Below are 57,671 nucleotides of genomic sequence, written 5' to 3' on the forward strand. Positions count from 1 at the left end.
GTATAAATTTTGGTGCTAAAAAACTGTTTAACTATCTCGTTCGAGGTCGCCTTAGTCCATACGTCCTGAGCAAAGGCTTGCGCTTTTTTTATATTGTAACGTACTTTCGTGAAAATAAAAATTTTGTGAAGTTCCAGAATACATCATTTACATTCAAAGGCTGGGTGAAAAAACATATGAATTTCCCCTTAAGCATATAAACTAATGTAAAATAAGAATGATAAGATTGTAAACCAAAAAGGATGAAGAATAGTCTGTTTCGTTCGAATTGAACTAGCATTCTTACAGCGACGAAAACACAGATTATACCAAGTGATTGGGGTTAGTATGGATGGTAAATGACCAAACGAGGTATTCTCGTCTTGCAAATATAACAAAATTGATTAATACGAGGCTAGAATTACGTGATGTGCTGGAGTATGTAACGACCGCGATATCGGAAGAAATCGTTCAATGTAATGCAGTAGGTATTTTTTTACCACACGGGGATGGTACATTTAGAGGGTATGTTGGAAAACCGGAAATTATTAATGGCTCGACGCTTCATACACAGGTGATTGATCCGAAAATAGATGGATTGGCAAGAGAAGTAATTGAAACAAAAAGAACAATTTACATCCCTGACACTTCAAAGGATAATCGACCTGATCTTGTACCGATTCAAGCATTTCAAATTAAATCTATATTAGCTTTACCTATTTCATTTGAGCAAGAGTTATATGGCTTGGTTTTTTTGTTTGATTATGGAATTGCTATGAATTTAACAGAATCAGAAATTCAAAGTGTTGAGGCTTATGTAAATATGGCTGCAGTTGCGATTCGAAATGCAAATTATGTAACACAACAGGAAAAACTTATTTCAGAAAAGCAGCTGCTACTTGATGTTACTCGTGATCTTTCTATGTGTTCCTCGATGCAAGAATGTCTCCAAACCTGTTTTTTCTATTTAGGAAAGGTTTTGGACAACTATAATGTAGCAGTCCACTTACTAAATCCTATAGCAGATCAAAGTATTAAACACGCGAACTTAAATCAGGATAGGACAAATGAAGGCTGGATAGAGACATGTAATAAGATAAAAAATGCCCAATGTTATGATACGTTAATGCAAAATGTCATTCAAACAAAAGAAGCTATTTTCATCCCAAATGTATTCACAGATAAAAGACTGAACCATGATGTTTGCCTTACATATGCGATCAAGGGTTTATTTATGATACCGTTAGTTTCAATGGACGAGGTGTTAGGAGTCATTTTAGTCGTTAATATGGAAGGAAAAGATCTCATTTACACTAGATCGCAAATCCAGCTGGCACAATCTATCGTTGAAGCCACAACTTCTACGTTATCGGGCTTATTGTATATGAACCAACTGGAAACCATGATAGAAGAGCGGACAAAGGAACTAACCATTGCTAATGAGAAAAATTTGAGTGTAATTGAAAGTATTACAGATGGATTCATTGCATTAAGTAAAGAATGGAGACTTACTTATTTAAATAAGAATCTATTTTTGTCTCATAAAAAAACATCAAAAGACGTATTAGGCAAGAATATATGGGAAGCATTTCCGAGATTCGTTGATACGATCCTATATAAAGAATTTCATAAGGTTATGCTAGAACGGATACCTGTACATTTCGAATTTCACTTTGCCTACACCGATCGTTGGTATGAAATTGTTTCGTATCCCTATGACGAAGGCATTTGTGGTCTGATTAAGGACATAACAGAAAAAAAGAAATATGAGAAGGAAATAAAAAGGTTATCGGGGTTAGAGCTAATTGGACAAATGGCTGCAGGAATTAGTCATGAAATAAGAAATCCGATGACAACAGTACGGGGATTTCTGCAGTTATTAAACGAAGAGGTTGAATTTGTAGAGTACAAACATTACCTGAATGTAATGATTGAAGAACTTGATCGTGCTAATTCTATCATTACAGAATTCCTTTCCATGAGTAACACAAGGACATCAGATTTACAGAAATTAGATTTAAATGCAATCATACATGATATAGTCCCATTAATTAAGGTGGATGCGTTTAACCAAAATAAAAAGATAAAAATAGATACGAATGATATCCCGGAGTTACTTTTAAATCGGAATGAGATTCGCCAATTATTAATCAACCTCTACCGTAACGGCTTAGAAGCGATGAGCGAAGGAAAAGAATTAACTATAAGAACCTACAAAGAAGATGATTGTGTGATTCTTGCAGTACAAGATGAAGGCGAAGGGATTAAGCCTGAAGTATTAGAAAAATTAGGCACGCCATTCTTCACTACTAAGGAAACCGGTACGGGCTTGGGATTAGGTGTAAGTTATGCCATTGCTGCCCGTCATCATGCCAAAATTGAAATTCAAACAGGTCAAGAAGGAACTACTTTTTTTGTTAAATTTAATCTATAAATAATAAGGAAGAGGCCTGGTAAATACCAAGCCTTTTTCCAGCTTAGCTTCCTGTACTAGTAAATTTACTTAATCCGAATTTCCAGAAACGATAAGCAATAAAGCATAGTATTATCGCAACGAATGGTGTACACAAAGAAATCGATTTATATCCCTTATCAAAGAAGAAAGCAGCTGGGTAAAATGATGTAAAACTGTAAGGAATAATAAACGTTAAGATAAATGCTATTACTTTATTGTAGATTGTAATCGGATAACGCGAAAAATCACTTAAAGTGAATACTGCTGATACAACAGGAAGGCTATCGGTCATCCAAAAGGAAAACGTAATAAAAAACAGATTTAATGCTATAAAGATAAGGCCGCTTGATATAATCATTATGATAAGTATAAGTAATTTTCCCGCTGTAAGGGAAATATCTAGATTGCTAATGGAATAAGAAAGAATAATTCCCCCTATTATAAGTTGCCCAATTCCATCCTCTTGCACACGCTCTGCTACGATTTGGAACAATGGGTTAATGGGACGGATAAGCAGACGGTCTAAATTTCCTGTTTGAATATACTGCCATCCAACCGTCCATAAATTATCAAAGAAAATGTGATGGATAGACCTTCCTGCAAAAGCAATTCCATAGATTAAGAGGATCTGATAAAAATTCCACCCCTTTAACGTTTCAATATGATCAAACACTACCTTTATAAAAAAGATAGAGGCAAACTGTTGAATGAATACAGAAGCAATTCCTATTAAAAAATCTACTTTATACTCCATCATAACTTTTAAGTGCTGCTTAAAATAGATACTGTATAAAAATGAGTACCGTTTAAGAGTGTGCCACAATTCATTCACCCCCCAAATATTGTGATCTTCCGAATTGCGAAAGCCCATATGAATCGGACAAGAATTGCAATGAAAATGAACCATACGAATTGAGTCGCAATTGCCATATAAGCCTGTGTTCCGGATATAGAGCCTGTATAAATAGAAACAGGAATATAGACCATAGATTGAAAGGGTAAAAACATACTAATTTCTTGAAACCATTGCGGATAAAGCGATAATGGGACAAGTGCACCGGAACAGAACTGAATAATGGAATCTCGCAGAAGACGAAGTCCCCATACATTTACAGTCCAAAAGGCTAATATACCAATAATAAGATCTAGTTGCGTTCCAATTAAAATACCCAACACTACACTTATCATAAATAATGCAAACGACTCTAATGATTGTGGCAGCGTATTCCCTACAAACCAAGTGGCAAACAGTAACATAGGAATCGTTGTCCGAATAGAATTAGAAATTTTTTGCCCTATATCCATAGCTACAAGTTTATCTAACAAATGGTATGGCTTCATAAGCTCCATTGCTATGTCACCTTGTTTAATCATTCTCGCTAAATTGTTCCCTACTCCTGATACATATTGTTCCAATAACATAGCAACGACCATATAAGTTAACATATTAGATAGTGAAAGTGTTCCAACCGTCTCTTTATTTTCGTAAACGGCAGTCCAAAAGTAATACACTGTGCATAATTTAACAATAATTGCAAATGTACCTGCCCAATACCACGCAGCATAGGAAGTCTCTAGTTTTATTTGTACTTTAAGCATTTCCCAATATTTTCTCAAGAGACTCATCACCTCCATGCTGATAAAGGTCTTTAATAATCGTCTCCAATTTAGGATTTGAAATAGTTAGGTCTGATATCTTATTGTATTTTGCGAGTTCGGAAAGCACAAATTCAGATGAGACTGTCTTTGTATGAAAACTTAGCTCTACGCGAGAGGAATTTTCTTCTTGGCTCTTGTGTACTACGATATCGTTCTCTAATGATGGAGGAAGCTCAAATGTTGTTCGCTCTTCTAACTCTAAAGATAGGATGCGGTTATATGAAAAACGGTCTTTCAGCTCCTGTAAGTCCCCATCATAGATGATGGAACCTTTATCAATAATGATAATACGCTGGCAAATCTCCTCTATATCCTGCATATCATGTGTAGTTAATACAACGGTTACATCCAATTGCTTATTCATTTCTTTAATAAAATCACGAATTTTTGCCTTTACATCAATATCTAGACCGATTGTAGGCTCATCTAGGAACACGACAGAAGGTTGATGAAGAAAAGCAGCAGCTAACTCACAGCGCATTTTTTGGCCAAGTGAAAGCTGACGAACAGGTAATGGCATTAAATCTCCAAGATCCAATACATTTTCAAACAAATGCAGCATTTCTTGATATTTTGTCTCTGGTATCTCGTAGACATGTTTTAATAGTGCAAACGACTCTCGCACTGGTATATCCCAAGCAAGTTGTGTACGTTGTCCAAAAACAGCTCCAATATTTTTGGCATTTTCCTGTCGATTTTTGTATGGAATAATTCCATTTACTTTGATTTCGCCACTATCTGGAGTTAGGATTCCACACAGCATCTTAATAGTGGTTGATTTTCCAGCACCATTGAATCCGATATATCCCACCATTTCTCCTTTTTCAACAGAGAAAGAGATCGGTTTTACCGCCTGTTTATCATAATATCTCCGTTTTATTAAAGCTTTTATTGCACCTATTAAACCTGGCTCTCTTTCTAAAATCTTATAACTCTTGGTAACATTCTTAACCTCAATCATTTACAATTCTCCTCCTTTCTCTTTACAAATATTATCCACTTTGTTGCGAAAGCGTTTGCATAACCCTAACTAGTATGATTTTACAGGAGCAATTCCTTATTATCAATAGGATTCCTATTTCTGTCATAATAATGGCAATATCAAAAAGGAGGTGGGCTGTCTAAAAACTAAAAGTAATACGCTCCATCTCCTTTTTGTATTTTTTATTGAGGTAACTGCAAAAAATAAAGCTAGAATCCAGAAATATAAGATCAGTATGCTATTTAGTTTTATCAATATTGTCAAAAATGTGAATAAACAAATAATATAATATCAATAAATTGTGACAATTTCATTTAGGATATTACTAAATTGTTAAATAAGTGTAAAGTAAATGTATAGAATGTGAGTATTTAGTGTAAACGAAGCTAATTTTTTTAAGGGGGTGTAGCAAATACACTTAACTTTAAAAAAAACGATACAAATTTTAATTATGGTAGTGCTTGTAATTATCCTTGTTTTCACGCCTTTTATGGTATCAATTACTCATGATGGGAATGGAAACCTTGTTCCAACTGTTAAATATCAACGAGCTTTGGCACTCGCTAATGTTGGAATTTTAGGAAATCAAACGTTGAATGGTTCCTATGATCCCAGTACCGGAAATCTTTCTTTGAAGATTTCTGGAGGAACACTACTAAGTTTAGGTGCACTTGACTCACAAAGTTTCATATATCAATTGCCAGAAGAATTGAAATTTATTTTGGACGATCCTCGTTTTAAACAAAATGCACGGATTGATTTTGAAGAGAGTTGGCTTTTAGGTTCAACTAGCGACACCATTGATGGCAGTTCATTGACACTAAATTCTGCTGATGGAACGGTAACCGGTGTACGAAATTCAGTGCTAGATCTTTCCCTTCTCGCAACAGTTACTGTTACGCTGATGATTAAGTTAAGCGCATTAGACGTTGCTAAATTACCACCAAGCCCTGACGGCATACTAGAATTTTATGGACTAGCCTCAAAGGAGGCACTTATTGATTTAAGTGTATTAGTAAGTGAAGGTTCTAAATATGACATGAGAACGGATGTATTACCACCACCTCCAACAGTAAATTCTGTAAGTGATGTTGATACAGTAGTAACAGGAACAGGGGAGGCAGGAGCAACCGTACATATCGTAACTCCGAGTGGCAACTATGAAGGGCTAGTAAATGAAAAAGGGTCATACAGTATTGCAATTCCAGTACAAGATGCTGGCACAGTAATTACAGCTACACAGACTGTAGCAGGCATCGAAAGTAAAGGAGTTTCCACAACTGTAATTGGCGTAATTCTTGACTTTACCGTTCCAAGTGAAATTCAATTTCAAAATACACCTATAAAGCTTCAGGAAGTTACAATCCCGAGGGTAGACCCCAATTGGTCCATTGCAGTACGAGATACACGTGGACAAGGATCCAAATGGGCAATAAAAGCGAAGGCGACAGGACCATTAACGTCAACTGATGGGTACACATTAGACCCAAATGCTCTTGTATATGTAAAAGGTAACAGTGTTGAATCTTTAAACGATGAGGTCCTTATTTATGAAGGGACTACTGGAGTAGAGCAAAAGACAACGGTCCAATGGGGCGAAAATGAAGGAATATTAATGAAACTGACTCCTACGGGTCTTTTCGATGCTCGGACAGGTGTTACATATTCTACTACTATTCATTGGACTTTAGAAAATGCACCATAATATTAAAAATGGTGATTTCGTTTTTATAAAAAGAGGAGGGGGTTTTTTATGAAATTACCAAGATCGATAAGTATGGCAGCAATTCCAGTTCTATTTTTATTCATCTCCTCACAAGGAATTTTAGCAGCATCATCACAAGATTCTGCTGCAACAGTAGGATTTTATGAGAATAATCCAGACGGCGATTTAACACTTGATTCTGTTCCGGGGCTAGATTTTGGTTCACAGAAAATATCTTTATCTGATGAAGCCTACAATTCTCTTAATCTTACCCCCTTTATTCAAGTAACTGATAATCGTAGCATTAACAATGCCACTGGATGGAATGTTACAGTAAAAGCAAGTCCATTTACTAGTACTACTTCTACCAGCACATTGAATGGAGCTACAATAAATTTTAGTAATGGAGATTCTACTTCGGACCTTACTTATACAAAGCCAACAACAATTCCATTTGTAGTAACAACGGATGGGGATGTTGGAACTGTTAAGGTTGTTTCGGCAAAACAAGGCGAGGGCCGTGGTACATGGAAAACAAGCTGGCTCCCAACTACAAGTAATCCTGCTACGAATGATAGCGTTACACTACATGTTCCAGGAGGTATTATGGCAAACGAGCAATATACTTCAACATTAACATGGACACTATCAAACACCCCGTGAGAAGAATTTAAGTTAGTCTCGAATAATAAGGAATCTCTATTATTTGGGACTTTTTTATATTATGAATCTTCTATCTGCTATAGCACTGTCCTCTTTGATAGATTGGTACAATTGTGAGGAGAAATAAGATGAAAATAATTAAAAATAGAATGACGTATATTTTTTTAATAATCATATTCGTTACTTTAGATTTGCCAATGGTAGTTGCGAATGCGGAAGATGTGGGTTACTCAGTCCGAGCAATAATACCTGAAAATCAAATTGATAAGAATCAGACCTATTTTGATCTGTTAATGAAGCCTAAGGAAAAACAAGTGATTCAAGTTGAAATTATGAATAATTCAAATGAGGATATGGATATTAATATCCATATAACAAATCCAATTTCAAATAGAAATGGGCTAATTGATTATACGAATATTAATGCAGAGGTGGACGAAAGTCTAAAGGTTCCTATTACAAAAGTTGCCTCTATTGAAGAAAAGACGGTTAGAGTACCTGCAAAGAAATCTAAAATTGTACCGATTCAACTTGAAATGCCAGAAGCAGAATTTGACGGTATTATGCTTGGAGGGATTTATTTTGAGAAGTCTTTAGGTAAAGAGGAATCGACACAAGGGCAAATTTCTAATAAGCTTGCATACGTAATCGGCATGAAATTGAGCGAAACGAATACAGAAGTAAAACCAAATCTTCAATTGAAATCAGTCAAACCAGGTTTGGTCAATTATCATACTGCCGTTATTGCAAATATCCAAAATAGCGCGCCGGTTATTGTCGACAATCTCACTTTAAAGGCAAAGGTTTATAACTCGAGTGGTAAAGAGATAAATCAAGTTGATGTTAAAGATTATAGAATGGCACCAAATTCTAATATGGATTTTGCTATCGACTGGAAAAATAAAGAGATCAGTCCAGGGAAATATACTTTAAAATTATACGCTGATACAGGTAAACAGAATTGGAATTGGGAGGAAGAATTTGTCATTCCTTCTAAAGATGCAAATGTTCTTAATAAAGAAGCAGTTGGAATCGTAAAAGACTATAAATTATATTTTATTATTGGTCTTTTATTTATTATTTTGATTTTGGTCTATATTATTTTTAGGTTAGTAAGAAAGAACAAGCAACAGAATTTGTAGGGGAAATGAATAAATATGTAAAGGGGAAGCTTCTGGGCGCTTCCCCCTTTTTTCGATGTTGCCAACGAAAAAGGTGACTCCTATACTAAAGAAATAATAGAAAAAATTTAACAGGTGATAACATGGCTAAAACTATAGTAGAAAAACTAAACTTACAAAAATATAAAAAAGCAGCAGTATTGGATTTACCGGATGGTGCAGATTATTTAGCAGAGTTAGCGGATTATGATACAGAGTTAGAGGGTGCTTATGATCTTATTTTTGCTTTTGTGCTAGATATGGAATCTTTAAAAGAACTTGTAAATAAAGTTATCAAAAAGAATTACCTAAATAAAAATGGTTATATCTTTTTGGCGTATCCTAAGAAAGGGAATAAAGTATATCCAACGTTTATTCATCGTGATGAATTATTAGATGGGTTAGGTGCAGATGAAACGGGTTATATTGGGACGAGTAACATCAAATTTGCGCGTATGGTAGGGTTAGATGATGTATTTACAGTGGTCGGTTTAAAAGAAGATTCTTCAAACAAAAATCGTACATCTACAAAAGCCAGTCAATGCGTAGATGATTATATAGTGATGATTCCAGATGTGGAAAAAGATTTGCATGATGTTCCTGATTTACTTGCTTTCTATCAATCACTCACCGAAGGGTACCGTAAAGATTGGGCTCGTTATGTGTATAGTGCGAAACAAGAGGCGACAAAAGCAAAGCGACGGGAAGAAATGAAAATGATTTTAGGTAAGGGTTACAAGAGCCGGGATCTGTATCGCAGAGATAATCAATGAAAAAATGAAACATAAGTATCTTCTGTTTCCATCATAACTGATGGGAACTTAAAATATATTCCTTACTATACAACATTCCCTAGGTAGTATGTACGTTTGTTTGCTTGAAAGGAGGATGAGTATGGGTACGAAAAAGGAGCCAGACACGGATACAAAAAGAAATCGAACGAATGTGATTTACATTGTTCTTGATGATGTTGGTTTTTCTGCATTAGGATGCTATGGCTCGGAAATTGAAACACCTCATATCGATTCATTAGCTGATAACGGATTGAGATACAATAATTTTAATGTTACCCCTTTGTGTTCACCTACTCGTGCTTGCCTCCTGACAGGCCGTAATTGCCATTCTGTTGGAGTAGGCTTTGTTACGGAACTAGACTTCGGACCTCGATTTCCTAACAAAAGGGGAAGAATGACGGAACGAGCTGCGTCAGTGGCTGAAATCTTAAAAAGGAACGGGATGGCTACTTATATGGTAGGAAAGTGGCATCTGGTTCCTGGACATGAAGCAGCGTCTAGCGGTCCGTTTGATAATTGGCCGCTTGCCAAAGGATTCGATCGGTTTTATGGCTTTTTATTAGGTATGACAGACCAATATGAACCAGACTTAATCTATGATAATCATCGTATACAGAAGATGAAAAAACAAAACTATCATCTATCAGAAGATTTAATTGATAAATCACTAGAATTTCTGACTGATCATCTATCTATTACCCCGGAACGTCCATTCTTTCTATACGTAGCATTTGGAGCACAGCACGAACCACATCAGGTACCAAAACAATTTATAGAAAAATATGAAGGTATGTATGATAATGGTTGGGATTATATCCGAGAAAGAAGGTTCAAGCGTCAAAAGGAATTAGGAGTCATTCCACAGGATGCTGAACTGGTTGAACGCAATCCCGGTATCAAGCCATGGTCAGAACTATCGAATAAAGAAAGAATCTTGTTTATTCAATTTCAGAAGACGTTTGCTGGATTTTTAACTCATACAGATTTGCAAATTGGAAGGCTTCTGAACTTTTTAAACTCGAAAAATAAACGGGAAGATACAATTATTGTTTTACTATCGGATAATGGTGGCAGTCAGGAAGGTGGCTGGAACGGTTCCATCTACGATTCCGCATACTTCAATGGAATTGAAGAAAGTGTGGATGAGATGTTTAAAAAGGTAGATGAAATTGGCGGCCCGAATGTAAGTCCTAATTATCCGAAAGGGTGGGCGCAGGTTAGTAATACACCTTTTAAATATTATAAGCAAGATACGTTTTTTGGAGGTATTCGTGTTCCGCTCATTATTCAATGGCCCCAAGTCGTTCAAGACCCAGGCTCGATACGTCCACAATTCTATCATGCTATTGATATTACTCCTACAATATTAGACCTCCTAACTATTAATCCTCCACAAGAGTATGAAGGTATTCCACAAATGCCAATGCATGGTGTAAGTATGCTTGATACATTTACAGTACCTGATGCACCCTCGAAGCGAAAAACACAGTATTTCGAAATGCTCGGTAATCGAGCTATTTGGCATGATGGGTGGATGGCTGTTACCAATCATGAACGAGGGACTCCTTTTAGTGAAGATAAATGGGAGCTATATGATATAACCCATGATTTTTCACAAAAGTATAATCTTGCTGAAGAATATCCTGAAAAAGTAAAAGAGCTTCAAGAAATATGGATGCAGGAGGCTAGAAAGTACAATGTTCTCCCTTTACATGACATGCCAGTTCGTAAAGGATACCAAGGTTTGCAGGAGGGAAGAACCCTGTTTACTTACTATCCTGGAATGGCGCATTTGCCAAGCAGTGCATCTCCTAGTATAACCTTGTCCTCCTATTCGATTACGATTCCTATTTTTCGCTTAAACCATGGTGAAGAAGGTGTTTTACTTGCTCATGGGGATCATTCGAGTGGATACACTCTTTATATAAAAGATAATTACTTGATTTATGAATATAATTACGTAGGTACCGTCTATAGCGTTCAATCCTCTATAGAAGTACCCGTTGGATTTTCAACTATCCACTTTGCATTTAAAAGGAAAATGTTCACGCGAGGAATAGGAATGATCTATATTAATAACCAATTAGTCGGTACCGTCGATATGGAACGGACGTTACCATTTGTTATTTCAGTTGAGGGGTTGGATATAGGTTGCGATCGTTTAACGCCAGTAAGTCCTAACTACCCAGTACCGGAGTTTCCGTTTACCGGGCAAATAAAACAGGTAGATATTGAGCTTTTGGAGGAACATGCTAAAATCATGTCATTTTGTTGTGAACATGAAGAACCGATTTATATGAATTTGAATGGAAACATTTTTTTACTTTAGAAAGTAGAAAAAGGATTCTTCAGCTATCTAGATGGTAATCAGAAGGAAATGATTGACAAATATTTATATTTCAAAGTACTGTTTACTTAGATAGAAATTTTTTACATGATGACCACACTAAATGCTGAGGAGTTGTTTTTCGTGATCGCTAAAGAAAATAGTCGGATGACTTTGGTCATCGTGGCAATGGCTTTAGGTTTGTTTATGGCCTCTCTTGATAATACGATCGTATCTGCTAGCATTAACCAAGTTATTAAAGATATCGGCGGATTTGACAAGATGAGCTGGGTGTTTACAGCATACATGCTTGCAACAACTAGCACTATGCTGATTTTCGGTAAAATGAGCGATCTGTTTGGACGTAAGTTATTTTATCTAATAGGGATAGGCCTGTTTTTGGTCGGTTCGTCTTTATGTGGAACAGCACAAACAATTGATCAGCTAATCGTGTACCGTATGATCCAAGGGATAGGTTCTGGAGCACTATTCCCAATTTCGTTTACAATCATTTTTTCTGTTTCCACAGATCCTAAACAGGCTGCAAAAATGTCTGGGGTGTTCGCGGGGATTTTCGGAATATCCTCGGTTTTAGGACCTCAAATTGGAACTTGGATCTCGGAAACTGCTTGGCTCGGCTGGAGATGGTGTTTTTATATTAATCTTCCGTTTGGAATTATATCATTCTTAGTCCTATTATTATCCTTAAAAGAGTCTCGTTCCGAAACGAAACCTAAGGTTGATTATCTTGGCACCCTTCTTTTGATTCTTTCTACCGTTTCCTTGCTGCTTGCTCTTGAATGGGGCGGAAAAGATTACCCATGGAGTTCGGCAGAAATTATCGGCTTATTTTCATTTTCAGCGGTGTGTATAGCGGCCTTCTTATTTGTTGAATCAAAAGCAAAGGAACCCGTTCTTCCACTGGTGATTTTTAAAAACAAAATTGTATCAGGAACAAGTTTCGTCGTGTTTTGCCAAGGGGCAATCATGTTCTCAGCGATTACGTATCTTCCTATTCTATCTGTTGCAGTAATGGGAAATGCCAATTCTAATAGCGTGCTAACACCGCTTATGTTCCCCATTATGATTGGGGCTATTTTAGGAGGATTTATCTCCTCTAAACTTTCATTCAGAACAATAATGGCCTTTTCGATGGGAATGGGAGTATTTGCAGCTTACATGCTAAGTACAATTACCCATAGTACAAATAATATACTTGTTATTGTCATAATGGTTGTTCTCGGCTTGTTTGTGCTTGGACCAATTATGAGTGTATCCCAAAATGCAATAGCTCAATCCGTAGATCCGAAATATATGGGAATTGCCTCTTCAGTTGTTGGTTTCTGGCGTAGTATCGGAGGGGTAATGGGGGCAGCCATTACAGCAACGATTGTTAACGGCAACCTGAAAGACAAAATGACAGAATTTATAAAGGCATCCCATCTACCAGAGGATCAGGTAGCCCAAATGGCGAAGCCGGAGGTATTAATGCAGGCAAAAGATAAACTGCCTCAGGCGGCCTTGGAATATATACGGGGTGCGATGGAATCAGCGTTGCACAATGGGTTTATGGTAGGCTTAATTGCCTGTTTATTAGGTTTTCTTGTTTCACTGTTCATTGGAGCGGAGCGCTATCAAGCTCGTAAGCCGGAAGGAAATATGGAACCGGTAAAGAGGATGCCAGAGCAATCTGTATAGTAAGTAGTTTGTGAATCATATCGTACATTCTGCAACGCTATTTCTAGAGGAACTTATATATTAATAAATGAGAGTGGAGAATTGACTTTAGAAGTAACTTTCAATAATCCACTCTTTTTTATATATTTAAATAGGTATGGGAAATATCATGATTGCTTGTCACAGACTGCTTTTTTATTTATGGCATCATCTATCTCAACCTGAACACTTTTTGCAATATTGTGCCATGAATAGTTGTCATGAATATATGTTTGCCCGCGTGTAGAGATCTCTTTTAAATATTCTTTATCAAGATAAAATTCATTAAGTTTTTCCGCAAAATTCTCTCGTTCTGCATGAATATAATGTTTTCCATCAATGAGGTTTAGTCCCCTAACTCCAAAATTAGTAGAGAATAAGGGAATGCCTGAAGACAAAAATTCAAGCGTTTTTAGATTAACACCTGCGCCTTTAAACATTGGATTGATGGCAATATCAACACTTGCAAATAGTTTTAATTTTTCTTCCTCATTCACTCTTCCTACTAACTGAACGTTGGGCTTAAATGGCTTTGGTTTTTCTTTATTTTTGACTCTCCTTCCATGTTTAATAGTAGGTTTTTTTAACCGCTGAAAAGGGTTACAGCATCCACCTGCTATAATAAAATCTATTTGCGGACAGTGATCCGCGAGATGATGAAGGATGTAATGAACGGATTCGATGTTAGGAGGATACTCTGCTCCAATGAAAAATGCCTTCAGTCTTGTGTTCGATGTTGTTTCGGTGCGAACCCAGTCTTCAGGATGAATGCCATTCGGTGCTAGCTTTATTTTTATCGGATCTATCTTGTACATAGTAGAAAAGCTGTCCCTTTCTTGCCAAGAGGTGGCAAATACCAAATCAGCATTTTCCACTAATTTCTTCTCTAATTCGTAAATACAAGGAAGGAACTCCCTAGCTTTTTTATTTTCCCAAAGCTGATCTGCTAATACATATTCATGATTTTGACTACTATAAATTCTTAGTTTATGATCTAGGCCAAAATATTGGTCATACCCTAATAAATAAGGCGATTCGTGGATAATAATATCACTGCTTTTATATAAGATATCAAAATACTTTTTGTATACCGTTGGATATTGGGAAAGCTTAACATTCATAATTAATGCAGATTCGTAACTGTTTTGATTTTCCATATCCATGTTCATTTGTTCATGGAGAACATCTCTTTCAACTTGATATTCCCTAAATGTGGGGGTAAATTCAATTACATGTAATTCGCGGCGATAGGTCTGAGACAACAGGGTAATATCATAATATTGACTAAGTCGATGATAAAAATGGAAGTATCTCAATGTACCGCCGCTTGTCGGGGGATATACTGTAGGGAAATGGTTTAAGACCAATATTCTTTTCATCTCATGCTCTCCTTAACAAAGGATTATTAAGATTTCATCCTTCTGATGCCCTTTTAATCCCGTAAAAGCCCGATTGGTCGGGCTGACCCCTCAGTGGGGGATGAGAAAAAACCCCCACCGAGGGAAGTTTCACTTTATCGAATACCCTATTGTATGGTTCATATCGCTGTTAAGGGACTTTTTAGAGAAATATTACGAGAGAGTTAAAAGGAAATACCCCACTTTTAAATAAAAGTGGGGTATTTTGGTGTTAGCGATATTTTTATGATTAATCTTCCATTGTAGACAAATCACCTGTTGGAAGTCCAAGCTCCCATGCTTTTAGAACACGGCGCATAATTTTTCCAGAGCGTGTTTTTGGAATGGATTTACGTACTTCAAATAAACGAGGTGCTGCATGAGCTGCAAGTTTTGTTTTTACAAAATTGCGGATATCGTCTAATAATTCCTGGCTTTCGACATATCCATCATGCAATGTAATAAAGGCTTTAATTACTTCCCCGCGAACAGGATCTGGTACTCCGATAACGCCAGCTTCTACAATAGCAGGATGTTCTACAAGCTTGCTTTCTACTTCAAACGGTCCAACGCGTTCTCCAGACGTATTGATTACATCATCTACGCGGCCTTCGAACCAAAAGTACCCGTCCTTATCCATATAAGCGGAGTCACCTGTTACAAACCATCCTTTTAAGAAATATAGTTCATAACGCTCAGGATTATTCCAGATTGTTCGAACCATCGCTGGCCATTTTGGTTTAATAGCAAGATTCCCCATGTGGTCAGGTGGAAGTTCATTTCCGCTATCATCAATAATCGTAACTTCAATTCCAGGTAATGGTTTTCCCATTGATCCTGGTCGGATTGGATTACAACGGAAATTCGCACAAATGGATGCTCCGGTTTCCGTCATCCACCAATTATCATGAATTCGTAAGTTGAATGTTTCAAGGCCCCAACGGATTACTTCAGGATTTAACGGCTCTCCTGCTGATAAGATATGACGAAGCTTGGATAAGTCATATTTCTTAGGAAGATCCATCCCGCTGCTCATTAGTAATCGTAAAGCAGTTGGCGCACTAAACCATACGGTTACTTCATACTTTTCTAACGTAGCGAACCATTCATTTGCATCAAATCGTCCTCCGCGAAGTACATTTGTTACTCCATTCAACCACGGAGACCACATTCCTGCTGACGTACCGGTAACCCAGCCTGGGTCTGCTGTACACCAATAGATATCGTCTTCTTTCAAATCATACACCCATTTACCAGCTACATACTGATGAATCATGGCATCGTGAACTTGTAATACTCCTTTAGGTTTTCCTGTAGAACCTGAAGTATAGATTAATAACATTCCATCTTCGCGGTCTACCCATTCGATTACATATTCATCGGAGCTTTTCAATAAGTCTTGATATAAAAGTTGATTATCAGCTGTTGCTTTATCAGCTCCAACTAAAATGACATATTGTAAATTAGGTAAATCCTGTACAGGGATTCTTTTTAATAGTTCAGGTGTAGTGACAACTGCCTTTGCACCGCTATCTAATAATCTATCCTTTACCGCTTCTTCCATAAATGCCTCAAACATAGGTCCTGCAATTGCCCCAATTCTCAAAATCCCTAACATGGAAATATAAAGCTCTGGACTACGAGGCATGAAAATAAAGACCCGATCGCCTTTTTCAACTCCATGTGAGCGAAGTCCATTTGCAAATTGACAGGATAAATTTCTTAAATCAGAAAATGTATATTCTTCATTGCGATTACTGTCACAATAAATAAAAGCCTTTTTATCCCCTTTTCCTTCATCCACATGACGATCAATCGCTTCATACACCATGTTGACTTTCCCTGTTTTTGACCAAGTGAAATCCTGTTCAACACGGTTCCAATCCATTTCTTTTACCGCTTTATCATAGTCTTTAAGATTTGCAGTCATATCAATCGTATCGAGATTGACTCCCTTTGCCGTATCGTTCATTCCCAATACCCCCTCATTTTTTATATAACGATTGTTATATAACAGATTATAGAACAATTATATACTATATAACAATAGATAATATGATAAAAATATATAAAATTCGAAGTTTTTTGTCAATTTTAGGGGAGCCGTTTAAGAAATAGCTAACGTAAAAAGCTTGTTTGTCAAAAGAAACAGGTATTTTCCCCTTTCTTTTAAAGATAAAAATCTGATATAATGATGTCGTTTTTTTATTGAATATCAAGGAGAGAATGATAGGAAACATAGAACGATATTGATAGAATAATAGGAAAGAAAATAAGAAGGAGAATACGTACTTGAATACTAGTAAGATAAATTTAAAATTGTGTAGCAAAGCAGTTGTCTCGTTGATAGGTGTTACAGGCGCAATGGTAGTATTATCCTCGCCTGCGATGGCAGATAGTCAACCTATTTCAAGTTCTGCTACTCAGAATGTTCAGAATACAAGTTCAAGTGTACAGGGGATGGTTCCACTTGCTTTGGATGGAATGGTAACGAATGAGACTACTGTGTTGGTGGGACATAGTACAGCCGGTTTACAAATTCAAGTAAATAATGGTGGAGGTAAGATTGGGGAAGGTGTGGTTGGATCGGATGGTACTTTTAAAATTGCTATTCCGAAACAAGTTGCCGGTGAATCTCTGCAAATTCTTTCGCTCCATTCAGATTCAGCTGCAAATGAACAACTAACGGTTTCTGTGAAAGATATACTCCCGAAAGTAGATCCTATAACGAGTGATACGATTACAGGAACAGGATTAGCGAATGTAAATGTAACGCTACTTGGCGATAATAATCAGATTATAGATCAGAGTGTAATTGGGCCAGATGGTCATTTTTCATTAAAGCTAGCGACAAAGCCTTTTAGTGGGATGATTACAATTTCCTCTAGTATTACGAATAATGGTTTGTTGGAGGAAGCGAAGAGCATTGTACAGCTTCCTGTAAACAATGCTACAGTGCCACAAGCACCACAAGCATCTCAGCCACCACAAGCTGTACAAACTGCGCAAGAGCAACCTGTAAGTATTGATGCTTTAATTGGTACGAGAACAGGTCATGGTATATGGACTCGTCCCTATGGTGAACCTACTGCTTCTTATTTAGGTGATATAAGCTTGTATAGAGGGACGATTGTTCATATTACCTCTCTTATTCAAAGTGGGGATGTAACTTGGTATTATATGCAAGTGAATGGTAAGCCTATAGGATGGATTGATAGCAGAGCAGTTGATTCGATTCCTACTATAGATTCTGTAAATGAAAATCAATTGGTGAAACGAACAAAAGATAATGGAGTATGGTCTATACCTTATGGTTTAGATGGTGCGTCGTACATTGGTTCTACGAATGATTATGTAGGGAAAGATATAAAACTCATTCAGAAAATGTCATTAAATGGTGTACAGTGGTATCAGTTTTCTATCGATGGTACGGTTATAGGATGGATCGATAGTAGCGTATTAAGTGAGTTAACCAATATACAAGAAATCAATCAAAATGCCGTTATGGGTGTTACGGGTACAAATGGTATATGGACGATGCCATATGGTTTAGATGGTGCAGGATATATTGATTCAACAGATGCTTATGCGTATGAGGATATTGTCCTTGTAAAAAGTGCCATGAAGGATTCTGTACAATGGTACGAGTTTTCGCTAGGCGGTCAAGTAATGGGATGGATCGATAGCCGTGCGTTGGATAGTACGGGTGATGCTAACGATGTAAATTTTTCTGTAACTATTGGAAGTACGTATAATAATGGGATATGGTCAACACCTTATGGGATTAACGGTGCGGAGTATGTAGGTAGCACAAATGATTATGCTTTTGAAAATGTACAGGTTGTTAAAACGGTGCAGCGAGGCAATGTCTTGTGGTATCAAATTCAAAAGGATGGCCGTCTGTTAGGATGGATCGATAGTGGTACATCATTGTCTGATTTAGGAAATGTAAAGGATGAGAATCATCCAGCAGTTATTGGAGCTTCTACGAGAGGCGACGGTATTTGGAGTGTACCGTATGGGGAGTATGGAGCTACTTTTCTTGGCTATACAGACGAGTATAGCTATCAACCAATCACGGTTATCCAAAGCATTACGAAAGGCACGACTTTATGGAACAAAATTAAACTCGGCGATCAAGTAATGGGATGGGTTGATGCGAGCGTATTTTCAAATGGTGTAACCAATATCAGTAATGAAAATAAATGGGTATTACTTGGTGATACAGATGGTAATGGGATATGGACAGTGCCGTATGGAGAAAATGGTGCAAATTATGTAGGCTCAGCAAGTAACTATGCAGGTCGTCCTATTCAACTAGTCCGTAGCTTAGATAAAGATGGTGTGCATTGGTATTATTTCGCTGTAGATAATCAAACGATTGGTTGGATTGATTCACGTGTGATTTCAAATGCAACGAATGTGCAAATCATCGATAATATAGGGCATGTCAGCAATCCAAATAATCATGCGGTTTGGAGCGTGCCATATGGATTGCAACACGCAAGCTATGTGGGCTCTGCATCTGATTTTGCTTACAAAAATCTTCATTTAACATCGCAGATCGACTTAAATGGCGTAACTTGGTATCGTTTCGAATATAATGGCAGCACAGGATGGATCGATAGTAGAGCCATTAGCATAGGAGCAATCTATCCATTGATGAATGTACCTCTTGTTGAACAGCGCGATTTTACGAATCCGCTGCGTGACTTGGTGGATGGTTGCGAGATAACTTCTGTAACGATGATGCTGCAATATGCAGGTGCAAATGTGGACAAGGTCCAGCTTGCAAATGAAATGCCGTACTCAGCATATGATCCAAACCAAGGATACGTAGGAAGTCCGTATGGGGGGGGATGGACAATTTATCCACCTGCACTCATGAATCTTGTCAGAAAATATGCAGGAAGCGCTGTTGACTTAACGGGTCAAGATGTAGAGAGCCAGCTTATGAAGAATCACCCTGTTGTAGTATGGATGACCATGCATGGATTTTCCGTTCATGCGATTACCTTGACGGGATTCGACGCAAATAATATATATTATAATGATCCTTGGACTGGTGAGAAAAATGCTTCCATGAGTAAGGATGATTTTTATAGTAATTGGTCAACCCAAGGCAGAAGGGCCATTTCGTATTAAGTTAGTAATGCTATAGATTATAGAAAGAAAAATCGTACCTTAGAGGTTTATTGGTACGATTTTTCTTTTTTTACATCAATTGAAGAGATTAAAAGCTTATGGTTGTATATAATTGAAGCAATAGATCATAAAATTTTCGACAATATACTTATGAAATCGGGTTACAATAGAAGAGGGTCAGATATTGCAGTTTTTCTCATAATGTACAATAATATGGATTGCAATGAATCGCACTACTACTCATTAAAAATAAGATAAGTTAGTTAAGATCGACACTGCTTCAAGCAGGTTGGAAAGTTTCACTTTATACTCTACTATAGAATACATACGGACGGACTCTTAGTAGCTACGATTATAGGATTGGAGCATATTCGCATGAAAAAAATAAGTTGCATTGTTTTGACACTAGTATTAATGCTAGTAACAGCAGGCTGTGGTCAAGATAAGCTAAGTAACGGAAAGACACCGCTTGCGCAAATAAATGAATCGAAGGAATTGAAAATTGGATTAGATCCCTCTGTTCCTATATATGCGTTCCTAGATAAAGACGGGACTTTATCTGGATTTGATATTGATGTTATGGAAGAGGTAGCCAAACGAATGGGCGTTAAAACCAAGTATTATTATTCTAATTGGGATTCTTTGTTTGCTGGTTTAAGCTCACAACGATTTGATGTAGCTACTGGTCATATTGAAATTACGAAAGATCGCCAAAAGACATATGATTTCTCTAAGGCCTATAAGGATACAGAAACGGTGATTGTTGAAAAAGATGGACAAAAGAAAGCACTTAATTTAGGGAATCTAAAAAATACGGCTATTACATTGCCAATTACGTCTTACTATGCTTCATTAGCACGAAATTATAAAATGTATATTATTCAAGGAGAAACATTTGCAGATGGGATGCAGAATCTTGAAAATGGGAAATCCAAATATATGATATTTGATCGCGATGTAATTCAGCGTTATCTAGTAGATAAACAGATTAATGATATAAATGTTGGGTATACATTTCCTGAAAAGCAACAGGTTGGCTTGATGTTTCGAAAAGGTAACTCGGATCTTGTAAACACAATAAACGAGAAGCTAAATGAGATGGAAAGCGATGGTACAATGAATAAGATCAAGGCTAAGTGGTTTAGATAAGCAGGCCTCGATGAATAAGGAATACATGAAGAAAAAGGAGTTACTTTAAATGAAGCCAGGTCTAAAGAGTTTTTGGATATGGAATATAGCATTGTTATTTGTATTTGTGGTCCTTTCTATATTTAGTAATAGCTTACTGTTTGAAAGAGGAATTCCACTTGGGGCGGACCAAGGATTTCATATGCTGCGAATACAAGGTTTAACAGATAATATAAAAAGCGGGAATTGGTATCCTTATATTAACACGCGTTATTTAGAAGGATTTGGCTATGCAGTAGATACTTTTTATTCGAATACATTCTTATATATTGCCTCTTTATTTCAAATATTTGTAACGGATAATGTTGTAAAAGCATATAAATTCTTGCTTCTTGTTATGACATTTTTAACGTTTGTTCTATCGTATCTTTCAGCGAAAGGGATTTCGCAGTCTCGTATCATTAGTCTTTTCGCTAGCATTATGTATACACTTTCGTCTTATCATTTCATCGATACATATAATAGAGCTGCCTTAGGAGAAACGATTGCCTTTGCATTTGTTCCAGTCGTTCTTGCCTCCTTTTATATGATGATATATAGACAGAAAAATGTTTGGTATTGGTTAGTATTAGGAATGTGCGCCCTTATTCTTTCTCATGTTGTTTCGACATTGATGATTAGCACGGTTCTCTTTGCGTTATTTATAGTGAGCTTTCAAAAATGGAAGAACAATTTGAATATTGTATTATGGATCGCGATATCTGCTTGTTTTGTGGTGGGTCTTACTCTATTCATGACCTTACCTATGTTTGAGCAAATGAAAGCTCAGCCGCTTTTTTCACAATGGGCTCCTGTCTTCAATGTACCAGATACAGGAGTGAATCTAGGAGATATGATTATTCATTCTTTAAACAATGAAGATGCCAGAAGTGGTGTTGTGAACATAGGACTTCTTGTATTAATCACTCCCATTGTACGCTTGCTTGTATTTGAAAAGAAAATCATTCCGGGAGACTATTTCACAATCGGCGGATTTATTACGTTGGTCGTATGCAGTAAAGTATTCCCATGGATGCTATTTGGAAGCACACCTCTAAACGCAATCCAGTTTCCATGGCGATATATGGTATTTGCTACATTTTTCTTAGCAATTGGATCTTCTATGTATCTAAATGAAATATTGAAGCGGACTGAGAAAAAGTGGCTTGTATATGTTTTGTTCTTTACTACCGTTTTCATAACTAACATGAGTTTGATGTATCAAACGAGCTATGAAGTTCGTGAACCAAACGCAGATGCCATTTTATCCAATACAGCTAATATAGGAATTGGGAAAGAGTATTTACCAACGGGAGTTAGAATGAGTGATATTGCTCCGGATAGTAGGGCGCTTTATGTAAATGAAAATATTCATTATGATAACTTCAATAAAGATGGTAATCATATCACATTTCATTTTAATAACACGAGTAATGGCGAGATTGCGATGCCAATCATTTATTATAAAGGCTATGAAGCACAAATAACGGAAAACGGGAAAACGACGAAGGTTCCCGTATATGCAGGCATGACGAATTTAGCTACGATGGAATTGCCGCAAGGGACAGGATCAGTGAACTTTTATTATGCAGGTACATCGATTCAGAAGATAAGTAAATATATTTCTGGAGTTTCTTTCATCGTATTTATTATCGTAGTGGTATTCGACAGAATAGCGAGAAAGAAGCGTGCTCTCGCAAGCAAATAAAAAGCTTCAGTCTAATGAATGATGCTACTTCTTCGTAGCATCATTCATTTCATCTACAATTTTCTCTGCTAACCGTCTATATAAATTACTAATCGTTACAAAAGAGCTTACTAATAACAATTGTTCTAGTTTTTCATCTTCAAATACATCCGTTTCTTCTTTTACCTCTTCGAGTCGTTTTTGTATATCCTCTTTGAAATTTTCAACATTTTTTTCTGTTAGGTGAAGAAAGCTGGTGTAGAGAGCAGCGAGATCAAAATCCTCTTCGGTGATCAGCTTATTATTTAGTTCATCCAATACGCTTTTGATGTCATTAATGGATAGAGATCCTTTTAATTGATAAATTAAGCTAATAAGAATGATATGATGTTTCGTATACTTTTTACTTTTAATAGGGAAAAATAATTTTCCCTTAGCGTAGTTGTTAATCATCGTTTTTGTAAGTACTTTTTCGTCTGGTTTGCGTGTTGTCATTTGGTAGCTGTTCTCAAAAAGCTGGACAACTTGATCTACATATAAGTCAACATTTGGGATATCTTCAAGTGTAATGACTTTATCTACGTGTAATGCCTCTATCAATTGATTAAGTTCCATGATGATCCTCATTTCTGTGTTTTTTTACAATCAGATAGCAATAACCCCATTTATAGTAGTATGAAACGCATAAATTGTAAATATTGACTAACAAATTAAATACATATATAATTTTAAGTAGTTATAAAAACTACATTATGGTATGTGAGGGGCTGTTATAGTGAATGCTTATGTAAGAGAGCCGGTTAATGCATTAACCCATTTCGCCGGTGCCATTTTTTCTGTTGTTGCTCTTGTTGTAATGATTGTGAAGGTTTCGATGATCATGCCGTCAGGATATGCATTGGCTGCAGTCATTCTATTTGGTGTCGGCATGATGCTTTTGTATGCTGCTTCTACAACATACCATACGGTCATTGCGAAGGATCGGATCATTTATTTTTTTAGAAGGTTAGATCATTCCATGATTTTCGTCCTAATTGCTGGGACATATGCTCCTTTTTGCTTAATAACATTACGTGATGAGAAAGGCTTGTTATTATTTTGGATTGTGTACGGCATTGCGCTAAGTGGTATTTTATTTAAAATGTTTTGGTTTCGTTGTCCAAGATGGTTGTCGACAGTTATTTATATCGCAATGGGATATATCATCGTATTTTATTTCGGGTCATTAGCAGCAAAGCTAAGTATGGCTGGAATCTTCCTTTTACTGCTTGGTGGAGGATTCTATACGATTGGCGGTATTATTTATGCAACCAAGCCAAAATGGATGAAATCTACCTATTTTGGTTTCCATGAGATTTTTCATATCTTTGTCTTACTTGGAAGCTTAGCTCATTTCCTTTGCATATACTTCTATGTTATTTAACAAACCTGAATATAGAAAGACAAAGGCCAGGATACATATCCTGGTTTTTTTTCGCGTGTATTAGAAAAAAGGCTGTTCTGTATTAAAAAAATATACATTCTCTTAATTGGCTAAGAGTATTCCTATCGTATAATGGACAAGTGAGAATACAGCATAGAGGAGTGAATTTAGAAAATGTTACAAAAAGCGAGGAAGAGTATCGAAATACGATCTTTACTCATTCCATTCATCGTACATTATCTTATTTTATTTATAGCAACGCTAGTCCCCTTTTATAAGGATACGTCTTATGTAGGTATGGAATTTAACGAATACGCTAGTCATTGGATTCAGTGGGATAGTCTGTGGTATATCCATATTGCAAATTTTGGGTATGAGAATACGACTGCAGCAGCCTATTTTCCATTTGTACCTGCACTTATAAAAATAGTACATAATGTATATATTGTGTTTGGAATTACTGCTATTGGATTTTTTATATGCTTGTATTTATTACGAGAGTTTTTCATCAGAATGAATTTGAATAAATGGCAAGTGACAATGGGATTATTGTTTTTCGCACTGAATCCAGCTTCTATTTATTATGCTACGATTTATACAGAGTTATGGACAGTCCTCTTTGCTCTGGCTTCCCTTCATATGGCTGTAAAAGGAAGATGGGGGTATGCAGCACTGTTTGCAGCATTGGTTGCAACTACACGCGGCACAGCATTGTTATTTGGGATATTTCCATTCGTTTTCTTCATCTATTCTATTGTAAAGAGAAAGTGGCAATCGGTGGGGCGTGCGTTAGTCTGGGGAATAAGCTGCTTTGCTGGATTAGTTGCATATATGGTTTTGCTTTATTTTATTTTTGGTGATCCTTTTGTGTACTCTTCAACCCAAGGGGAAAACTGGCATCATTATTGGACATTACCATGGACACAGTTTATTGATGGATTTCATGCGAACCTATGGACAGATCTGCGTGAATCTAGACAGGCATTATGGATTGCCAGCCTTCTCTTCTCGTTCTGGGGTCTTGTAAGTGTATGGAAAGTCCGATCCATTATACCGTGGGAACGTATAGCAATCATTATTTATGTAGTCGCGAATGTGTTGGTTAACCTTTGTTTTGGTACAAAGGATGCTCCTTTATTTAGTACATTCCGTTATTTAAGTGTGATTTTTCCTATATATGGTATAATGGCGGTGTCTTTATCAAAACCGCTTCAATGGATTGTCTTGCTTTTCTTTACTGTAATTTCATTTATGGGGGCGTGGACGTATACGCACCATGCTTGGTTTTTATAGAAAATCGAAAAGAAAGAGGGTATAAGCTTGTATATTACATTAAACAATGGTGTAAAAATGCCTCAGCTTGGGTTTGGTGTTTGGAGAGTGGAAGACGGAGAACAAGTAAAGCATGCCGTAAAACATGCTATTGCTACTGGCTATCGTGCCATTGATACAGCAGCAGTTTATAAAAACGAACGCGGTGTTGGCGAAGCGATTCGAGAATCAAATGTTCCGCGTGAAGAACTATTTATTACAACAAAAGTGTGGAACAGTGACCAAGGCTATGAAAGTACGCTGCAGGCATTTGAAACAAGCTTAGAAAAACTTGGCTTAGATTATATTGATTTGTATTTAATTCATTGGCCAATGCCAGCTGAAAACAAATTTCTTGATACCTATCGTGCGTTAGAGACATTATACAAAGAAGGACGTGTGCGTGCTATTGGTGTATGCAACTTCCATATTCATCATCTTGAAGAATTGCTTGCAAATTGTAAGGTGAAGCCCGTATTAAATCAAATAGAATGTCATCCGTTTTTGACGCAAGAAAAATTACGAGTATACTGCACAGAGCATAATATGTTTGTAGAAGCATGGAGTCCCTTAATGCAAGGCGGCGAAGTGCTGCACAATGAAGTAATTACAAAGCTTGCTACTAAATATGAAAAAACACCGGCTCAAATAATTATTCGTTGGCATTTGCAAAATAATGTAATTGTCATTCCAAAATCTGTTACGCCATCTCGTATTGAGGAAAATTTCAATGTGTTTGATTTTACTATTCAATCGGAAGATATGAAGAAGATAGATGGTTTAAATCAAAATAAACGGAAAGGTCCAGATCCAGACGAATTTAATGTGAAATAAAGAGGTTTATTAACGCTAGGGAGGTGATGGGAATGGCTATGATGATATTGCCAAGCTCTGCAGCGTCTCATGCAAAGCCTAGTATTGGAAAGGCGATACTTTGCATGGGGTAGATGATTTATGAATCGCCCGGTAAGCGTATCTCATTTCAAATGTCATAGGCTTTGCACCTTATTTGAAATTTAATAAATAAGGGGCTGGCAGAAATGAAATATGTAAAGGCAACCACTGTTTTACCTGAAACATTAATTGCTGAAATACAAAAATATGTGCAGGGAGAAACAATATATATACCGAAACCAGAACGAACTCATCATAAATGGGGAACATGTTCTGGATCAAGAAAGATACTTGATGATAGAAACATCGCTATTAAGCAAGCTTTTAAAAATGGTAAGAATCTGAATCAATTAGCGGAGGGATATTTTCTTTCGGTAGAAACGATTAAAAAAATTGTTTATGCAAAGAAATAGAAACGGCGAAATTAGGCACCAATTATCGGTGCTTTTTTTTTATGTCATGTTTATTTTAGAATTGTTCTTGGCATTGAAGAGCATTTCTTACTCTTTTATAGTAAAAGGAGAATAAATAACGATCGGGGTGCTGAAATTGAAACCTTTTTTAAGAAGTGACCAGTTCAACTTTATTAAGTCACAAATACAAATAGTAATAAATGGATATGCAACTAGCAATGATCCTGCTGTTCTTTCCGCATTAACGGAACTTACCTCTGAGAAAGTATCACTAGTATGTAAAATGAACGAAGAGCAAAGACAGGTTATTGATAAAATTGCCATTGTTACAGATAGAGCAGCTGCTGATGAGTATTTATTACAAGTACAGCAATATGTAATTCCGTTCCCGAATATAACAGCACAAATGATAAAGAAAGTATTTCCAAAAGTAAAGAAGTTAAAAAGACCTGATTTTGAAAATGCTGATTTGAAAGAAATTTCATATGTCAGCTGGAATGATAAAGGATCGAATAAGAGATATATGATAACGAAATACGAGAATAAGTTGCTGGGATTACATGGTTCTTTTACAAGTATAAATAAGAAAGGAATCTGTGCTATATGTAATCATCATGAAGAACTAGGTATGTTTGTATCTAAGGTAAAAGGTTCAAGCATTGGTACATTTACAACAAAAGGAAATTATATATGCGTAGATAGTCAGAAGTGTAATAACAATCTTACTTCAATGAAGAAATTGCATGATTTTTTTGAAATACATGCTTAAGGAACGAAGTACGAATTTATTTTCTGTTAACGGCTGGAGGGTATACGTTTAGTGGTAGATTTTTGTTCATCCCTCCTTTTCATAATCTCCCCATTTGCAGGTGAACATCATTTCCAGTATAGGAGTTACTTACCTAGAATCTCTTCCTCACGATAGCTAATAATAAAAAGCGAAAAGAGTTCATAATGAAGGAGGATTTAGGTGAGAATTTTTTATTATGTTTCAAAAATTGCTGTTCTTTCCGTTCTTGTACTTGGGATAAGTGGTTGTGGATATAACACAAACAGAATGAACACTGCAAGTGACAATCGACAAAATCCGGTTACTACCAATCAGTCAGCACGTCCAGGAACACCAGGAACTATAGGAACACCAGGAACTACAGGAACACCAGGAACTACAGGTACTCCGACAGATAATGTACCAAAAAATGAGTACATGCGCTCTAACACAGGTAAAGGAAATATAACACCAACTCCCGTTGCATATTCTCCGCAATATACGACGAATACTGGTTTATGTCCATGCCAATACCAAGGAACTACTGCACCAAAACCAGCGGCGCCACCGGCACCTGCTAATGCGGCTGTTGATAGCGCGGAAGCCAAGGTTGTTCAATTAACAAATGATCAGCGACGTAAAAATGGTCTTCCTGATCTTCAAATTGATAATACATTAGCAAGTATGGCTCAAGAGAAATCAAATGACATGCTTAACAAAAATTACTTTTCTCACACAAGCCCTACGTATGGATCACCATTTGATATGATGAGAATATTTGGTATTACTTATTCTTATGCTGGTGAAAATATTGCCCAAGGACAAACTTCCCCAGAGGAAGTTGTACAAGCTTGGATGAACAGTGCGGGTCACCGTGCTAACATTTTAAATGCAAACTACACGAAAATTGGTGTAGGCCATACAACAACGAAGGATTATTGGTCACAAGAATTCATTGGTAAATAAACAAACAAGTAGGAGGATTAACCTCCTACTTGTTTTTAATGTTCTATTAAGCTGCTTATAGGTACACTTTGTTCCTGTTCTGGTTGATGCAGGGGATAAATTCTAGCCATGGAATTATCATTCACTTCTTGGATATAAATAGGAACGCCATTGTACGTAACATTTGCCATAATAGGTGAAGCAGCGATATCTTTTGCACGTTGTTGGTTCATACTTCATCTCCTCCTTATAAAAAAATCCTTTATAGTATTTGTGATGAAAACGGTACATATGCAAAAAAAATCAATTCATTTTATTTTTTCTAAACTTTATGATATATTTAACACGAAAACAAAATATGTAAAAACGTAAGCTCTACTAGGGGTGTCCATATGCTTGGACTGAGAAAAGAATGCACATAATTCTTTGACCCTTTGAACCTGATCTGGATCATACCAGCGTAGGGAAGTAGTACGAAGGCGTCTGTTATTTGTTTTTTAGTACGCTACTACTTTTTGACGATAAACCAGGTTCTGTGTAAACAGAACTTTTTTTATTGTCTTTCCTTCTCATTTATATAGGGATGGACCTATGCTGTAACTCCTAGGTTTCAATATCTATTTTTAAGGGGGAAGTTACATTGCAAAAGAAAACAGAGGTCAATATCGAGTTGAAATCCCAATTTATGGGGAGTAAAAAGGTGTATGTTGAGGGGTCAAGACCAGATATAAAGGTTCCCATGAGAGAAATCGAATTAAGTCGGACCGTTACTTCTTTTAGTGAAGAAGAAAATGCTCCTGTTCAAGTATATGACACGAGTGGTCCTTATACAGATACAGCATGTGTGATTGACATTAGAAACGGGCTGCCGAAATTACGTAAAGAATGGATTTTAGAACGTAATGATGTTGAGACATATCCAGGAAGAGATATCAAACCTGTAGATAATGGATTCACAGAAGGCGATATTCGTGCAAACCTTGAATGGTTCCCGAATCGAAATACAACACCGTTATGTGCAAAAGCAGGACAGAATGTGACGCAAATGCATTACGCTAAAAAAGGAATCATTACTCCGGAAATGGAGTATATAGCGATTCGTGAAAATATGGATCCGGAGTTTGTTCGCGATGAAGTAGCAAAGGGAAGAGCGATCATACCAGCAAATATTAACCATCCGGAAAGTGAACCAATGATTATTGGCCGTAATTTTTATGTAAAAATAAATGCAAACATTGGGAACTCTGCAGTCGGTTCTTCTATCGAGGAAGAAGTTGAAAAAATGACGTGGGCGACTCGTTGGGGCGCAGATACAATCATGGATTTATCAACAGGTAAAAATATTCATACAACGAGAGAATGGATTATTCGTAATGCTCCGGTTCCAGTCGGCACAGTACCTATTTATCAAGCGCTTGAAAAAGTGAACGGAATCGCAGAGGACTTAACATGGGAAGTGTACCGCGACACGTTAATTGAACAAGCTGAACAAGGCGTCGATTACTTTACGATTCATGCTGGGGTTTTATTACGCTATGTTCCATTAACAGCAAAACGTACAACGGGAATTGTATCCCGCGGTGGTTCGATTATGGCACAGTGGTGTTTAGCACACCATCAAGAAAGCTTCTTATACACACACTTTGAAGAAATATGTGAAATCTTAAAACAATACGATATTTCTGTTTCGCTTGGCGATGGATTACGACCTGGTTCTATTGCAGATGCAAATGATGAAGCTCAATTTGCTGAACTTGAAACATTAGGAGAATTAACGAAAATCGCATGGAAGCATGATGTGCAGGTAATGATTGAAGGCCCAGGTCATGTACCAATGCATAAGATTAAAGAAAATATGGATAAGCAGCTTGAAATTTGTCATGAAGCACCATTCTATACATTAGGCCCATTAACAACAGATATCGCTCCAGGATATGACCATATTACATCCGCTATTGGAGCTGCGATGATTGGTTGGTTTGGCACAGCTATGCTTTGTTATGTAACGCCAAAAGAGCATCTTGGATTACCAAATAAAGATGATGTTCGTGAAGGGGTTATTACTTATAAAATTGCTGCACATGCTGCTGATTTAGCGAAAGGACACCCTGGTGCAGAGGTTAGAGATAATGCTTTATCGAAAGCGCGTTTTGAATTCCGTTGGAACGATCAATTTAACTTATCACTTGATCCAGAACGTGCAAGAGAATACCATGATGAAACACTTCCAGCTGAAGGGGCAAAAACAGCTCATTTTTGTTCCATGTGCGGACCAAAGTTTTGTTCGATGAGAATTTCTCACGATATTCGAGGAATGGAAAAGGAAAAACTTTCGAAAGAAGAAGCTGTAGAAGGAATGAAACAAAAAGCTAAGGAATTTGTTGATAATGGATCCGAAATTTATCGATAATCATAACCTTAAGGAAATACAAAAGCTAAAGCGTGAAATAGAAAGCTTAGAGAATGAAATTCGCGAAATGGAAGATAAAATTCAATCGATTTATTGTAGCTGTAACCATATATTTCAGGAAACTACAGTAATGAGGGTGTGTCAGAAGTGTGGGTATTCTGAGAGCACGTATTACTAGTACAGAACTTCATGAGCCGTCTTTTCTAGGAACGATTCCTAAAAAAGATGGTTTTTTTAATTATTAATACTTTCAATAAGGTCGTTTGACTTATCTGTACCGCCAAAGTAATATGATTGAGATACTAAAATGAAATCAGCCTATTCTTGTTAAAATAAACACATAAATAATAGATTGGATGAACGAAATGAAGACTGAAACGAGTGTAACAGTTACATCAAAATATAGTAATAAAATAAAACGAGGGTATCCATTGCTTACCAAGGATGCGATTGCAAATGACAAGAACCTTCATGATGAAGGAGAAATCATTCGATTGGTGGATGAGAGAAATCAATTTCTAGCAACAGGCTATTATGGTAAGCAAAATAAAGGATACGGATGGGTATTGAGTCGAAATGAAGCAGAAGTCATTAATCAAACGTTTGTTGAAGAAAAAATACGACAAGCAATCCATCACCGATTACCTTATTATAAGGATGAACAAACGACAGCATTTCGTGTATTTAATGGTGAAGGTGATGGAATCGGCGGCTTAATTATTGATTACTATGATGGCTATTACGTAATAAATTGGTATAGCAAAGGAATCTATGCGTTTAAAGACTATGTGATTCAGTCCCTGCAAAACATCGTGGAATATAAGGGAATCTATCAGAAAAAGCGTTTTGATACAAAGGGACAGTATATGGATGAAGATGATTTTGTGACGGGTGAGAGAGGACAGTTTCCCATTATCGTCAAAGAAAATGGAATATGCTTTGCTGTATATTTAAACGATGGTGCGATGGTTGGTGTATTCCTTGATCAACGAGATGTGAGACGGACAATTCGAGATACGTATGCAAAAGGAAAAACGGTTTTAAATATGTTTTCGTATACGGGAGCGTTTTCTGTAGCCGCAGCTTTAGGGGGAGCTATAAAAACAACCAGTGTGGACTTAGCAAATCGAAGTTTAGCAAAGACGATTGAACAATTTAGCATAAATGATATTGATTATGAGGCACAGGATATTATTGTAGAAGATGTATTTCATTATTTTAAATATGCAGCGCGCAAGAAGCTTACATTCGATATGGTCATTCTTGATCCGCCTAGCTTTGCTAAATCGAAGAAATTCAAATTTAGTGCAGCCAAGGATTATACGAACTTATTGAAAGAAACGATAGCAATTACAGAAAAGAATGGAATTATCGTAGCCTCTACAAACTGCAGTACATTTGATATGCATAAATTTAAGGAATTTATTGATAAGGCATTTTATGAAACAAGTACATCTTACAAAATTTTAGAAGAGTTCTCCTTGCCATCTGATTTTAAGACGATAAAGGAATATAAAGAGGGAAATTATCTTAAGGTTGTATTTATAAAAAAGATGAAGTAATACATGTAAAGGGTCGTTCTATACGAGAGAAACGACCCTTTTTGTAATAGTAGAATGTTACGAGCGGCGGGTAAATCCTTCCTCATCCAAATAGCCAAGTGCTTGGTTGTAGGAGTGAAACGTTCCGTCTAGTAACGTTCCAGCATATACATTCCACATATCATCTTCTTGCATTAGGATAAGGGTATGGCCATCTTCGTTTATCCACTCTTCCTCTTCTTGAATCGTTGCTTCTGTTTCAATGGATTTGGATAGGCCACGAATCGAACGTTCTAGGATAGAACGAAGATCGTCTTCGGAAAAGTCGCGAATGTTTACAAATCCTTTATCATTGGTTACAAATCCTTGTAAATGTTCAGCATAGACAAAGCCATTTCCATTTGGGTGTAGATGATACACAACGTTCTTTTTATCTGACGTACTTTCTTCGTAATGAAAATTAATTCGGCCGAGTGATACGTCTTTTCGTTTTAATTCAGGGAATGATGCAATAATAGCAAGTTTTTCTTGAAAAGTTAGCATGCTGCCTCCGTTTAAGTAGGATATCATTTTGTTTGTTAATTATAGCACATACAATACAATCATGCCTTAGGGCCCAAATTAGGAGAGACGAGAAAGTTGCACATTATATAATCCTTAATTCCACGAGAATAGTTTATGTTGTATAATTTAATCAAATACATAGATATACTTCAATATGAAAAATAAGATGTTAATTTTGTTATAGAACAATGGAATTGTATTCTCGAGAGGTTACATCAAAATAGGCACTTTCTAAAGGCTCGTAAATACGATACATAAGAGCAATAGGAAATTAAACTGTATATACAGCATGAAGTGTTATAATACTAATAAGAAAACGTAGCTTTTGAAACGGATTGTACTAGGAGAGGAAAAAATGAAGAAAGCCGTTTTAACGATTGTTGTCCCATGCTATAACGAAGAAGAAGTATTAAGTGAAACAATATCGAGATTAACCAATTTGTTAGCAGAAATGAAACAAGATGGATTAATCAACGAGAAAAGTAATATTCTGTTTGTGGATGATGGCAGCCGAGATCAAACATGGGCCATTATTGAAAGCTATGTTAAGACGAGTCCTGCAATTACTGGATTGAAGTTAAGCCGTAACTTTGGGCATCAGGGAGCACTGTTAGCAGGATTAGAAACTGCGTATCGTTATGCTGATTGTGTTGTATCGATTGATGCGGATTTACAAGATGATATTCTTGCAATTCGAGAGTTTGTTATAAAATACAATGAAGGCTATGATGTTGTGTATGGAGTACGTGATAAACGTGATACGGATACAGCCTTTAAACGGCGAACTGCATTGGCGTTCTATCGATTTATGAATAAAATGGGCGTTAAGCTAGTGCCAAATCATGCAGACTTTCGTCTATTAAGTTCGCGTGCATTAGGCGAGTTTTTGAAGTATCAAGAAGAGAATATGTTTATTAGAGGGATCATTCCTTTACTTGGATTTAAGTCTACGAAAGTATATTACAATCGTGCTGAAAGATTTGCTGGAGAATCAAAGTATCCATTGAAGAAAATGATCAGCTTTGCACTAGATGGTATTACTTCCTTTTCTATTGCACCTATACGCTTTGTGTCATCACTTGGATTTTTTGTTACCGTTATTAGTATTATCATGGCGATTTACACCCTAGTACAGAAGACTTTGGGCAATGTGGAAAGCGGCTGGACTTCCCTTATCCTATCCATTTGGTTTATCGGCGGCGTACAGCTTATGGCTATTGGTGTACTCGGAGAATATATTGGAAAAATTTTTAAAGAAACGAAACGGCGCCCTCGTTTTACCATTGAAACAGATTTATATTCTATTGGGTTTCAAATGAAGGATGAACGAGAAAAAGAAATGATAGGTGAACATAACTAGGGACAGGCTTTTCCTGATCTTCGCATACAAATCGTAGTTTTTAGAGAACCAATATCTTGACTTTCAGTATAGAATTGATAAAATAAATGTATTAAGAAGCTTGCTCGCACGTTGTGTACGATTAAGCTTAACTTTGGTGAAAATATGGGGATTTGCTCGCACGCTGTGTACGACTAAATCCAATTTTATACAGAGCATATGTTTCTAACTCCGCTTGATTTAGAGACATGTGCTTTTGTTTTTGATTTGTCATAAAGTAACGTTCATATCGGTATGATATAGGTAGAGTCGCACGTTGTGTGCGACTGAAAAGAAGGACTCGCACGTCGTGTACGGTCCTTCTTTTTTTAGGTATACTCATAAATCTTTATTTTATGTTGTATAAACTGTTTGTATAGCTGTAGTATCTCTGCTTGATGCCGTTTTCTAGGCGGATAATGATAGTAGCTTCGAAAGTAAACAGATGTGATAAAGTTAACGAGATCCGCTAGCTGAATTAATGTGCAATTTTTATCGTGAGAGACTTTAATCTGTAAATCAGGATATACACGTTTATTGTGCGGGTTTTTTAAGGCCTGATAAAAATTTCGAATTTCACTTGGTTTCCCATCATCGCAGACGATAAATGCATATTCATTATGATGAGCGAGTTGGCCATTTAGTATATGTATCAGTTCTGTATACCCTTGAATGTGCATTTTATTATGGTTTTGATCTTTTGTGTTTGTTAAATATGTTTTCTTATTCGTTATGGAAGCTGCAATGATAATGTTTTGATTTTGCAGCAGTTTGAGACAATCTCCTATAATACGAAATCGCTCTTCATCTGATAGATTGTAATAGAAATTTTCTCCATCAATAAAAGCTTTCCCATGTATCTCGAAATACTTAAAGAAATCAATTTCATCAAAATGTTCTTCTGGAATGCCATGAATCTTCAGCTTAATATCTTGCTTTAAATTATCTAGAATTTTCTGTACTTCATGATTTAAATGAATTTGTTGTTCGAGTGGAACAAGAATACCTGCATAGCAAAGTACGGGTTGATTATGCATATCTCCAAATCCGTTATTACCAGATTCATCTGTATAAAATCCGTATAAAGTCAAAGGAATTCCTACTTTCAAAATTCAGTGTTTGGTATGTTTGCTTGCGTTTACATGTTCCATTTTCAACTGGACCGTGTATGTATCACTTACAAAAATTCTAACTGTAAGCCTACTCCGACTTCTTCACTATTTGCAACTTGCGCAAGAGCTACTTTCGAGCGAAAATCTGTGCAATGAGAAGCGTGGAGGTTTGCTGGCTTTAGATTTTTTATGTACTGTACGGTTTGTTCGAGTTGATGTTTTGGAGGATTTAATAGGTGAAAACCGCCAATTATATCTACGATTCTTTCTTCTTGGCACACTTCTTTTGCGTATTCAATGATGTTACAAATTCCTGAATGTGCACATCCAACTATAATAACTAACCCTTCAGACGATTTATAGGCTAATGCCGAATCATCTTGAATAAAATCTTCATATTCACCTTGTCCTGTTACGATTTTCCCAATAGAATCTTTTCCTTCAAAATCAAAAACTCGCTTAATCTCACCTAAAAAAACTAATTTATCTGTAATCCAAAAGGGTTCTTTTGATAAATGAACAGGAAAATGTCTTTCCAATTTTTCTTTCGATAGTATACTTCCAATCTCACCTATCGATGGTACTAGTTTGCTTTCAAAAACAATAGGATGACCAATAATAGAAGGAGTATTATATGTTATGTGTTCATTTTTAGCTTCCATATGTAATTGCATTAAGTGAACAATTCCCCAGGTGTGATCAACATGTCCATGTGACAAGGCAACGTAATCTAAGTCCCTTAAGTCAATGTTCATTTTTTGAGCATTTTTAATAAATATATCAGAATATCCGGTATCAAATAGAATCCGTTTATTATCTGCTTCGATAAAAAATGACAATGCAGGTTCTCCTAAGAAATACCGATCGATAAACGTATGATTATCGACTAGTACGGATAGCCTCATGAACATCACCAACCTTTCTAAACTGTATTATAACAAAATAGAACCCGCTTTTTTACATTGAATAATCAGGGGATCATTCTTATTCTTTTGTACGAAAAAAGAGATGGCTTAAGAAAGAGCCATCTCTTTTCATTTGCTAAAGTATAAGTCTTACGCTTTTTGTTCAAAAAGCTTTGTTATTTCAATAATAACATTCGTTGCTTGGATCATATTATCAACAGAAATGAATTCATATCTACCGTGGAAGTTTTCGCCGCCAGTAAAAATATTCGGTGTTGGGAGTCCCATATAAGAAATTTGGGCTCCATCTGTACCGCCGCGAATTGGTGAAATGTTTGGCTCAATATTTAAGTTTTTCATTGCTGTGTAAGCAATATCAATAATTTCTTTCACAGGTTCAACTTTTTCTTTCATGTTGTAATATTGATCTTTCATTTCAAGAAGAATGTGTTCTTTTCCATATTTTTCTTGAAGTTCACTTACGATGGTTTGAATCGTTGCTTTTCTTGCTTCAAATTGTTCTTTGTCGAAGTCCCGTATGATGTAAGAAAGCTTCGTCTCTTCTACATCTCCATTGATAGAAAGTAAGTGATAGAAGCCTTCATAGCCTTCGGTTGCCTCTGGGCTTTCTTCTGCAGGAAGCTTACTGTTAAGCTCCATAGCAATTTTAGTTGAATTGATCATTTTTCCTTTTGCAGTACCTGGATGTACATTCTTACCTTTGATCGTAATCTTGGCAGCGGCAGCGTTAAAGTTTTCGTATTCGAGCTCACCAAGAGGGCCGCCATCTACTGTGTAGGCATAGGATGCGTTAAATGCTTTTACATCAAATTTATGCGGTCCTCTGCCAATTTCTTCATCGGGAGTGAAGGCAACGCGTACTTTCCCGTGTTTGATTTCAGGGTGTTGGATAAGGTATGCCATTGCAGTCATAATTTCAGTAATACCTGATTTATCGTCAGCGCCAAGCAACGTTGTTCCGTCGGTTGTAATCAACGTATGATCCTTATAATTTTTAAGTTCAGGGAAGTGTTCTACTGTCATGATAATGTTCTGCTCTTTGTTTAATACGATATCGTTGCCATCGTATTGTTCAATCATTTGCGGTTTGACATTTGTACCGGTAAAGTCTGTTGCAGTATCGACGTGAGACATAAAGCCAATGGTTGGAACGTTTTTCGTTGTGTTAGCTGGGAGAGTAGCCATGACGTAACCATTCTTATCAATGGTTACTTCCTGCATACCAATGGACGTAAGTTCTTCTACTAGCATGTTTAGAAGTGTTAGCTGTCCTGGTGTGGAAGGGCACGTATCATTATTTTCATTGGATTGTGTATCCACTTTTACATACGAAGTAAATCTTTCGATGATTTCGTTTTTCATTTTCCTTCATCTCCATTTTTCGGTATATGTATATAGTATCACGGTACCAGAAAACAAACATCATATGCAACTCTGCATGAGGGAAGGGTGGGTGAAAAGAAATCAAAAAATTGTAACAATTATCCCTTCCTTCGTATTGACCAATGTGGTCAATGGAAATATAATGAAATTGACCACATTGGTCAAATGAGTGAGTACTGAAGGAAGAGAAAGCTATGATTTCAAAATTTATGAATCTTGAAAAGGAAAAACAAGAGCGTATCGTAAATGCTGCGATAAAGGAATTTGCCAATAAGGGCTATGATCAAGCTTCAACGAATGAAATTGTAAAGGATGCAAACATATCAAAAGGGTTACTTTTTCATTATTTTAAGAATAAGAAGCAGTTATTTTTATTTGTATTTGATTATTGCGTCGAACTCAGTGTGAATGAATTATATGGAAAAATTGATTTTGGGGAGAAGGATATATTCTTACGTTTACGGCAAATAATGGGTGTGAAATTAGAACTGATTCGTAAGACTCCCCATATAATCGATTTTTTAATGGCTGCTGTTCTGGATGAATCAAAGGAAATTAAGCAGCATGTGGAGGAAAAAAGTAAGGAACTGAGTGAAAATGGCTACACACGAATATTTAAAGATATTGATGTTTCGAAATTTAAGAAAGGAGTTGATATAGAGAAGGTAATGAACATTATTATTTGGACATTTGAAGGAATAAGTGCATCAGAAGTGAAGAAGCTGAAACATTCAGCTGCAAGTTCCATCGATTACAAGCAAGTTTTCAAAGAAGTTGATCGTTATATTGAAATATTGCAGGAAAGCTTTTATCAATCCTAGGTGGGAGGTTATATTATGAATGTCATTGAGTTAAACGGTTTGACGAAGAGCTATGGGGAATCGAGAGGGATTACGGATATAAGCTTTCAAGTAGAAGAGGGCGAAATCTTTGGGTTTATCGGTCCAAATGGAGCTGGAAAATCAACGACGATTCGAACTTTGCTTGGATTGATTCGTCCTACGAGTGGCAGTGCTACGATATTTGGAAAAGACATTCTAGAGAAAAGATCAGAAATTGCTAAGGATATTGGTTATTTACCATCCGAAGTATTTTATTATGACCATATGAAGGTTATTGATTTATTAAACTATTCGGCAAGCTTCTATAAAAAGGATTGCAGCAAACGAATGAAAGAATTAGCAGATATTATGGAATTGGATCTTACGAAGAAGATTGATGATTTATCTTTTGGAAATAAGAAAAAGGTTGGTATCGTGCAAGGGCTGCTTCATGAACCGAAACTTATAATATTGGATGAACCTACGGGTGGATTAGATCCCCTTATGCAGCAAAAGTTTTTTGAACTGCTATTAGAAGAAAATAAAAAAGGGGCAACGATTTTGTTTTCCTCCCATATTTTAAGTGAGGTTCAAAAGCTTTGTGATCGTGTTGCGATTATTAAAGAGGGCAAAATTATTAATGTAGAAAAAATTAGTACGTTAAAAGAAAACAACTACAAGAAGTTTAAAATAGAGCTTATTTCTGAGGTAGATAAACAATATTTTGACGTTCCGGGCGTTTCAAAGCTAGAGGGTAAAAATCATACGATTAGCTTTTTATTTAAAGGAAACATTAATTCGATTATGAAAAAGTTCGCAGACATTGAGGTAGCAAATGTTTGGATTGAGGAGCCGAGCCTCGAAGAAATATTCTTGCATTATTATGAGAAGGAGGAAACGGTATGAATGTCTATTTACACGAATTGAAGGCATGCCGAAAGTCGTGCATCGTTTGGACATGTACATTAGTTGTGATGCTCTTCTTCTATTTATCCTTATTTTCGAGTTTTTTTAAGGATGCAGTAGATGCGCAAAAACTGCTGCAAGGTTATCCAGACGCAGTGAAAAAAGCACTGGGACTTAATGTTATGGAAATGGCATCACTTGTCCGTTTCTATTCCTTTATCTTTGGTTATATTGTGCTATGCGGAGCTATTCAAGCTATGAATCTTGGAACATCGATCTTGTCGAAGGAACTTCGGGAGAAAACAGCAGATTTTCTTTTAACGAAGCCGATAACACGGTCGTCTATATTAACGGCAAAGCTATTAGCAGCTGTAACATCTCTTGTTATTACGAATATGGTGTACATCATATGTGCAATCATCGCAGCGAATATTTTCAAAACAGAAGACTATAATATAACGGTATTTCTCATGATTTCGGCAACTATGTTTTTTGTTCAGATCTTGTTTTTGGTTATTGGTATTTTTCTATCTATTATTCTTGGTAAAATTAAATCGGTTATTTCGGTTTCGTTAGGAACAGTATTTACTTTTTACTTTATTAGTATGTTTACTTCTGTGCTTGGAGATAACTCATTGCGGTATATAACTCCTTTTCAATATTTTAATTCTTCTTATATTATCGAACATTCTTCGTACGAAGGATCATTCATAGCTGTAGGAATAGTAGTAGTCATCCTTACAGTAACTGCTAGCTATCTGATGTATGTAAGAAAAGATATTCACGCTGTTTAACATTTTGAATTTAAGTAGAAAAGGAGGTATATGCTATGAATGTATTTATGAGAGAAATGAAAGCAAACCGAAAATCACTCTTCCTGTGGAGCATAGGTATGATCTTGCTAATTGCAGCTAGCATGGGGAAATATGCAGGATTTTCATCAACAGCGGGTTCTATGAAAGACGTAATCGCACAGATGCCTAAGGCGCTGCAGGACATGATGAGTTTGGGAGGTTTTGATTTATCGAAAGTAAGCGGATATTATGGCGTTCTCTTTATTTATATTGTTCTCATGGCAGCGATACATGCTGCAATTATAGGAGCGGCGATCATTAGTAAAGAAGAACGAGATAAAACAGCTGAATTTCTATTTGTCAAACCCGTGTCTCGAAATAGCATTTTAACAGCAAAGCTGGCAGTTGCATTCGTTCATATTCTTATTTTAAATCTTATTACCTATCTGTCCTCCCTTTTATTTGTTTCCTACTTTAGCAAAGGCGAGGCGGTAAGCGGCGATATTACAAAATTAATGGTCGGCATGTTTATCATACAGCTTATCTTTTTATGGATTGGGGCAAGCGTGGCGGTGAGCAGTCCGCATCCACAAAGTGCTACTGCGATATCAACAGGAATCTTACTTGGTACATTTGTCTTATCCCGTGCAATCGAAATCAATTCCAATCTAACTTTTTTGCAATATTTATCTCCATTTCAATATTTTCGAGCTATTGATCTTATGTATGGCGGTAGTTTTCAGCCTGTCTTTATCGTATGTTCGGTGATTATTATAGGGTTGTTAGGTGTTTTTACGTATATGTATAATCAGAAAAGAGATTTGCACGTATAAAGTGAAACTTCCCTCGGTGGGGGTTTTTTCTCTTACCCCACCGAGGGTTAGTTGAACCAATCGGACTTTTACGGGCAGTTATCCCCCACTTAGCCTTTTCTGATTTCTCTAATCCTTGAAGTGGGGGTATTACTGCCCGTTAAAGCGGGATAAACTTTATTTCGATTGGAGCTCATAGCATAGGCCATCATTTTCCAGGTGGCCTATTTTTTATAGGGAAATGTGTAGTAGGGTCCTATTTAAACGTTTGATTAGCTTCTACCTTGTTATGAATGGAATGGGTACTTGTAAATGTTGTATGACCTCCTGTTTTTGCCTAGGATATGCTAAAATAAATACGTTGTTGCTAAAAAAACTAGGATATGTGACCGATGTAACATGTGCTGGCAAGGCCCGCATCATTGTTATTTACTATTGGTATGCATATTTTTTCATGATAGAAGAATTATTTCACTTCAAATGGTAAAACAGAGGGAGGAATTTTTGTATGAGCTATAAGGCTGTCTTTCTAGACATTGACGGTACAATTGTGCCTCATGAGAAATGTATGTCGGAAGTTACGAAGCAAGCAATTAAACGTCTAAAGGAGAAACATCTTAACGTAATTATAGCAACAGGACGAGCACCATACTTTGCAAAAACCGTTGTAGATCAATTGGAAGTGGACTCTATGATTTTTTTCAATGGGAATTATGTACTTCATGAAGGTAAGATGATTCATCAAGCTCCCATCGAGAAAAAGGTGCTCGATAAACTTTATATACAATCTGAAGAAAATGAACATCCGCTCACGTATTTAGCGGGGGCAGAGTTTCGTGTATCGAATACAGATCATCCGTACGTAAAAGAGGCATTTCGTAATGATTCTATAATGCCGCAGAAGGCCTCTGCTTTGTTTTGGAAGGAGAAGGAAATTTATCAATTATTTCTTCATTGTGACCTAAATGAGGAACGAAAGTACCAAGAGAATATTCCAGAGCTATACTTTAGAAGATGGAGCCAGCCAGGTATGCGTACTTGTGATGTGAACCTTTCCAATGGTACAAAGGCTACTGGTATTGAAAAAATACTTGAAAAAATAGGGGTTGCGCCAGATGAGGCAGTAGCATTTGGCGATGGGCTGAATGACGTTGAAATGCTATCCCTTGTTGGGATGGGTGTAGCTATGGGCAATGCAAGTAAGGAAGTACAAGCACACGCAAATATGGTAACGAAAACCGCTGATGAAGACGGAGTAAAGCATGGATTAGAAGTGTTAGGTTTATTATAAGCAGTACCAATTTTAAGGAGTGAAACAATGATTGACAAGATCCTGCCTCGGGCTAACGACCTTGCACCCCGTAAAAGGCATCCATTACTTGTACCATTTTTTGTACATTATTTAATTATATTGCTTGGAACCTATTTACCTTATTACAAAAATACAGAGCATATCCCAATGGCCTTTAATGCAATGGCTAATACTTGGTTCCAATGGGATAGTCTTTGGTATTTACAAATTGCTCAGCATGGCTATCAAACAACGACAGCAACTGCATTTTTTCCATTTGTACCCGTTTTAATCAAAGTCGTAAATAATGTATATGTTGTTCTTCTTCTAACAGGAATTGCATTTTTTCTTTGTTTATATTTGTTGCAAGAATTGTTTAAACGTATGAATTTGACAGAGGATCAGATTCGGATGGGAATTTGGTTTTTTGCTTTAAATCCATGTGCGTTTTATTATACTACCCTCTATACAGAGGTATGGTCCGTTCTGTTTTCTCTTGCTTCCTTGCATATGGCGGTAAAAGGGAAATGGGTGTATGCATGCCTTTTTGCAGCGCTATTAACGTCAACCCGTGCCACAACGATATGGTTCGGTCTGTATCCACTTGTTCTTTTCATCGGTTCTATAAGAAAGAAGGACTGGAAAATGACAGGTCGTGCATTGGCATGGGGTTTAAGCATACTAGTAGGTATCGTATCTTATATGGTTTATTTATACGTGGAATTTAAGGACCCTTTAATTTTTTCAACTACCCAATCAGTGAACTGGGATCATTATTTTGTATGGCCTTGGGTTCAAATCGTACAAGGCTTTTTTGGAACGATTTTGGCAGATATACGCGATGGGAGACAGGGGTTATGGATTGCGAGTGTGATCTTTGTGTATATGGGGACCGTCAGCATTTGGAAAATACGTACAACCATTCCGTGGGAAAGGCTTGGTATGATCCTATTCACGATAGCGAATTTGATACTTTCGTTTTCATTTGATACGCGAGGAGTGCCTTTCTATAGTACATTTCGCTATGTAAGTGTTATATTCCCAATCTATGGTGTTATGGCAGTTGTCCTGCCAAAGCGGATGCAACGTGTTGTCTTAGGATTCTTTGCAATCATGACATTTATAGGGGCGTGGACATTCACTCACCACAATTGGTTTGCATAGGTTAGGAATCTATTAAAATCGTTTTTTACAAGCTTCGTCTCCTAAGACGAAGTTTTATTAATTTGTAGGAAATATGACATCACCATTATGACTTTTTAGTGATACGATAGATGCATCTTTCTTGGTTTTATCCGTAAAAAATTCCTTGTATTACATGTAATATTACTTCATATAAATGTGATAAAATATGGATGTATAAGAAGTTAATTATAAATTTTCAAAATAATAAATATTTATTAATAATAGTATTTTAGAAATAAGGGAAGTGAAAGAGTGAAACAGGAGCCGGTCGAACGAGAACACAAGGCTGAAGAGCTGCTTGAGTGGCGCCGGGATGAAGTAGAGAATCGAGAAAAAGAGTTCGTACAACCAGTGCATAATAATGAAACGTTATATACGAATATATTAGATGCATTACCTATAAATATTTTTCTTGAAGATCGACAAGGGCGAAGGGTGTATGCGAATAAGCAAGCATACGAAAGTAATCATGAGGAGATTGCTGAGCAAATACGGGAATCCGATAATCAAAGTTATGCATTTACGGGAAAGAAAATGATTAAAGAGCTTTCTTCAAACGAGGAATATTTACTGAGGTTTTCCATCGATCTTACAGATCGGGTGAAGGCGGAACAACAGTTGTGTGAAAGTGAACAAACATTTCGTATGTTTTTCGATCAGGCGGCAGATAGTTTTTTTCTCATAGATTGTGAGAGAAAGCTAGTGGATGTGAATACAACTGTATGTGAGTTGCTAGGGTATACGAGAGAAGAATTGCTATCCCTAACTTTAGAGGATGTTTCATCGTTAAGCAGCGAACAAATTGTGCAGTGCTATCAACTTTGTAATGTAAATCGTTCGATTAATATGGAACATCTTCTTATTTGTAAAGATCAATCCCATTTCCCAGTCGATACGAATATTTGTTTATTTCAGATTGGAAATAAACAAATGTATACAGCGTCATGCCGAGATATACGTGATAAGAAGAAGAGTGAAGAACGCATTCGATATATGGCGTATCACGATGAATTGACTGGTTTACCAAATCGTTGGAAGGTAAGATCCTATATCGAACAGTATATGGCTGATGAACGGAATCATGAAGATATGTTTGCAATTTTGCTACTGGATATTGACGATTTTAAAGTGATCAATGATACGCTAGGTCATCAAGCAGGCGACCTTTTACTCCAACGTGTGACGAAGCGAATTAGGCAGGAGATACGGGAACAAGATATGTTCGCGAGGTTAGGAGGAGATGAATTTACTATTTTTCTTCCTAATTTAGTAACTACTGATTATGTTACAACAGTTTGTGAAAACCTTATTCGTTTATTTAAGGAACCTTTCATGATCCAAGGAAATCCGTACCAAATTACAACTAGCATTGGCGTGAGCTTCTCGCAAACAGTTCAATGTGATCTAGATATATTAGTAAAACATGCAGATATGGCAATGTATTGTGCAAAAGAACAGGGGGGGAATCAGTATCGTTTTTTTGAGAAGAATATGCTTATATCTACAAAGAAGTGAATCATAAATAGGGTAGACGAATATAAACAATTTCACTGCTGTTGCAATTGAGTATTGGAATAGAGTGCCATTCTTTCTCTATAAGGAGAGCGAATGGTTTTTTCATGCTAAAACATGTGATATTTTTTTAAAAAATTTGTTAATATAAAGACTGCACATCTTAGAAAAGGACTGATTAAAAATATGAAAAAGAATGAGGACCATAGTGAGAATGTTCATCTGAGGAAGGACATTGGCATGCTCGAAGCCATTACGGTTGTTATAGGAATTGTAATTGGCTCCGGTATATTTTTTAAATCTTCGCCGGTATTTGGACAAGCCGGGTCTGTTTGGATGGGACTTGCTGCTTGGATTGTCGGTGGTATTGTGACGATGGCTTCTGCCCTTACCGTTGCTGAAATAGGAGCAGCGATTCCGAAGACAGGCGGCGTGTTTGTGTACTTGAAAGAGCTATATAATGAGAAATGGGCGTTTTTGTATGGGTGGGTGCAAACTCTCGTATACGCCCCTGGCATTATCGCAGCTCTGTCGATTGTATTTGCTACGCAAGCTACGTACTTTATACCCATGTCTCCCAAGGAGCAAAAGGGACTTGCCGTGTTTATTATGGTCTTTATTATTCTGATTAATATAGTTTCTACAAGGCTAGGTAGCCGTGTACAAATCATCGTTACCTTTGCAAAGCTTGTCCCTATTTTTGTTATTATTTTGTTTGGTTTGTGGAAAGGTCAGGCGCATAGCCTAACTGCAGCAGCTCCGATGGAATTTCATGCTGCAGGCTTTGGAGCAGCTATTCTAGGAACGTTGTGGGCCTATGATGGTTGGGTACATGTTAGCAATATGGCAGGGGAAATGAAAAATGCCAAAACAGATTTACCAAGAGCGATTGTCATTGGACTAAGTATGATTATCCTTATTTATTTGCTAATTAATATGGCAATTATTCAAGTTCTGCCCTTTAGCGAGGTAGTATCTTCTCCAAAAGTTGCTTCTGATACCGCTGTGCAATTGTTTGGCAATAGCGGAGCAGGGTTCATTACAGCGGGTATCATGATTTCCATAATCGGTGCGTTAAATGGTTATATCATGACTGGTATAAGAATTCCATACGCAATGAGCAGGGATGGTCTTTTCCCTTTTTCTTCTATTTTCAGCCGTTTACATGGTACATTCAAAACGCCTGCAAATATTTTAATACTAGAAGGATTGTTAGCATTCATTTATCTGATGACCGGTTCTTTCGAGACGCTAACGAACCTAGCTATATTTGTGACATGGATTTTCTTCGTGATGACAGTCGCCGGAATCTTTATATTACGCTATAAGTTTAAGCATGTTGAACGTCCTTATCAGGTTCCGCTGTTCCCGGTTGTTCCTATTATCGGAATCGCAGGGGGAATCTATATTATCATTAGTACATTTTTTACGAGTACACTAGATGCTCTCATTGGTATTTTCGTTACCATTATCGGGATCCCGGTGTACTATGCTATAAAACGAAAAGAAAAGAGCGTGTAAATCAAAAAAGAACGAGATGAGCTCTCGTTCTTTTTTTGATAGGAGTTATAGTACTTTCGTTGTCCATGTCTCACAGTTCCATACATCATTTACGAGACCTTCGTAAAACTCGGGTTCATGGCTGATGAGTAAGATAGAGCCTTTAAATTCCTGCAAGGCACGCTTTAGTTCATCCTTTGCATCTACATCTAAATGGTTAGTTGGCTCGTCAAATACGAGCACATTTGTTTTTTTATTAATCAGTTTACATAGTCGTACCTTTGCCTTTTCTCCTCCGCTGAGTACCGCTATTTTACTTTCAATATGTTTCGTTGTTAGGCCGCATTTTGCTAGAGAGGCACGTACCTCATATTGGGTGAAGGAAGGGAACGCATTCCATACTTCCTCTATGCAAGTATTGTTGTTTGTTTCTTTGATTTCTTGTTCGAAATAGCCAACTTCTAAGTAATCTCCAAGTGATACAGAGCCGGAGATTGGCTGGATTTCACCGAGAATACTTCTAAGTAACGTTGTTTTCCCGATTCCATTTGCTCCGACTAGCGCAATCTTTTGGCCGCGTTCCATACGAAGCGTAAGCGGTTTGGAGAGCGGTGTGTCATAGCCGATAACAAGATCCGTTGTTTCGAAAATAAGCTTGCCAGATGTTCTTGCCTCTAAGAAGCGAAATTCCGGCTTTGGCTTTTCTTTCGCAAGCTCGATAATTTCCATCTTATCCAGCTTCTTTTGCCGAGACATGGCCATGTTTCGTGTTGATACACGCGCTTTATTACGGGCAACGAAGTCCTTTAGCTCCGCAATTTCCTGTTGTTGCTTTTTGAATTTCGCCTCTAGCTGCTGTTTTTTCACTTCATAGACGTTTTGAAAATTTTCATAGTCTCCTACATACCGGCTCAATTCTTGATTTTCCATGTGATAGATTAAGTTGATCACGCTATTTAAGAACGGGATATCATGGGATATGAGGATAAAGGCATTCTCATATTCTTGTAAGTAGCGCTTTAACCATTCGATATGCTTTTCATCTAAATAGTTTGTTGGTTCATCGAGAAGAAGAATATCGGGTTTTTCAAGCAGTAGCTTTGCCAATAATACTTTTGTACGCTGTCCACCACTTAAGTCATGTACATCGCGATCAAGACCAATATCATCTAAGCCGAGTCCGCGTGCTGTCTCTTCTACTTTGGAATCTATAATATAAAAATCATGGTTTGTTAGCAGATCTTGAAGCGTACCTACATCCTCTAACAGCTTTTCTAGCTCTTCTGGTGTGGCTTCGCCCATTTTCGTGTAAATCTCATTCATTTCTGCTTCTATTTCGAATAAATATTGAAAAGCACCGCGAAGTACATCGCGAATGGACATTCCTTTTTCTAGTACGGTATGTTGATCTAGGTAGCCGACGCGAACATTCTTTGACCATTCTACTTTTCCTTCATCGGGCTGAAGTTTACCTGTGATAATATTCATAAATGTAGATTTACCTTCGCCATTTGCCCCGATTAGACCAATATGCTCTCCCTTTAATAAACGAAAGGATACGTCATTGAAAATAGCGCGGTCTCCAAAGCCATGCGTTAAATTACTAACTGTTAAAATACTCATCTCTATGCACCTTTTTCTTTTTATTTACTTCATTCATCAAATTCCGTGCAAACGGCTACCTTATGATTTTTCACAGGTAGAGGTTTGCTTGTATATTCATATGCTAATAATTGAAGGAGATCACGCCCATAGAACGATACAATCATGTTAGAAGCATTTCATTCTTTCTCTCTCTTTGATTATATCGGAGATAGTACAAGCTGAAAAGATAACGTTAACCTGAATAGGTTTCCATATTTAAGGATTTTTTAGTGCTTTCATGAGATAATCAATGTAAGAATATACTAGCTGGTAACTCTATTTTCATAGAAAATGAGGGATGATTGCATGACGAAATTGGCGCAGCTTGAAGGGCTGCAAGTATTGAAATATATACGTTTTCGTAAAGATCCTCTTACCTTTTTGTATGAAACCTATACACTAGGGGATATCATTGCCATTAATCCAAAAGGGAAAAACATATCGTATATTGTACATTCTCCTGAGGCAGTAAAAGAAATTTTAACTACGAAAGAGGGGAGCTTTATTAAGGGTGCCTCTGCTAAAACGTTTAGTAAAACGTTGGGAAATAGTGTTCTTACGAGCGAGGGAGAAGAGCATCAAAGACAGAGAAAGCTGGTGCAGCCTGCCTTTCATAAAAAGAAAATTGCGTCCTATGCTGATGTTGTGACGCAATATACGAAAGAACTCACGGATAGCTGGCAGCAAGGTGAAACACGTCCGATTCATACAGATATGATGAATCTAACATTACGCATTATTGCAAAGACGCTGTTTGGTGTTGATAGGAAGGAAGAATCCTCTTCTATTGCACAGGCAGTAAATCATATTATTGAAAAAACGGCAAGTACGCTTTTATCCCCTTTTCCCATTGTAGACAAGCTGCCTACTGAAAAAAATCGTAAGGGTACAGAAGCTGTCAGCATCTTGCATGAGCTGGCAGATCAGCTAATAGAAGAAGCATCGAAGCAAGAAGATGATCATATGCTGAAAATGCTGACGAAATCTACCTATGATGATGGAACCCCTCTCTCTAGACAGGAGATTAGAGATCAAGTCGTAACGTTTTTGCTTGCGGGTCATGAAACGACTGCGAATGCCTTGACGTGGGTATGGATCTTACTTTCAAAGCATCCGCAGGTGGCCAAGCTCCTCCAGCAGGAACTGCACGAGGTGCTGGGAGGCCGCACGCCAACGTTTGAGGATGTCCCGCAGCTTATCTATACGAATCAAGTTGTACAGGAGACGCTCCGCTTATATCCGCCGGCGTGGATTATTTTGCGCGAGGCTACAAAGGATGTTGAGATAGCAGGAGTCCCGTTTAAAAAAGGCTCTACTTTCCTAATTAGTCCGTATGCTGTTCATCGGAATCCCCATTTCTTCACAGAGCCTCATGATTTTATACCCGATCGTTTTTCAATAGAACGAAAAGCAGATATCCCGAATTATGCGTATTTTCCGTTTGGGGCGGGCTCTCGCGGCTGCATGGGAAGTCAATTTGCGATGATGGAAGCGGTACTCGTGATAGCCACTGTAGCACAGTCTGCAACACTGCAATTACAGGAAGAAAGCATTGCTACCGAGCCGCTCGTTTCGCTTCGTGCAGGAGGAGCGGTGAATATGATGATTACGAAGATGTAATGCTTGAACATTGAACTTTCCTTACCATCTACGATTCACCGAGCTTAATGCTATTAGTCTAATCTCCCTCTTTCGCTGATGCCATTGCATCTAGAAGTGAGAGACTTTTTTTAGAAAATGTATAAAAAAGAGGGGAATTAGACCGTCATACAGAATTCTTGGTAAAAAAGCTCGGTATCTTTTCATATAGAGGAAAGGAATGAAGGAATTGTCACTGGCTGGAATGAGAACAGTATATATACTAGGAGCGGGATTCTTCTTAGCGGCTTTTCTAAGTACGCTAATCGATCTATCATCCATTGTTCGCCTAAAACGAGACGTCGGGTTTATGGTATTTATTACAATTGCCTCTATTTGTGTTGGTATTGTAATTGGCATGATTAGTATGTATTCGAGGCGATGGATGAAGGATAGCATTTTTTTCTGGACGTTGCTAATGCTAGCGTTAGGGCTTCGTCTCATTTGGGTATTTACGATACCTACTCCGATTTCATCAGATTTTGCTGAAATGTACGAGGCAGCTAAGCTTGCAGCAAGAGGGGACTATAGCTTTAGCGGTAATCCGTATTTTAGCACCTGGGTGTATCAAATAGGCTTCACGATGTATGAAGGATTGATCATGAAACTTCTTGGCGAGCAATCTTTCGCGTTAAAACTATTAAATGTATTGTATAGCACAGGGACTGTTTTGCTTGTATATGGTATTGCAAGGAAGTATAAAGAATCAGCTGGGAGAATGGCAGGGATTCTATATGCAGTGTATCCACCTACCATTATGATGTGTTCCGTTTTAACGAATGAACATATTGCAACCTTTCTTATTTATCTAGCATTATACCTTCTTATCGTAAGGGGAGTTATGCGTCCTCGCACATGGCTGTATGTGGGAGTTTTACTAGCTGTAGGAGATGCGATGAGACCAATTGGAAGTATTGTGCTAATCAGTATAGGATGTTATATCTTGTTGCTTCTAGGTGAGAATGTACGTAACTATCTAGAAATAATTGGCCGATTTGCAGGTATTGTTGTTATATTTTTCTTTGTACATGCTATAATCAGCTATTCGCTTATCTATGCTGGAGTAACGAAATATCCGCTATCAAGTCGGGAGCCGCTCTGGAAATTTGTCGTAGGCTTAAATGCGCAGACGAACGGACAATATTCTGCAGAGGATGAGAAATATGTAACTCAGTTTCCCATTGGTACAGAGCGAACGGCGGTAGAACGGAAGCTAATAGAGGAGAGGCTTGCTGATCATTCCCAAGTTGCACGTTTATTTGTAGAAAAGTTTAAACTATTGTGGGGCGGTAATGATGCATCTGCCTATTGGAGCTTAGATGGCATCGACCATCCGCGTTTAAAAGATTGGCTTTTTAAATGTGAACGAGTGTTATATGGTAGTTTACTTTTATTTGCTAGTATTGGCTGTATGACCCTATTAAGTCGGCGTAAGCTAGATGCAGTCATTGTGCTGCTTATTCTCGTATTAGGGTACGCAGCAATACATCTATTCATTGAGATTCAAACGAGATATCGATCATTCCTGTTTCCGTCCTTTGCTATCTTTTTCAGTTATGGACTATCATATGTTTATGAAAAAGTCCCATTTCGTCTACAGAGGAGATAAAATTATTTACACGGATGATTCGATTAGGAGGAGGCAACATGAAACAATCAGATTTATATAATAGTTGCTTAGCGTTACATCATGCGTTAGAGAAGGCGCATATTCCATACATGTTTACCGAAGCAGCTGCTCTTGCTTTGCAGGATGTAACGGTGACAGAGAAGTTTCCTATTACAATTGAAGTGCAATGGGATGTGTTCGAGTCTGTTTATGAACAGTTTGCACCGTTCTCGCCTTCTGGAATAGAACGCTCGCCATCAAAGGCAAGTTTTCAGTTTTGGAAAGAGGATACAATGGTTAAAATCTATTGTTATTACAATACGACGGTACGAACGAATCCTTACCGAATACAGGTGATGCATGGAGAAACAGCGTTCTCATGTGAATCCATTTATGCGTATTTGTATTTCCCTGAACGAAAATACAGTCATGAAATCCATGACATGCTGCAAAAGCAACAGCAAGCATTAACAGCGCAAAATGAACGTGCATGGAATCAAAATAATTACGAGGCTCTGATCCATCGATACGGAGAGCCGAAAGTCATTGCCGAGAAAATTAAACAAAATCCGAAGTGGCGCCTCCATCCGTTTTATAAATATATGAATGATGTGGAAGGTAAAACGATTATGCATCTAATGGGATCCAATGGAGTGAAAGCAGCTGCGCTTTCTTTGCTTGGCGCAAATGTAACTGTTGCTGACTTTTCATTGGAAAATGAGATGTTTGCAAAGGAACTTGCGAAGGAAGCCTCCGCGCCTTTTTCTTATATTGTGTCAGATGTACTTTCCCTGCTGGATAAAGTAGAGAGAGAGCAGTATGATATCGTATTAATGGAGCTCGGTGTCTTGCATTATTTTATTGATTTACAGCCATTGGTACGAGTCGTGAAGGAATTGCTTCGCCCCGGCGGAAGGTTTATTCTCCATGAATTTCATCCAATTTCAACGAAGCTGATTACATCAAAGGGGAAAAACCATAGCGTTGTCGGGAACTATTTTAATCCGTCTATCGAATGCGGAGATGTCGCCTTTTCTAAGCATGTATCAGATAAGAAGAAGGAATCGCTAGAAAAAGTAATGCAGCGGAGATGGACACTAGGTGAACTGATCACAGCAGTTGCACAGGAAGGGCTAATGATTCAAGTGCTGGAGGAAGAACCGAATCACAAAATCCATGATATCGGTTTACCGAAAACCTTTACATTAGTATCGCGAAAGCCTGAATAGGTAAAAATTAAAAAAGGGGCTATTCATATGAATAGCCCCTTACATATGGGGTTAATCAAACTTCAATTTTTTTAATGCTTCTGCTAACGCATTATTCAGAGGTTCTTCATCTTTATCTTGGTTTTTCAAATACTTTTGTACAGTACGTTTATCAACTTTACCACCAGATTCTTTTTTGCGACGTGCTTGGAAAGCAGATAGTTTTTCTCGATATCCACATTTACATGCGAAGATTTGGCCCTCTCCTTCACCACGAAGTTCCATTTTCTTTTTACATTGGGGGCAACGTGCGTTTGTTACGCGTGCTACATTTTTACGATAACCACATTCACGGTCTTGACATACAAGCATTTTGCCTTTTTTGCCGTTTACCTCTAGCATTGGTTTCCCGCAGTCTGGGCAGGACTTTGTTGAGATATTGTCATGTTTATATTTTTTATCGCTTGCTTTAATTTCGGCCACGATTTCTTTTGTATGTTTTTTCATTTCATTGATGAATACATCTTTTTTCAGTTTACCTTTAGCAATTAACTCAAGCTTTTGTTCCCATTCAGCTGTAGTGGCAGGAGATTTTAATTCTTCTGGCACTAAATCTAGAAGCTGGCGTCCTTTAGAAGTGATATAGATTTCCTTACCACCACGTTTTTCGATTAGGAATGAATTAAATAATTTATCAATGATATCAGCTCGCGTTGCAACTGTACCAAGTCCGCCAGTTGACTTTAATGTGTCTGCAAGATTTTTATCGCTTGTTTTCATATACTTAGTAGGATTTTCCATTGCTGAAAGTAAGGTAGCCTCATTAAAGCGTGCAGGTGGCTTTGTTTGACCTGACGTCTCTGCAATTAGTGTTACGTTTAATGTATCGCCTTTTTCGATACGAGGTAAGATTTGTTCTTTCAAATCATCTACTGTATCGTCATCTTCAAAATGATTTTCGTATACTTCCTTCCAACCAGAATTAAGAATGGTTTTGCCGCGGGCGACGAAGTTTTCATCGCCGATTTTTGCGCGTAACGTTAGCTGTTCGTATTCGAAGGCTGGGAATAAAACTGCTAAGAAACGTTTTACAACTAAATCATAAATTTTACGTTCTTTATCTGTGAAAGCTGAGAAGTTTACATAACTTTCTGTTGGAATGATTGCATGGTGATCACTGACTTTACTATCATCAACAAATGCTTTCGATGTTTTTATTGGTTTATTTAAGATCTTATTAGCTAAAGAGCGATAACCTCCTACTCCACAGGCTTTCAGACGTTCTGGGAGTGTCCCTACGATGTCGGATGAGATGTAACGTGAATCTGTACGAGGGTATGTTAATACTTTATGTTGCTCATACAGTTTTTGCATAATATTTAATGTTTCTTTTGCAGAGTAACCAAATATTTTATTTGCATCGCGTTGCAGCTCTGTTAAGTCATAAAGACCAGGAGCAAATGATTTCTTAGGCTTTTTCTCAATTTCAGTTACAATGGCATTTTGTTTGCCCAATGTTTTCACAATTGTATCGATTTTCTCTTTATCAAAGCTACGTCCATTGCCTTTCGCGTCTTGCCAAGTCAATTTTAACTTGTCTGTTGTTTGGGCTTCGATACCGTAGTATGTTTGTGCTTTGAAGTTTTTAATTTCGTCCTCGCGTGCTGCAATCATCGCCACAGTAGGTGTTTGGACACGACCGCAATTTAGTTGTGCATTGAATCGTGTAGTTAATGCACGTGTTGCATTAAGACCGATATACCAGTCAGCTTCTGAACGTGCGACAGCTGAAGCGTATAAATTATCATAAGCTTTTCCAGGCTTCAAGTTTGCAAATCCATCTTTGATTGCTTTATCGGTAACAGATGAAATCCATAGACGTTTGATCGGTTTATTCATTTTCACTTTATCAATAATCCAACGAGCGACTAATTCTCCTTCTCTCCCTGCGTCTGTAGCTACGATTATTTCATTTACGTCACTTCTAGTCAGTTGACTTTTAACAGCATGAAACTGTTTACCAGTTTGCTTAATCACTGTTAGTTTCAAACGTTCAGGTAACATTGGCAAATCTTCTAGATTCCACTTCTTATATTTTTCGTCATAGCTTTCTGGATCTGCTAATGTAACGAGATGCCCCAAAGCCCAAGTGACGATATATTTATTACCTTCAAGATAACCGTTTCCTTTTTTATCACACTTCAATACACGTGCAATATCACGTGCAACAGAAGGTTTTTCAGCAATTACAACACTTTTTGCCATATTTAAAACATCCTTTCAAGTTTCCGTATGTTAAATATAGCATACATCCTTTTTTGATTCAGTTATGCCGAAGAGGATTCTAATTCGTTGTTTTTCACAAACCTGTAATAACAAAAAAGAGTTCTGTAATAGAACCCCTTTAATGATTTTTGCTCATATCTACTTTTTGTTTGATAACCGGAATGTGAATATTATAGAAATAAGAAACAACTCTGACGATAAAGGTAACGAACAAACATATATATAGCGATAGAATGTGAGGGACTTTATCATAGGTTATGAGAAAGCTAAAGGCGCCGACAATCGATGCAACGGCATATACTTCCTTTCGAAATACGTAGGGAATATCCTTTGCAAATACATCACGCAAGATTCCTCCGCCAATTCCTGTTATGACCCCCATGGAAACAACTAAAAAGGAACCGTGAATATGACTTGTAATCGCCGCGTTGGCACCAACGGCCGTAAATACGCCGAGTCCTACAGCATCAGAAAGCATAATGATATTTTTAAGCTTTGATATTTTTTCATAAAATAAACAAGTAATGAGGGCAGTAATTGTGCTAACGAAAAAGTAAGTCGGCTTGATAAACGCATCAGGAGGTAAATGCCCGATTAAAATGTCGCGAATAATTCCACCGCCTACTGCAGTTGCGACTCCTAGGAAAATAACGCCGAACCAATCCATACCTTTTTTCATACCCACTAGTGTACCGGATATAGCCGATGCAATAACGCCAATAAATACAAATATATTAATTAAAACCATTCGCCAATCCCTCTTCTTCTCCTTAATAACAGAAAAAATATACAACAAAGTTAGGGAAATAACAATCATTGTTTCATGTCATGCCTGAATTATAATCATACAGGGAAAGAAAGCGGTTAATGATAAAAAACGATCCGCTTTCGGATCGTTTTTTACTTTCTTCTATTCAGCTCATTCTCGATTTTTTGAAATTGTTTTGTCCAAGTTGTATCTGCTAAGAACTGCTTTCGTTTTTCTTGATTGAGCGTACCTATTTGCTTATAGATTGTTCGAATGGTTTGTTCTACTTGGCTATATGTTTCGCAATGATAAACACATGGGTACGAACCAATATGTGGAATACCGGTTGAAACAGTTGGCAGTCCAAAATATAAGTATTCATATATTTTGATTGGATCGACAGCCTCTGATAATTTGCTCTTTTTAAATGGAATAATCCCCATATGCCACTGTCTTGCATGCTCATGAAGCTCACCTGGATGCACTTTACCGTAGAACGTCATATTCTGTAATTTCTCGATTTTCTTGAGAATGGCTTCCGGTGCTCCGTGGCCAATTAAGTGAATGTAAATGTCTGGCTGCTTGGCAAGCTGGAACAATAGGTCCCAATCAAACCAAGATGGGGTCATATGACCAAAATAGCCGATGTTTATTTGGCCGTCTGAGCCCTTTACTTTATTAGAAATGTTAGGATGCTTCGATATGTTTTCATCATACCCATTTCCTACTACTAGAATATCCGTGCGAATCTGAGCGAATTTATCGCAAAGCGGTGAGGATACGGCAGATACAACATCCGCCTCTGCAACAAATGCATCTTCTACACTGCGTTGATACCAAGACGCTTCCCCTTTTTTGAAGAATTCTTCCCATTCATCCATAATATCGTACTCAATTTGGAAGCCTTGCTCCTTTAGCTGCGGAAGCATGGAATAGAATGTTTTAGCGGGAAAGGTGCTTATAAATAATTTCGTTTCTATAGGACTAAAAATGGATAGTTCTTGTTTGCTGTATACGTAAGGGTATAAAGGAATTTGGTATAAATTCGAATATACATGCTGGAAGCTTTTCTCCTGTACTTCCATTTCATCGTATTGCCAGGTAATGTATAGTACACCGTACTGCTGTGCGGCTAAATACTTTGCAAAGTTAATCGTACGTTGATTATACAGCTCGTCAAATTCCATACCTGAACTGATAATGGCGACACCTTTAATTTCTCCGGATTGATAGGAGGCGAGGACCTTTTCGTAAATCTCTTTCACACGGTTATCGCTTTTATGGGCACCTTTCATCAAGTTCAATTGTGTTTTTATTCGCTTTTGAACTTTATGGAACGTAGTAGAAATCCCTTGCTCCTGCATATTAGCGAACACTTTCTTTACATACATCCATCCAGTTTGTAATTTTTCATTCAAATTTGCCATAACAGGTACCTCTTTTTATTCTTCAAGATTCATTCAGGTAAAGACGCTCCTGCTCTACTTAACTATATCATACCTAACTTTGCGAAAAAACCTTTTCCATGTAAAAGATGGGAGAAAAGCAAATCCTCTTAAAAGGGACAAAAATTCTATGTTCGATTGTCTATTTTTTCTCTCTATTCTTGTCTTATTTTAACTAAGCCCTCTTTTTGAAGTGTGCTATAATGTGGTAGGAATATCGACATATTGCTACATGATATAAAACCATTACAGTTAGGAACGTAATCATTCTGCAGTAAAGTTACGCTCCTAACTGTGCAGGTCGTGCTATACATTTAATTCACATCATTTTAGGAGGCTATGCATGCTAAAGAATTGGAATACTTTTC

General features: G+C 37.2%; 46 protein-coding genes and 1 riboswitch (1 of these 47 only partly in view). Of the genes, 31 read left to right on the top strand and 15 right to left on the bottom strand.

Going from position 1 to position 57,671, the window contains the following annotated elements:
• Positions 1 to 331 precede the first annotated feature (331 nt).
• Complete coding sequence (locus ACM5BR_RS10940; protein WP_416827942.1) at positions 332 to 2,413, top strand: ATP-binding protein; 2,082 nt, start codon at positions 332 to 334, stop codon at positions 2,411 to 2,413.
• A gap of 43 nt (positions 2,414 to 2,456) precedes the next feature.
• Here ACM5BR_RS10940 and ACM5BR_RS10945 read toward each other — a convergent pair whose 3' ends face one another.
• From ACM5BR_RS10945 to ACM5BR_RS10955, 3 genes are read right to left on the bottom strand one after another with little or no spacing between them, the layout of a single operon-like run.
• Positions 2,457 to 3,257, bottom strand: coding sequence for an ABC transporter permease (locus ACM5BR_RS10945; RefSeq protein WP_416827943.1), 801 nt, complete (start codon positions 3,255 to 3,257; stop codon positions 2,457 to 2,459).
• A gap of 5 nt (positions 3,258 to 3,262) precedes the next feature.
• Positions 3,263 to 4,060 carry an ABC transporter permease gene (locus ACM5BR_RS10950; protein ID WP_416827944.1) on the bottom strand — a complete coding sequence of 266 codons (798 nt, stop codon included), beginning with the start codon at positions 4,058 to 4,060 and terminating at the stop codon, positions 3,263 to 3,265.
• A complete protein-coding gene (locus ACM5BR_RS10955) occupies positions 4,026 to 5,054 on the bottom strand; it encodes an ABC transporter ATP-binding protein (RefSeq protein WP_416827945.1) in 1,029 nt (342 codons plus the stop codon). Before ACM5BR_RS10955 ends, ACM5BR_RS10950 begins: the two co-directional genes overlap by 35 nt.
• Before the next feature lie 472 nt (positions 5,055 to 5,526).
• On the opposite strand from ACM5BR_RS10955, the gene ACM5BR_RS10960 reads away from it, so the two are divergent.
• From ACM5BR_RS10960 to ACM5BR_RS10985, 6 genes are all read left to right on the top strand, one after another.
• Positions 5,527 to 6,780: an Ig-like domain-containing protein gene (locus ACM5BR_RS10960; protein ID WP_416827946.1), complete on the top strand. Its 1,254-nt coding sequence runs from the start codon at positions 5,527 to 5,529 to the stop codon at positions 6,778 to 6,780.
• 48 nt (positions 6,781 to 6,828) lie between these two features.
• Positions 6,829 to 7,443, top strand: coding sequence for a WxL domain-containing protein (locus ACM5BR_RS10965; protein ID WP_416827947.1), 615 nt, complete (start codon positions 6,829 to 6,831; stop codon positions 7,441 to 7,443).
• Positions 7,444 to 7,571: 128 nt separating this feature from the next.
• A complete protein-coding gene (locus ACM5BR_RS10970; protein ID WP_416827948.1) occupies positions 7,572 to 8,585 on the top strand; it encodes a DUF916 and DUF3324 domain-containing protein in 1,014 nt (337 codons plus the stop codon).
• A gap of 122 nt (positions 8,586 to 8,707) precedes the next feature.
• A complete protein-coding gene (locus ACM5BR_RS10975; protein WP_416827949.1) occupies positions 8,708 to 9,376 on the top strand; it encodes a YdeI/OmpD-associated family protein in 669 nt (222 codons plus the stop codon).
• A 121-nt stretch (positions 9,377 to 9,497) separates the two neighbouring features.
• Positions 9,498 to 11,726 carry an arylsulfatase gene (locus tag ACM5BR_RS10980; protein ID WP_416827950.1) on the top strand — a complete coding sequence of 743 codons (2,229 nt, stop codon included), beginning with the start codon at positions 9,498 to 9,500 and terminating at the stop codon, positions 11,724 to 11,726.
• Positions 11,727 to 11,867: 141 nt separating this feature from the next.
• On the top strand, positions 11,868 to 13,421 hold the full coding sequence (locus ACM5BR_RS10985) for an MFS transporter (RefSeq protein WP_416827951.1): 1,554 nt from the start codon (positions 11,868 to 11,870) through the stop codon (positions 13,419 to 13,421).
• A gap of 146 nt (positions 13,422 to 13,567) precedes the next feature.
• On the opposite strand, the gene ACM5BR_RS10990 is transcribed toward ACM5BR_RS10985, so the two are convergent.
• Positions 13,568 to 14,818, bottom strand: a complete 1,251-nt coding sequence (locus ACM5BR_RS10990) for a glycosyltransferase family 4 protein (protein WP_416827952.1) — start codon at positions 14,816 to 14,818, stop codon at positions 13,568 to 13,570.
• Positions 14,819 to 15,086: 268 nt separating this feature from the next.
• Complete coding sequence (gene acsA / locus ACM5BR_RS10995; protein WP_416827953.1) at positions 15,087 to 16,808, bottom strand: acetate--CoA ligase; 1,722 nt, start codon at positions 16,806 to 16,808, stop codon at positions 15,087 to 15,089.
• A gap of 320 nt (positions 16,809 to 17,128) precedes the next feature.
• On the opposite strand from acsA, the gene ACM5BR_RS11000 reads away from it, so the two are divergent.
• From ACM5BR_RS11000 to ACM5BR_RS11010, 3 genes are all read left to right on the top strand, one after another.
• The gene (locus ACM5BR_RS11000; RefSeq protein ID WP_416827954.1) at positions 17,129 to 19,981 is read left to right on the top strand and encodes a GW domain-containing glycosaminoglycan-binding protein; all 2,853 of its coding nucleotides are present in this window, start codon (positions 17,129 to 17,131) and stop codon (positions 19,979 to 19,981) included.
• A 375-nt stretch (positions 19,982 to 20,356) separates the two neighbouring features.
• Positions 20,357 to 21,130 (top strand): ABC transporter substrate-binding protein, encoded by a 774-nt coding sequence (locus tag ACM5BR_RS11005; RefSeq protein ID WP_416827955.1) that lies wholly within the window; start codon positions 20,357 to 20,359, stop codon positions 21,128 to 21,130.
• Between the two features lie 49 nt (positions 21,131 to 21,179).
• Positions 21,180 to 22,856, top strand: coding sequence for a 6-pyruvoyl-tetrahydropterin synthase-related protein (locus ACM5BR_RS11010; RefSeq protein WP_416827956.1), 1,677 nt, complete (start codon positions 21,180 to 21,182; stop codon positions 22,854 to 22,856).
• A 24-nt stretch (positions 22,857 to 22,880) separates the two neighbouring features.
• Here ACM5BR_RS11010 and ACM5BR_RS11015 read toward each other — a convergent pair whose 3' ends face one another.
• Complete coding sequence (locus ACM5BR_RS11015) at positions 22,881 to 23,453, bottom strand: DUF1836 domain-containing protein (RefSeq protein WP_416828581.1); 573 nt, start codon at positions 23,451 to 23,453, stop codon at positions 22,881 to 22,883.
• 157 nt (positions 23,454 to 23,610) lie between these two features.
• Here ACM5BR_RS11015 and trhA point away from each other — a divergent pair, with 157 nt between their 5' ends.
• The 6 genes from trhA to ACM5BR_RS11045 all read left to right on the top strand — a co-directional run bounded on the left by trhA (position 23,611) and on the right by ACM5BR_RS11045 (position 28,611).
• Positions 23,611 to 24,258: a PAQR family membrane homeostasis protein TrhA gene (gene trhA, locus ACM5BR_RS11020; RefSeq protein ID WP_416827957.1), complete on the top strand. Its 648-nt coding sequence runs from the start codon at positions 23,611 to 23,613 to the stop codon at positions 24,256 to 24,258.
• Between the two features lie 174 nt (positions 24,259 to 24,432).
• Positions 24,433 to 25,551, top strand: coding sequence for a hypothetical protein (locus ACM5BR_RS11025; RefSeq protein ID WP_416827958.1), 1,119 nt, complete (start codon positions 24,433 to 24,435; stop codon positions 25,549 to 25,551).
• Positions 25,552 to 25,608: 57 nt separating this feature from the next.
• Positions 25,609 to 26,403 carry an aldo/keto reductase gene (locus tag ACM5BR_RS11030; RefSeq protein WP_416828582.1) on the top strand — a complete coding sequence of 265 codons (795 nt, stop codon included), beginning with the start codon at positions 25,609 to 25,611 and terminating at the stop codon, positions 26,401 to 26,403.
• Between the two features lie 206 nt (positions 26,404 to 26,609).
• Complete coding sequence (locus ACM5BR_RS11035; RefSeq protein WP_416827959.1) at positions 26,610 to 26,876, top strand: CD3324 family protein; 267 nt, start codon at positions 26,610 to 26,612, stop codon at positions 26,874 to 26,876.
• Between the two features lie 136 nt (positions 26,877 to 27,012).
• Positions 27,013 to 27,645: a FusB/FusC family EF-G-binding protein gene (locus ACM5BR_RS11040; protein WP_416827960.1), complete on the top strand. Its 633-nt coding sequence runs from the start codon at positions 27,013 to 27,015 to the stop codon at positions 27,643 to 27,645.
• Positions 27,646 to 27,846: 201 nt separating this feature from the next.
• Complete coding sequence (locus tag ACM5BR_RS11045; RefSeq protein WP_416827961.1) at positions 27,847 to 28,611, top strand: CAP domain-containing protein; 765 nt, start codon at positions 27,847 to 27,849, stop codon at positions 28,609 to 28,611.
• A gap of 35 nt (positions 28,612 to 28,646) precedes the next feature.
• Here the strand turns inward: ACM5BR_RS11045 and ACM5BR_RS11050 are convergent, their stop codons facing one another.
• Positions 28,647 to 28,823: an H-type small acid-soluble spore protein gene (locus ACM5BR_RS11050; protein ID WP_416827962.1), complete on the bottom strand. Its 177-nt coding sequence runs from the start codon at positions 28,821 to 28,823 to the stop codon at positions 28,647 to 28,649.
• Between the two features lie 137 nt (positions 28,824 to 28,960).
• Positions 28,961 to 29,074, top strand: a riboswitch (TPP riboswitch).
• Positions 29,075 to 29,275: 201 nt separating this feature from the next.
• Between ACM5BR_RS11050 and thiC the strand changes: the two genes are divergently transcribed.
• The gene (gene thiC, locus ACM5BR_RS11055; RefSeq protein WP_416828583.1) at positions 29,276 to 31,000 is read left to right on the top strand and encodes a phosphomethylpyrimidine synthase ThiC; all 1,725 of its coding nucleotides are present in this window, start codon (positions 29,276 to 29,278) and stop codon (positions 30,998 to 31,000) included.
• A 365-nt stretch (positions 31,001 to 31,365) separates the two neighbouring features.
• Positions 31,366 to 32,562, top strand: a complete 1,197-nt coding sequence (locus ACM5BR_RS11060) for a class I SAM-dependent rRNA methyltransferase (protein WP_416827963.1) — start codon at positions 31,366 to 31,368, stop codon at positions 32,560 to 32,562.
• A 57-nt stretch (positions 32,563 to 32,619) separates the two neighbouring features.
• On the opposite strand, the gene ACM5BR_RS11065 is transcribed toward ACM5BR_RS11060, so the two are convergent.
• Entirely contained in the window at positions 32,620 to 33,084 is a 465-nt protein-coding gene (locus ACM5BR_RS11065) for a hypothetical protein (protein WP_416827964.1), read from the bottom strand.
• 376 nt (positions 33,085 to 33,460) lie between these two features.
• Between ACM5BR_RS11065 and ACM5BR_RS11070 the strand changes: the two genes are divergently transcribed.
• On the top strand, positions 33,461 to 34,465 hold the full coding sequence (locus ACM5BR_RS11070; protein WP_416827965.1) for a glycosyltransferase family 2 protein: 1,005 nt from the start codon (positions 33,461 to 33,463) through the stop codon (positions 34,463 to 34,465).
• Between the two features lie 347 nt (positions 34,466 to 34,812).
• Here ACM5BR_RS11070 and ACM5BR_RS11075 read toward each other — a convergent pair whose 3' ends face one another.
• The 3 genes from ACM5BR_RS11075 to pepT form a co-directional block, all read right to left on the bottom strand.
• Positions 34,813 to 35,574: a DUF3800 domain-containing protein gene (locus ACM5BR_RS11075; protein ID WP_416827966.1), complete on the bottom strand. Its 762-nt coding sequence runs from the start codon at positions 35,572 to 35,574 to the stop codon at positions 34,813 to 34,815.
• An 86-nt stretch (positions 35,575 to 35,660) separates the two neighbouring features.
• On the bottom strand, positions 35,661 to 36,434 hold the full coding sequence (locus ACM5BR_RS11080; RefSeq protein WP_416827967.1) for an MBL fold metallo-hydrolase: 774 nt from the start codon (positions 36,432 to 36,434) through the stop codon (positions 35,661 to 35,663).
• Between the two features lie 216 nt (positions 36,435 to 36,650).
• On the bottom strand, positions 36,651 to 37,883 hold the full coding sequence (gene pepT / locus ACM5BR_RS11085) for a peptidase T (RefSeq protein ID WP_416827968.1): 1,233 nt from the start codon (positions 37,881 to 37,883) through the stop codon (positions 36,651 to 36,653).
• Positions 37,884 to 38,098: 215 nt separating this feature from the next.
• Between pepT and ACM5BR_RS11090 the strand changes: the two genes are divergently transcribed.
• The 8 genes from ACM5BR_RS11090 (at position 38,099) to ACM5BR_RS11125 (ending at position 46,746) form a co-directional block, all read left to right on the top strand.
• Complete coding sequence (locus ACM5BR_RS11090; protein ID WP_416827969.1) at positions 38,099 to 38,725, top strand: TetR/AcrR family transcriptional regulator; 627 nt, start codon at positions 38,099 to 38,101, stop codon at positions 38,723 to 38,725.
• Between the two features lie 15 nt (positions 38,726 to 38,740).
• The gene (locus ACM5BR_RS11095; RefSeq protein ID WP_416827970.1) at positions 38,741 to 39,631 is read left to right on the top strand and encodes an ABC transporter ATP-binding protein; all 891 of its coding nucleotides are present in this window, start codon (positions 38,741 to 38,743) and stop codon (positions 39,629 to 39,631) included.
• Positions 39,628 to 40,425 (top strand): ABC transporter permease subunit, encoded by a 798-nt coding sequence (locus tag ACM5BR_RS11100; RefSeq protein ID WP_416827971.1) that lies wholly within the window; start codon positions 39,628 to 39,630, stop codon positions 40,423 to 40,425. The genes ACM5BR_RS11095 and ACM5BR_RS11100 overlap by 4 nt, the downstream gene beginning before the upstream one ends.
• A 35-nt stretch (positions 40,426 to 40,460) precedes the next feature.
• Positions 40,461 to 41,258 carry an ABC transporter permease subunit gene (locus ACM5BR_RS11105; protein WP_416827972.1) on the top strand — a complete coding sequence of 266 codons (798 nt, stop codon included), beginning with the start codon at positions 40,461 to 40,463 and terminating at the stop codon, positions 41,256 to 41,258.
• A 487-nt stretch (positions 41,259 to 41,745) separates the two neighbouring features.
• On the top strand, positions 41,746 to 42,528 hold the full coding sequence (locus ACM5BR_RS11110; RefSeq protein WP_416827973.1) for a Cof-type HAD-IIB family hydrolase: 783 nt from the start codon (positions 41,746 to 41,748) through the stop codon (positions 42,526 to 42,528).
• A gap of 27 nt (positions 42,529 to 42,555) precedes the next feature.
• A complete protein-coding gene (locus tag ACM5BR_RS11115) occupies positions 42,556 to 43,692 on the top strand; it encodes a mannosyltransferase family protein (protein ID WP_416827974.1) in 1,137 nt (378 codons plus the stop codon).
• A gap of 273 nt (positions 43,693 to 43,965) precedes the next feature.
• On the top strand, positions 43,966 to 45,228 hold the full coding sequence (locus ACM5BR_RS11120; RefSeq protein WP_416827975.1) for a sensor domain-containing protein: 1,263 nt from the start codon (positions 43,966 to 43,968) through the stop codon (positions 45,226 to 45,228).
• A 183-nt stretch (positions 45,229 to 45,411) separates the two neighbouring features.
• Positions 45,412 to 46,746 (top strand): APC family permease, encoded by a 1,335-nt coding sequence (locus tag ACM5BR_RS11125; protein ID WP_416827976.1) that lies wholly within the window; start codon positions 45,412 to 45,414, stop codon positions 46,744 to 46,746.
• A gap of 45 nt (positions 46,747 to 46,791) precedes the next feature.
• On the opposite strand, the gene ACM5BR_RS11130 is transcribed toward ACM5BR_RS11125, so the two are convergent.
• Positions 46,792 to 48,348, bottom strand: coding sequence for an ABC-F family ATP-binding cassette domain-containing protein (locus ACM5BR_RS11130; RefSeq protein ID WP_416827977.1), 1,557 nt, complete (start codon positions 48,346 to 48,348; stop codon positions 46,792 to 46,794).
• Positions 48,349 to 48,675: 327 nt separating this feature from the next.
• Between ACM5BR_RS11130 and ACM5BR_RS11135 the strand changes: the two genes are divergently transcribed.
• The 3 genes from ACM5BR_RS11135 (at position 48,676) to ACM5BR_RS11145 (ending at position 52,845) form a co-directional block, all read left to right on the top strand.
• Positions 48,676 to 49,989, top strand: coding sequence for a cytochrome P450 (locus ACM5BR_RS11135; protein WP_416827978.1), 1,314 nt, complete (start codon positions 48,676 to 48,678; stop codon positions 49,987 to 49,989).
• A gap of 199 nt (positions 49,990 to 50,188) precedes the next feature.
• The gene (locus ACM5BR_RS11140; protein WP_416827979.1) at positions 50,189 to 51,616 is read left to right on the top strand and encodes a glycosyltransferase family 39 protein; all 1,428 of its coding nucleotides are present in this window, start codon (positions 50,189 to 50,191) and stop codon (positions 51,614 to 51,616) included.
• Between the two features lie 38 nt (positions 51,617 to 51,654).
• Positions 51,655 to 52,845 carry a class I SAM-dependent methyltransferase gene (locus ACM5BR_RS11145; protein WP_416827980.1) on the top strand — a complete coding sequence of 397 codons (1,191 nt, stop codon included), beginning with the start codon at positions 51,655 to 51,657 and terminating at the stop codon, positions 52,843 to 52,845.
• A gap of 51 nt (positions 52,846 to 52,896) precedes the next feature.
• Here the strand turns inward: ACM5BR_RS11145 and ACM5BR_RS11150 are convergent, their stop codons facing one another.
• The 3 genes from ACM5BR_RS11150 to ACM5BR_RS11160 all read right to left on the bottom strand — a co-directional run bounded on the left by ACM5BR_RS11150 (position 52,897) and on the right by ACM5BR_RS11160 (position 57,285).
• Positions 52,897 to 55,089 (bottom strand): DNA topoisomerase III, encoded by a 2,193-nt coding sequence (locus tag ACM5BR_RS11150; protein ID WP_416827981.1) that lies wholly within the window; start codon positions 55,087 to 55,089, stop codon positions 52,897 to 52,899.
• A gap of 139 nt (positions 55,090 to 55,228) precedes the next feature.
• Entirely contained in the window at positions 55,229 to 55,858 is a 630-nt protein-coding gene (locus ACM5BR_RS11155; RefSeq protein ID WP_416827982.1) for a trimeric intracellular cation channel family protein, read from the bottom strand.
• 152 nt (positions 55,859 to 56,010) lie between these two features.
• Positions 56,011 to 57,285: a glycosyltransferase family protein gene (locus tag ACM5BR_RS11160; RefSeq protein WP_416827983.1), complete on the bottom strand. Its 1,275-nt coding sequence runs from the start codon at positions 57,283 to 57,285 to the stop codon at positions 56,011 to 56,013.
• Between the two features lie 361 nt (positions 57,286 to 57,646).
• Here ACM5BR_RS11160 and ACM5BR_RS11165 point away from each other — a divergent pair, with 361 nt between their 5' ends.
• Positions 57,647 to 57,671, top strand: partial view of an O-antigen ligase family protein gene (locus tag ACM5BR_RS11165; protein ID WP_416827984.1) — the beginning only. The gene runs 1,328 nt beyond the window's last position; 25 of the gene's 1,353 nt are visible here — the first part of the coding sequence; it begins with the start codon at positions 57,647 to 57,649; the stop codon falls past the right edge of the window.

This window comes from Ectobacillus polymachus (assembly GCF_048159605.1).
Lineage (GTDB): Bacteria > Bacillota > Bacilli > Bacillales > Bacillaceae_G > Ectobacillus > Ectobacillus polymachus.

Coding starts and splice junctions, on each gene's coding strand:
- ACM5BR_RS10940 (WP_416827942.1), top strand. CDS start 332: ATGGTAAATGACCAAACGAGGTATTCTCGTCTTGCAAATATAACAAAA.
- ACM5BR_RS10950 (WP_416827944.1), bottom strand. CDS start 4,060: ATGAGTCTCTTGAGAAAATATTGGGAAATGCTTAAAGTACAAATAAAA.
- ACM5BR_RS10955 (WP_416827945.1), bottom strand. CDS start 5,054: ATGATTGAGGTTAAGAATGTTACCAAGAGTTATAAGATTTTAGAAAGA.
- ACM5BR_RS10960 (WP_416827946.1), top strand. CDS start 5,527: ATGGTAGTGCTTGTAATTATCCTTGTTTTCACGCCTTTTATGGTATCA.
- ACM5BR_RS10965 (WP_416827947.1), top strand. CDS start 6,829: ATGAAATTACCAAGATCGATAAGTATGGCAGCAATTCCAGTTCTATTT.
- ACM5BR_RS10970 (WP_416827948.1), top strand. CDS start 7,572: ATGAAAATAATTAAAAATAGAATGACGTATATTTTTTTAATAATCATA.
- ACM5BR_RS10975 (WP_416827949.1), top strand. CDS start 8,708: ATGGCTAAAACTATAGTAGAAAAACTAAACTTACAAAAATATAAAAAA.
- ACM5BR_RS10980 (WP_416827950.1), top strand. CDS start 9,498: ATGGGTACGAAAAAGGAGCCAGACACGGATACAAAAAGAAATCGAACG.
- ACM5BR_RS10990 (WP_416827952.1), bottom strand. CDS start 14,818: ATGAAAAGAATATTGGTCTTAAACCATTTCCCTACAGTATATCCCCCG.
- acsA (WP_416827953.1), bottom strand. CDS start 16,808: ATGAACGATACGGCAAAGGGAGTCAATCTCGATACGATTGATATGACT.
- ACM5BR_RS11005 (WP_416827955.1), top strand. CDS start 20,357: ATGAAAAAAATAAGTTGCATTGTTTTGACACTAGTATTAATGCTAGTA.
- ACM5BR_RS11010 (WP_416827956.1), top strand. CDS start 21,180: ATGAAGCCAGGTCTAAAGAGTTTTTGGATATGGAATATAGCATTGTTA.
- ACM5BR_RS11025 (WP_416827958.1), top strand. CDS start 24,433: ATGTTACAAAAAGCGAGGAAGAGTATCGAAATACGATCTTTACTCATT.
- ACM5BR_RS11030 (WP_416828582.1), top strand. CDS start 25,609: ATGCCTCAGCTTGGGTTTGGTGTTTGGAGAGTGGAAGACGGAGAACAA.
- ACM5BR_RS11035 (WP_416827959.1), top strand. CDS start 26,610: ATGAAATATGTAAAGGCAACCACTGTTTTACCTGAAACATTAATTGCT.
- ACM5BR_RS11050 (WP_416827962.1), bottom strand. CDS start 28,823: ATGAACCAACAACGTGCAAAAGATATCGCTGCTTCACCTATTATGGCA.
- thiC (WP_416828583.1), top strand. CDS start 29,276: ATGGGGAGTAAAAAGGTGTATGTTGAGGGGTCAAGACCAGATATAAAG.
- ACM5BR_RS11060 (WP_416827963.1), top strand. CDS start 31,366: ATGAAGACTGAAACGAGTGTAACAGTTACATCAAAATATAGTAATAAA.
- ACM5BR_RS11065 (WP_416827964.1), bottom strand. CDS start 33,084: ATGCTAACTTTTCAAGAAAAACTTGCTATTATTGCATCATTCCCTGAA.
- ACM5BR_RS11070 (WP_416827965.1), top strand. CDS start 33,461: ATGAAGAAAGCCGTTTTAACGATTGTTGTCCCATGCTATAACGAAGAA.
- pepT (WP_416827968.1), bottom strand. CDS start 37,883: ATGAAAAACGAAATCATCGAAAGATTTACTTCGTATGTAAAAGTGGAT.
- ACM5BR_RS11090 (WP_416827969.1), top strand. CDS start 38,099: ATGATTTCAAAATTTATGAATCTTGAAAAGGAAAAACAAGAGCGTATC.
- ACM5BR_RS11095 (WP_416827970.1), top strand. CDS start 38,741: ATGAATGTCATTGAGTTAAACGGTTTGACGAAGAGCTATGGGGAATCG.
- ACM5BR_RS11100 (WP_416827971.1), top strand. CDS start 39,628: ATGAATGTCTATTTACACGAATTGAAGGCATGCCGAAAGTCGTGCATC.
- ACM5BR_RS11105 (WP_416827972.1), top strand. CDS start 40,461: ATGAATGTATTTATGAGAGAAATGAAAGCAAACCGAAAATCACTCTTC.
- ACM5BR_RS11110 (WP_416827973.1), top strand. CDS start 41,746: ATGAGCTATAAGGCTGTCTTTCTAGACATTGACGGTACAATTGTGCCT.
- ACM5BR_RS11115 (WP_416827974.1), top strand. CDS start 42,556: ATGATTGACAAGATCCTGCCTCGGGCTAACGACCTTGCACCCCGTAAA.
- ACM5BR_RS11125 (WP_416827976.1), top strand. CDS start 45,412: ATGAAAAAGAATGAGGACCATAGTGAGAATGTTCATCTGAGGAAGGAC.
- ACM5BR_RS11130 (WP_416827977.1), bottom strand. CDS start 48,348: ATGAGTATTTTAACAGTTAGTAATTTAACGCATGGCTTTGGAGACCGC.
- ACM5BR_RS11135 (WP_416827978.1), top strand. CDS start 48,676: ATGACGAAATTGGCGCAGCTTGAAGGGCTGCAAGTATTGAAATATATA.
- ACM5BR_RS11140 (WP_416827979.1), top strand. CDS start 50,189: ATGAAGGAATTGTCACTGGCTGGAATGAGAACAGTATATATACTAGGA.
- ACM5BR_RS11145 (WP_416827980.1), top strand. CDS start 51,655: ATGAAACAATCAGATTTATATAATAGTTGCTTAGCGTTACATCATGCG.
- ACM5BR_RS11150 (WP_416827981.1), bottom strand. CDS start 55,089: ATGGCAAAAAGTGTTGTAATTGCTGAAAAACCTTCTGTTGCACGTGAT.
- ACM5BR_RS11155 (WP_416827982.1), bottom strand. CDS start 55,858: ATGGTTTTAATTAATATATTTGTATTTATTGGCGTTATTGCATCGGCT.
- ACM5BR_RS11160 (WP_416827983.1), bottom strand. CDS start 57,285: ATGGCAAATTTGAATGAAAAATTACAAACTGGATGGATGTATGTAAAG.